Here is a 57,671-nt window from a genome sequence, read left to right on the forward strand (position 1 = left end):
TTTTCAATCGCCTCTTCCATGAAATGGTCAACGTTGTGCTGCAATATGTAATCTCTGTAGCCGTAGATTGCTCTTCTTTGTGTATCTAAGACGCTATCAAGTTCGAGCAGGAATTTACGCACTCCAAAGTTTATACCCTCGACCTTCTTTTGAACTTGCTCTATCAATTTGGTCAACAAAGGATGGTATATCGGCTGACCCGGTTCGATTTTCACCATGTCCATGACCTTTTGTATCCTGTCACCACCGAAGATTCTCATTAAGTCATCTTCAAGCGAGAGAAAGAATATCGACTCCCCAGGGTCTCCCTGCCTACCTGACCTTCCGCGTAGTTGGTTGTCTATCCTTCTGCTCTCGTGCCTTTCTGTTCCTATAACCAACAATCCACCAAGCTCTTTAACACCAGGTCCGAGCTTGATGTCCGTTCCCCTACCAGCCATATTGGTGGCAATTGTGACCATGCCTTTTTGACCGGCTTGAGCTATAATCTGCGCTTCTTTTTCGTGGTACTTTGCATTCAAAACTTGGTGAGGAATTTTCTCTTTTTTGAGCATTTCACTGAGTCTTTCGCTTTTTTCTATGGACGTCGTTCCTACAAGAACAGGTTGCCCTTTCTCGTATCTTTTCTTTATCTCCTCAACAATTGCTTTGTATTTTTCTTCGACGGTCCTGTAAATTAAATCGTCCCTGTCTACCCTTATCATCGGCTTATGAGTCGGGATAACGACAACATCAAGCCCATATATTGCTTTGAATTCTTCTTCTTCCGTTTTAGCAGTTCCGGTCATACCTGCGAGCTTTTCGTACATCCTGAAATAATTCTGATAAGTTATCGTAGCGTATGTTATGCTCTCCTCCTTTATTGGAACGCCTTCCTTTGCCTCTATTGCCTGATGCAATCCTCCACTGTAGCGCCTTCCAGGAAGAACACGACCTGTGAATTCGTCGACAATCAAGACCTGCCCGTTGTGAACTATGTAATCAACGTCCTTTTTGAACAAATGAATCGCTTTGAGTGAGTTTATTATGTGATAGATGCTGTTAACGTTTGCTGGATCGTATAAGTTATCAACGCCAAGTAACCTTTCAAGGTAATCTATGCCTTCGTCCGTTAAAATCACCGAACGATGTTCTTCATCTACTTTAAAGTGCTTGTCTTTCTCTAAACGTTTCGCAATTTGGTAGAATTGTTTGTAAACCGCTGCATTGTTCTTCGATGGACCACTGATGATGAGCGGTGTTCTTGCCTCATCTATTAGTATGCTGTCGACCTCGTCGACTATGGCATAAAAGTGCCCAGTTTGAACTTTGTCTTCTATCGATATAACCAGGTTGTCTCTGAGGTAATCGAATCCAAATTCCGAATTCGTTCCGTATGTTACATCGCACCGGTAAGCTCCCTTTTTGCTCACCTCTATTACATCTACTTCGAACGCTTCGACGGCCTTTTTGACTTTTGCTTCGTCTGGTAAGAACTCCCCGTCGAAATCGTCAGGCCAGACGCAATAATTTTCTTCAAGACCTTTCTGAGCTAACTCTGGGTTTTTCCAAACTACTTCATATGCCTTACCAGATGTTGTTATAACTCCCACCCTTAGACCGAGGGCCAGATATATCGGTCCCATCCACATGGCATCCCTTTTGGCAAGGTAGTCGTTCACCGTAACCATGTGGATGTTTCTGTTCATTAGGGAGTTCAATACAACAGGTAAGGTTGCAACCAAAGTCTTGCCTTCTCCAGTTTTCATCTCCGCAATTTTTCCTTTGTGGAGCACTATGCCACCAATTAATTGAACATCGAAATGTCTCATTCCTACGGTTCTTCTCGCTACTTCTCTTGTAAAAGCAAAAATATCAACCAGATATTCGTCCAGTTCATCTAAGCTTTCCAACGTCCCCTTCTTTGATAAAACGTATTCTTGCATCTGCAGAAACGACATGTTCCGTACTTGTGGTTCGAGCTCGTTTATTTGCTCAACCAACTTCCTTGCCTTTCTTATTTCCATTTCGTTCTTATCAAACAACTTTTTCAAGCTTTTGAGCATTTTCCAAGTCCTCCTACTATCCTTTTTGTTTATTAATTTTCGTCGGTTCAAGAATATTTTACCACAAGAAAAGAAAAAGGTCATCCTGCCGATTAGCAAGGATGACCAGAAAGAAAACGTATATTAGAAATCTATGCCTTCGAGGAGCATGTTATTAAGTTCGTTCAGTATTTCATGAGGTGCTATGAGCTCACCGCCAACCCTGCTGAGTAATCTCAATTTCGTGCCTGGCTTTATCAGTTTTACAACTTCACTGGCGTACTGTCCTAAGTTCATCTCAGCAACCAAAACGTTTTGAACATTCGCGAGTTTCTTTCTCATCTTTTCTATAGGAATTGGCCATATTGTTATTGGCCTAAGCAAGCCTACTTTTATTCCTTCCTTCCTTGCTATAAGCACAGCTTCCTTTGCCGACCTTGCAACTGAACCATAGGCAATTATTACCGTCTCAGCATCGTCCGTCATGAATTCTTCGCACTCGGCTATTTTATCGATATGTAACTTAATCTTGTTAACAAGCCTTCTGATGAGTTTTTCAGCGGTTTCCGCCGTGGCCATTGGGAATCCTGATTCATCGTGAACCAAACCGGAGACGTGGAAGTGGGCCTTACCCATTTCTACGAGTGAAGGTGGAAGGTTCTCGGCATACTCACTTTCAGAAAATGGTACAAAAAGTTCTTCTTCCTCAAGTTCGCGGGATGAAAGCCTTTCAATTATTTCAATTTCACTATCTGGTGGTAGCATAAAGTTTTCGTACATATGGCCAAGTACTTCATCCATCAAAAGTACCACAGGTGTTCTGTACTCTTCAGCTAAGTTGAAAGCTTTAATAGTGTACCTGTAAACTTCCTCCACTGTCGAAGGATAAAGCGCTATAATCGCATGATCACCATGCGTTCCCCACCTTGCTTGCATTATATCACCTTGGGATGGTTTGGTGGGCATACCAGTTGATGGCCCTCCGCGCATAACGTTAACAAAAACCGTCGGTGTTTCCGTCATTATCGCATAACCTATAGCTTCTTGCATGAGGCTAAAACCTGGTCCACTTGTTGCTGTCATAGACTTTACTCCCGCAAGCGATGCACCTATAATCGCAGCGGCACTCGCTATTTCATCTTCCATTTGTATGAAAACCCCTCCGACTTTGGGAAGTTCTTTTGCCATCGTTTCGGCTATCTCAGAGGATGGAGTAATTGGATAACCAGCGTAAAAACGGCAGCCTGCCTTTATCGCACCATATGCGCAAGCTTCATTTCCTTGCCAAAACACCATCCTTGGATTCTTAGGCATTTTCAACACCCGCCTTTTGTTCTTCTTTGATCTCGACGATATTTATAACAAAATCAGGACACAGATTCTCACACATCAAACATCCAATGCACGTACTGTGGTCGTAAACTGCTGGTTTATTAAGCTCACCCTGAACAATTGTCTTTGTGGGACACACATGATAACAAATCCCACAAGCCTTACACCATTCGTACTTTATCTCAACTCTGTACTGCTTTTTAGCCATTTTCTTACCTCCCTAAAATCAGTTCTTCTTCGGACAATTACTTGAAAATAGCCAGGAACACACCTGCAGCAACTGCTGATCCAATGACCCCGGCAACATTCGGTGACATAGCGTGCATGAGTATGAAGTTAGTTGGATCCTCTTCTTGAGCAAGTTTTTGAGCAACCCTTGCAGAATCAGGAACTGCAGAAACTCCCGCAGCACCAATAAGTGGGTTGACCTTGTTTTTTAAGAACAAATTCATGAACTTGGCAAATAGAATACCGCTTGAAAGAGCGGAGACAAATGCGAACGCTCCCATGCCAAATACAAGTAAAGATTGTGGTGTCAAAAAGATATCGGCCCTTGCCGAAGCTCCAACAGACAAGCATAGCAAGATAGTCACAGTGTCGAGTACGTACCTGCTCGCTGCTTCAACAAGGCGCTTCACATTGCCAACTTCCCTGAGAAGATTACCAAACATCAGTGGTCCAACCAACGTTAAAGATTGTGGAACCAAAAGTGCGGTAACAAGTGTCGTGATCAGCGAAAAGATGATCTTTTCGGTTCTGGTAACCTTTCTCGGCGGGTTCATTCGGATTAACCTTTCCTTTCTGGTTGTCAGAAGCTTAGATACAGGTGGTTGGAGTATTGGAATAAGCGCGATGTAAGAATATGCAGCGATTGCTATTATCGACAAAAGCTCTGGAGAGAATTTTGTGGAAACATAAATCGACGTTGGTCCGTCTGCACCTCCGATGATACCAATGGCCGCAGCTTGCTTTAAAGTAAATCCAAAAGCCCTTGCAAGCAAGAACGTTATGAATATTCCAATCTGAGCTGCTCCACCGAGGAATATGGTAATTGGATAAGATAACATGAACGAAAAATCCGTCAACGCACCGATACCAAGAAAGATTAATGGTGGGTAAATCCCTAAGTCAAGTCCTTTCTTTATGTAATACATAAATCCACCAGGAATGAACCGACCATCTGGAAACGTCTGCGGTGGGTTCAAGATACCTGTTGCAAGTGGTGGAATGTTGGAAAGAACGATACCAAAAGCGATAGGTATCAACAACAGTGGCTCGGCATCTTTTTTAACGGCAACGTATATCAGAACACCAGCAATGGCTATCATGAAGATGTTGCCAAATGTCATTTGAGAAAACGCCATTGTTCTGATAAAAGCAAGAAACTCCTCCAGCATTTGCTCTGGCCTCCTGGTTTTTATTTTGATATCTTTCTCAATATCCAGTATACTATCTTCGCAGAGACTTTTCAACAAGAAACACGAAGAACAAAACTAAGTATATGGGAATATTTCATTGAATTGTCTCAAAATTCAAAGTTTAAGTTCTTCATTACCCCATCTTTCATCAGAAATTCACCTTTACTGATTACGCTCACGATTTCAAAACTCTGTTCGTCTACCAAAATAAAATCTGCATCCTGCCCCTTTGCTATTTTCCCCTTATTCAATTTGAAGACCCTTGCAGGATTCGTAGTTGAGATTTTGAGAACTTCCGCCAGTGGTAGACCTTTTTCCAGTACTTTGCGAATAGTGTACCAAACTGCACTGACACTCCCAACATCAAGTCCTACAAAGTTCCCATTATCATCGAACTTTGGAAGACTGCCTTGCCCATCTGAGGAGATAGTTACATTATCAAGTAACCCGTTTTCATATGCTTCGCATATTGCATCTATCGTGGTAAATTCAGCACGAACAAATTCAGCGTCTTTCGGCTGAAGCGCGGTTAGGTCGATTGTTCCACCCCGTTTAGCGAATTCAAGACCTTGTTCAAAAAGCTTCCTGCTTCTGCTCATGTGTGTAGGATACAGATGTTGGATTGGGATTTCCGTTTTTTCTATGATATCGAACAGATATTCAATTCCTCTTTTGCCAGATCCGACATGGAAATTCACGATACCAGCTTTACCGGAAATCATCCCTCCAACCCTTATATCGGCAACGATTCTTAAAATTTCCTCAAGTGTCGGTTGGGAAGACCTGTGGTCAGATATGGCGATTTCGCCAACACCGATGACCTTGTCGATCAATACAATGTCCCTCATGATGCTTCCAGTGAACGTTACTGGAGGAACACGATAAGAGCCTGTGTATATGAAAGTGTTTAACCCTTCGCTTTCAAGAGATTTTGCTTTAGCGTACAGGTTCTCAAGACTTCTGGTAATACCATCGGTCCCAAGACATCCAACAACCGTTGTCACCCCGCTTCTTATGCAGTCTGAAATTTTCAACTCTGGAGTTCTGGTTTCAAATCCCCCTTCTCCACCCCCGCCAGTTATGTGAACATGCGGATCGATAAGCCCGGGCAATAGCAAAAGTCCGTTGGCATCGTAAATTTCGTGCTCAAAAGGGAGAACTGAAGTATTCACACCTTCGCCCACGTGGATGACTTTATGGTAAAAAATGACGTCCTTTTTTCCAATATACTCAGGTGAAAATACTTTGGCGTTCTTTATAATTTTTATCATTTCCTTCCTCCTTGAGTTTGCAACCAGAGTGAATGAGCTACTTAAACACCGATCGAACCATCAATGCCTATCTTGTATCCCATTCTTTTTACTTCTTCGATTACTCGTTCAACATTTACGTCGACCAAATAAGCTATATCTCGCACACTCACTTTTGCTTTACCAAAAATTGGTTTAAAATAATTTATCGCCATAATCGTTCTTTGGATCTGATTACCCTGACTCTTTATTTCCAACAGCTGTTTCACTTGCATTATACGTCTAAGCTGTGACTCACATATCTTCAAAATAAAACCGGGATTTGTTAAAGCCGCCTTTTCTATACTCTCAGTGCTAAGTGGTATTATATCTGTTGGGGATATCGAATAAAGTGTTGCCATCCTTGTTTTCGAATTCATTATTGCGCCCTCTCCAACAAATTCACCAGGTCCTACTATACTCATCAAGACTTCCCTATCTTCAAAAAGCTTCACCGCCTTTAAATATCCCTTTAGAACAAGAAACGCCTCGGTAGCAACCTCACCCTCCAATGTTACAATCGTTTCGCTTGGAAGGTGCAATCCCGCTTTCATGTATATCTCCAGAATCTCTTGCTTCTCTCCACCTTTGTAAAAACTCGTTAAGTACAAATAAGACAGATGTTCGGAATAATCTTTTGGACTTAGGCGTCTAAAATGTACATCTGCCTTTTCAGGTTCTAAAATCATGCTCAACAATGTGTGCCATATCATTATTTCTTTTCTGAGCTCTTCGTTAATCGTTTGAGGCATGAGTTTTACAATTACATCGTATGCTTCTTTGTAGTAACCTGCTGCGTAAAGTGATTTGACTTGGAGCATATCTTGAAAAATACTGTCTGTAATTTTATAGGCCCCCGGATGCACTTTGTTAAAAAATCTCATCCTATCCGGTCCAACGTACGTTGGGATTTCTTGAGATTCTGTAAGCTCAGAATCGATTAGGAGTAACCTCGCAGCTACCGACGGAATTATGTTTTTTAAAGCTTTCCCTGTGTGCTCGAAGTTGTAAATCTCATCTGGCTTTATAGCAAAAAGCGTTACTTCGCTTACCGAAACGACTTGCTCTTGTGATGGCAGGTTGAAAAGAGCCCATTCTCCAAGTGCCCCTGTTTCAATGCGCATTGTTCTATTAAAGAGCTTAGTTTCGACTATACCATCAATTAAGTAGTACAAATACCGGGGAACTTCCATATAATCGTAGATTTTCGTTCCCGCTGGGAGTACGAAAGTCTCCATGGTTCCATCTCCTCAGATAAAAAGGTTCAAAGAAAAACCGGGCACATTGTGCCCGGCTTAATTTTATCATATAACGGCCAATTTCTTTCCGACTTTCTCAAATTTCTCAAGCGCAAAGTCAAGGTCTTCCTTCGAATGCACGGCGCTTATCATCACCCGTATCCTTGCCTTTCCTTTCGGAACGGTTGGATAACCTATCGCCTGTGCAAAGATACCTTCTTCGAAGAGTTCTTTACTGAACTGAGTTGCAACCTTCGCATCGTAAAGCATAACAGGTGTTATCGGCGTTTGGCTCACTCCAAGGTCGAAACCTAGCTTTTTCATCTCCGTTTTGAAATAATCTGCATTGTTCCAGAGCCTCTTAACCCTTTCATCGCTCTCTTGCAGTATCCTGACAGCCTCAAGACAAGCTGCCACATCAGCAGGTGTGAGTCCTGTGCTGAAAAGGAATGGTCTTGCTTTTTGCTTCAGATATCTAACAAGCGTTTCACTACCTGCGATGTAACCTCCAAGCACACCAAATGCTTTAGAAAGCGTTCCTATTTCCATATCAACTTTCCCATGGAGTCCAAAGTGATCCACGATGCCTCTTCCAGCTCTACCAAGGACACCTTCCCCGTGCGCATCGTCAACCATGACAGCGGCACCGTATTGTTCTGCAAGGTTGACTATCTCTGGAAGCGGAGCGATATCTCCATCCATACTGAAGACACCATCTGTTACTATTAGTATCCTTCTTGCTTTTTGGACATCCCTTGCTTCTTTGAGCCTTGCTTCCAATTCGTTCATATCGTTGTGTTTATAAACGTACCTTTTCGCCTTTGAAAGTCGAACACCATCGATTATGCTTGCATGATTAAGCTCATCGGAAATAATGGCATCGTTCTCATCACCAAAAATTGTTGGGATCGCTGCCTGATTTGCCACAAATCCTGACTGCAAGAAAATAGTAGCTTCAGCTCCCTTAAATTCGGCAAGTGCTTTCTCGAGTTCTTCGTGAATCTTCATCGTTCCTGCGATAGTTCGAACGGCTCCAGGTCCAACTCCCCATTCCTGAATCGCCTTTATCGCTGCTTGTTTGAGCCTTTCATCGTTAGCAAAACCAAGATAGTTGTTCGAGCAGAGGTTCAGCACTCGTTTACCATTGACAACGATCCATGCACCCTGTGGAGACTCAAGCGTGCGTATATTAATGTAAAGTCCTTCGTTCTTCAATGTTTCCATTTCGTCTTCTAAGATTTTGTAGTTAAACATAATCTCCCCCCTTTGAAAATCAGTTTTTAATTGATGCTGTTAACTAAAAGTATTGAAAATTTCCAAAAACCGTATTATCTTCTTATTAGTGGAACACCCCCCACCATCAATTCTCACAAAAAGGAGGTACTCCACTATGCAAAATTCTGTAGTCTCTTGCCCCAAATGCGGCTCTACCAACATCTACAAAAACGGTCATGATAAGTACGGTAACAACAATACTTTTGCAAAGACTGTAAGCGCACTTTCAGACTTGTTCATTCAAAAAAACACAAGCTCTTCTCTTTCCCTTATCCTAAATGCCCTGTCTGTGGAAAAACTATGCAAATCCACAAAATCAAAAAAGCCTTCGTTAAGTTCCGTTGCCGTTCTTGCCATACCAGAGACGAAATCCCAACTAACTTACCTCAATTTGTCCCTCTTCCTTTCGACTCTTTCAAGTTCTTCCGTTTCCCTATCTTTATTGTCCTTAAAGCCTTCGTCCTTTATTTCAAAGCTGTGTCCTTGCGTTCCATCAGAGACTCACTTAATATCAAAGTCTCTCATGTCGCTATCTACAAGTGGATCCTTAAGTTGTCTTGTTTCTTTTCCATCCTCGTTCCTGTAGATGCTTTCAAAGTCCATGGTGATGAAACTGTCGTTTTGTTTAAATCCAAAAAGTACTACGTTTGGTTCTTAGTTGAGCACGATTCGAATCTTATTGTTGCTTGGCATGTATCCAAATATCGCGATATGGGTCAAGTGAAGATATTGTTAGAGAAGTTCTTTGGTAACAACGAAAGAGAAATCGAACTAATCACTGATGGACTTGGTGCGTATGGTGCAGTGAAGATACTATACAAGAATATCAACCATATAGTTGTGAGACTTGGGCAGAACAATCAATGTGAATCGAAGTTTTCGTTATTCCAAGACTTTGTACGAGCCAAGCGTGGATTTAAGAATATTGACAATCTTCCAATGTACGTGAACAGCTTTTGTGTAGTGAGAAATCTCTTGAAACTGAACAACAATGATATTGCGCGTGTTATCTGTGTTCTATTGTCTTCCATCACTACAAGTTAACAGCATCTCCCCCCTTTGAAAATCAGTTTTTAATTAATCCAGATTCAAAACAACTTTACCACATTGTTTGTTGAGCATGAGTTCGAAACCTTTTTCCCACTCGTTAAACGGAAGCACGTGAGTAACAACTTTTGAAAGGTCAACTTTCTTTGTTCGTAAAAGCTCATCAGCTATTCTCCATGTCTCGAACATCCTTCTACCTGTTATACCATAGACCGTAAGTCCTCTCATGGTGATTAACGCGTCAAAATTAATATCGATCTTTCCACCGAATATACCAAGAACAGATACCTCTCCGCCCATCGTGACGCATTTTAAACCGTCCTCAAACGCTTTCCTGTTACCACTCATTTCGAGCAAAACGTCGACTCCATCGCCGAGTAGTTTATAAACTTCCTTGACCAAATCTTTTTCCGCAGGATTTATCACAACATCGGCACCGTTTTCTTGCGCCATTTCTATTCTCAGTGGGTCAACTTCCGAAACGATCACAGTACTTGCACCTGCAACTTTTGCCACTTGGATCGCCATCAAACCTATCGGGCCTGCACCGGTTATAAGTACCGTCTTTCCAAGTAAGTTTGTGACGGATGCCGTATGAATTGCGTTTCCGAACGGTTCCATAACAGAGGCGTAATCCAATGGGATTTCGGGCGAGAATCTCCAAAGGACGGTTTCTGGGATGATAGCATATTCTGCGAAAATACCATTCGTATCAACACCCAAGATTTTTAGATTCTTACACACGTGCATCCTTCCAGTTTTACATTGATAGCAGTGTTCACAAGGAATATGAGTTTCCGCTGCGACCAAATCACCAACCTTCACTTGAGTTACAGCACTGCCAACTGCTACAACTTCACCTGCCATCTCGTGACCAGTGATGAGCGGTGGAATTATACGAGATTGTGACCATTCATCCCATTTGTATATGTGAACATCAGTTCCACAAATTGAAGCACGTCTAACCTTAACAAGCACATCTCGAGGTCCCAAGTCTTCTTGAGTGGGCCTTTTGACCTGCTCCATCACCAAACCAGGACCAGCTACCTTTTTCATTATCGCTCTCATTGTCCCATATGCTGTTTCTGTTCCCAAGGCAATCGCCTCCTTTTGTCAGCTTCGTTAGATTTTTTGGACAAGTTGTTCTAATGCGCTGCACAATTCAATTATACAACCAACCAAGAAACAAAGAAACTTCACCAAGCGATAATTTAACGAGCATACGAAAGAAAAAACATTGGAAAAGTTCCTTATGTGGTAAAATTCACTTATTTTCTCAATAATGTTCGCTATGTGAAATTTAAAAGAAACTCTCAAAACTCCATGTTTCAATCGAATTCTGCATAATCCCTAACATATCTTTCATTCCTTATCGCTACTCTCTTGCCTTCCATCTCAATAATTCCAAGCCTTTCCAGTTCTATAAACACCCTCGAAAGTGCAGGTCTTGTTGCACCGAATTCTCTTGCCAATTCTTCCTTCGACATATACATGGTTACTGTGGAGGAATTCTGTTCATCCATTAGTCTAACAAGATATGAGCAGACTTTTTGAACGAGATTTTTCATCGTTATTTCGTAGAACCTATCGGTGATAAACACAAAAGCATCGCTAACATATTGCAGATAATTCCTTAGGAGCTTCTCGTTTTTCATAAGCAAGGAGACGAAAAAATCCTTTTCGACAGATAAAAACACAGAAGGCTTGACTGTTTCAACATCGACGGGATACTTGGCATCTGTAGAAAAGATAACAGCCGCTGCCAAGAGCTTTGGAGCGAACATGTGGTCAATCTGTAAAACGCGTCCTTCTGGGTTAGTGAACAGCCCAAATGCCTCGCCTTCCACTAAAAAGAGCAGTTCCTCACATGAATCTCCCCTGATTCTTACTAATTCTTTTGAATCATACCTCTCAACCCGAGCATTACGAACGACCTCTTCTATACAGCTTTTCTCAACACCTTTGAATATCTCGCACGTTTGAAGAGCCTCAATGAAACGTTGATTCGAGCTACTCATCTCAATTCCCCCTTAGTGGATGAGTTTAAAGTAATTTTTTTGATTCTACATAAATTGTAACATAGGTTACGGAAAAATTCTTTGGTTTCAGTTATCATATACGCGGAAACAATAAGAAAAATTTCACAATGATTTTGAGAAACCACATACTAAAATTCTTTTTCAGGAGGTGTTACTATGGCGTTGAACATGTTTTGTTATCAGTGTTCGCAAGCGATGAAGGGAGAAGCTTGTACGATAACGGGTGTGTGTGGCAAAGAACCGACGGTCGCAAGATTGCAGGATAACCTGCAGTATATACTAAAAGGCATCTCTGCGTACTACTACCACGCACGAGAGCTGGGCTACAAAGACGAAGAAATCGCAGCATTCTTGGGTGAGGGACTGTATTCAACTCTTACAAACGTCAATTTCGATGCACAAGAGTTTGTCAACCTAGCACTCAAGGCAGGTATGATGAACTTTAAAGTCATGCAGCTTTTGAAAAAAGCCCATATTGAAACGTACGGAGAACCAACACCTGTTGAAGTAGAAACAGGAACGAAAGAAGGACACGCGATCATTGTGACAGGTCATAACCTAAAAGCCCTCGAAGAACTGCTCAAGCAAGTTGAAGGAACCGATGTCTATGTATACACTCACTCGGAAATGTTGCCAGCGCATGGTTACCCGGGACTAAGAAAGTACAAAAATCTCGCAGGAAACCTTGGCGCAGCTTGGTATGACCAAAGGGAACTGTTCGATAAGATTCCTGCAGCAATATTGGGAACAAGCAACTGTGTCTTGTTACCAAAAGAATCTTACAAAGACAGAATGTTCACAACTTCAATTGCAAGACTGCCCGGAGTAAAACACATTGAAGGCTATGATTATTCCGAAGTAATAGCCAAGGCAAAATCTCTGCCAAAACTTCCAGAACAACCTGGAAAATACAAATTAACGACCGGATACTCGGCAAGTGTGGTAAAATCACTTGCTGGCAAGATAAAAGAACTTGTCGAAGCTGGCAAGATTAAGCACTTCTTCGTTGTAGGTGGTTGCGATACACCAACCAAACGAGGTGTATACTACAGAGAATTCGTCCAAAAACTTCCAAGAGAAACCGTCGTCATTACTCTTGCATGTGGCAAGTTCAGAATTAACGACTTGCAGCTTGGAGATATCGAAGGTATACCAAGGCTCATAGATGTTGGTCAGTGCAACGACACGATAGTGGCACTTGAAATCGCCATGGCACTTTCCGAAACTTTCGGTGTACCGGTTGCAGAATTACCACTGACGCTTGTGCTCACATGGATGGAACAGAAAGCGGTTGCAATACTTTGGACGCTGCTTGCACTTGGATTGAAAGGCATATACATTGGTCCAGTGCTACCAGCTTGGGTGAATGATGATATTTTAAAGGTTCTTGTAAACAACTATGGTATAAAGCTGATAGGAGAGCCGGAGGAGGATATAAAAGCTATCTTGAAAAACTAAAAGATAACCACACTATCAGAAAACAAACGCTGGGCATCATGCGCCCAGCGTTTCTTGTTTCAAGACTCAAAACTTATCAAGTTTGAAAATTTCCTCTACTGACAATGGAATTATAAAGTTCTTGGATAAATCTATAAGTGTAAATAACGAACTACTCCATTTGCGAATGTGCACAAAACGTTATTCTCAAAAGGCAAAAGGCTCGTTAGATACCCTGTTCCAGCAAAAATCATATCGTAATTTCCCGAGTCCAAATCAACAAAAGCTACCTCCCCACGGTCCGTTCCTAAAACAAGTTGTTTTTGGTCGAGAATTATCGGATCTGCTACCATTGTTGAGGAATTCAACTTGACGTTCCAAATGATTTTTCCGGTTTTTGCCCCTATTTTGTATACTTCACCGTTCATTGTTGTGACATAAACAAAATCACCCTGACGTTTCACAGAAGAGTATCCAACACCTGGTATTTTCAAGCTCCAAATTTTTCCTTTGGTTTGAACATCCATCGCATTGACTGTCCCTTCTATGTTTGCATATATCAGCAAATTCCCAACAATTGCAGGTATTGAACTGCCAGATGTGTAGTAACTTTTTCCAACTTCAAATTGGTCAATTAATTTTCCATCCTCGCTAACTATGTAAATCTTACCGTCCCAAGATGGTTGATAGTATTTACCGTTTTCAAAAAGCGGCTGAATTTCAAGCAAGCCCTTCAAATCATGTTTTGCTATCACCGTTAAATCGGTAGCTTTCAGTATGTAAAAATACTTACCTGCGCAAACAGCAAGTGTTGAATTTCCTTTTTTAATTGCATGTATTGGTTCGGATAATTTTACCTGCTTAAGCAAATTTCCATTTACATCAAACAGATATAAATTTCCATCCAAAGCGCCTAAGACAAAATTACCAGAAATAGTCTCTATATTTGCCACAACAGAACCTATTTTTTTCTTCCAAAAGGCTTTTCCATCTTTTAAAAAAACTACGTTGCCAGAGTAGTCGGCAATAACAAAGCCACCTTCCAAAACTGCAGGCTTTGAGTAGATTGTATCTTCCAGTTGGAACGACCAACCTTTTTGTTGTTGTTCAAGTACAAAGAACTTTTGAAAAACTCCTTCTTTACCTATTAAGGAAACTCTCAGCAGTACTGAAATATCAACCTTTGGAAGGTTGTTAAGAGTAACTTCGTACGTTGAAGGTTTCTCAGAAGTATTTTGAAGTGCACGTTCGTGTATCACTTTACCGTTTGCTATTATCCTTATCCTTTCTGCGCCAACACCCTCTACTTTTATCTTAACTGTGCCATCCGCATTTTTTACGAGTGTTATAGTTCCGTTTACCAACTGTCTTTTCTGTTTTTTGAGAGGAACACTTTTGAGTATTTCAAAACCATCCGTACTTACATCATACTTCCATAAGTAAGCTTGCTCGTTATCCCAGCTTAAAACAGTCATATAACCATCTTTCGCAGCACCCACGGTCTGAAACCAAGCCCAGTTATAGAATCCCGAGTGGTCGTATTTGTGAACATGTCCAGACAACACAAGCGGAACATCATAATCTGGAAGCATCTCTAAAACCTTCCAACCATCATCGGTGTAATTATTAGGTCCACCAAATGGATGGTGAGACAGCAAAATTACCTGCTTACCTTTGGATTTAGACCTCTCCAGCTCTTGTTTCAACCATTTCAACTGAATTTCCCCGATATGACCCACGTGTTGGAAGAGCATCGTTGTACCGATACCTATGACGACAAAATCACCAACTTCGTAAGTGAATGTTTCATAGAGCCCTGCTGAATTGTTGATATCCAACCTCTTCGTCTTTCTTATCTGATAACTCCACCGCACATCGTGGTTACCCAAAATGTACCTGTACGGAATCTTTGCACGTTCCAGAATGAGCAGCGTTTCGTGCAACTTATTGAACTCTTCATCACTTCCTATTTCGGTGAGGTCACCCAAAAGAAAGACTGCCTGTGGTTTTATTTCAGCAATTTCGCCTAATAATTTCTCAACTGTTTTTGATTTGTACGGATAGTGTAAGTCTGTTAGTAAAGCAATATATCCGTTGTGGAAGGTGAATGGATATGCTTGGTTGGTTTGAGCAATGGAAAGCGATTGGAGTACTAATAAGACAGATATGAACACGAAAACCAATGAAAACCGAACGAAACGTCTTTTCACACTTTGACCTCCTACATACTTTTGATTTCTATCTCATGTCCATTTTCAAAAAACTCCCGCCAAAAAGCGGGAGTTCAATTCGTGTTATTTTTTTGCCTGGTAGTAGCACCTTTTAGGCGATTCTATCTTTCCTTCTTCTTTGAGTGCTTTTATGGCTTTGTCCACTTCTTCTTTGGAAAGCCCAGCCTTTTCGGCGATATCTCCCGGTCTCAGTGGTTTGTCTGACTCTAAAAGAACTTTGAAAACAAGTTCCTTTTTATCCATACAACTTCCCCCTTTCTTGTTCCAAAAGTAAACGAAGTTCGACAGTGTTTATAGTTATCCGTGGTATAATAATTATACCATAAATAATCGAGAGAGGTGAAAGTATGCCAAACAACATATCATATGCAAGACCGACAATAATTGTAAGCAGGTGTTTTTTTGAACACACAAGATACGACGGTGGAATTATTTCGAGCGATGTTGTAAAAAAACTCGAAAGTTATTGCGATTTTGTCCGGGTGTGTCCTGAGGTGGAAATAGGTCTGCCAATTCCAAGGGAACCCATAGATGTTTTTCTAATAAACAACGAGCTTAAACTCCTAAACAAATCTAGAACGGAAGACCTCACAGAGAAAATGCTCTCTTTTGCTAATAATTATGCCGACCGTATTCCAGACAACATCGATGGAATGATCTTAAAGTCTAAATCTCCGTCTTGTGCTTTGAACGATGCAAAGTTGTATGGCGAAAATGGTAGGGTCATTTCAAAAACGCCTGGGCTCTTTGCTAAGGTGATGTTGGAGAGGTTCCCATATCTTGCCATCGAAAGTGAAATGAGACTTACAAACGATAAATTGAGGTTTGAATTCTTTACATTTATATTTACGTACGCAATGTTCAGAGGTGTCAAAACGAAAAGGGAGCTTGTTGAGTTCCATTCGAAGAATAAATTTCTGCTCTTGGCAAAGAACGAAAAGGTTATGAGAGATATGGGAAAACTGGTAGCGCAAAAGGGATTCGACGATTCAACAAAAAAAGCGTACGGACAACTTCTCGTCAAAGCCCTAAAAACACCTGTAAAGAAGTCAAAGATGATAAATACTCTGTTGCACCTGTACGGGTATTTCAAAGACAAATTGTCAGCGCAAGAAAAGGCTTACTTTATGGATTTGGTTGAGGACTACAGAAACGGCGTTGTGAATTTGCAAACAGTTCTTGCCATTCTAAAATCCTGGGCAATCAGGTATTCGATAGAGTACGTCTTAGACCAAACTCTTTTCGAACCCTACCCCAAGGAATTGGACCATTTGAAAAACGAAAGAGATGTAACAGAAAGAACAGAGTAATGACAAGGCATATAAGCATCGAGTCGAAAATCGCTTACCAACTGCTTAAGTTTATTAATTTTTCAAAAATTGTAGAAGTCAAAATGCTCAAGGATACTTTCAACAAATCTCCCGCTCTTCCGGGATATTCTTTGTGCAACAAAGTGGAAGTTCATTCTTTCCAGACCTTAGGAAGAAGTGTTTGGGAAATTACACCAAAAACTGCAAATTCAAGCACAACTATTTTGTTCCTCCACGGAGGAGCGTATATATCAAACTTAACAAAAATGCACTGGAAGTTTGTCGAAAAGCTTATCGAGTGCACATCTGCAACGGTGTACGTACCAGATTATCCCCTTGCCCCAGAATACATATGGAAAGACACGTATATGTTCTTGGACGAGTTATATACTTTGCTCCTTGAAAAACACGGTGAGAGAAATATCGTTTTTATGGGTGATTCGGCAGGTGGAGGGTTAGCGTTAGGTTTTACGCTAAAACTACGTGACGAAAGTAAAAGATTGCCAGATCACGTTGTTCTTTTCTCTGCTTGGCTGGATTTGAGTTTGAGCAATCCGGAACTGGAGCAATATGAGAAGAGGGATGTGATGCTAACCGTTAAAGGTTTAAAGGCTGCTGCGCAAAGGTATGCAGGTAACGAGGATGCTAATTTGAAAGACCCTCGTCTTAGTCCTATCTACGGTGATTTTTCAAACCTTTGTCAAATAACTGTTTTCACCGGAACTAACGATTTGTTGCATCCGGATTCGAAAAAATTAAGGGAGGTCTGTGAAGTACACAACCTCCCGCTTAATTATTTCGAGTATCCAACCATGTTCCACGATTGGGTAATTTTTACGTTCTTGCCAGAGTCAAAAGATGCACTCAAGAAAATTCGAAAAATTCTAAGATGAGTAGATTAGTAATTGTTCCAGACGTATCTTATTATCTCATCTTGGTATTGCATAGCCATGTACGTTGGAATTATAAAGTTATTAACCATGATTGTAAACGCCACTTTCCGACCTGTCTTTGTGACCATCACTCCCGCTATGTTCGAAACTTTCTGCAGAGTGCCCGTTTTGGCATAAAGTGTTATATCACCAAGTCTTTTTTCCATAGTGCCCTCTTTTCCCGAACTTGCTAACGTTGATATAAATCCATTAAAACCTCCGTGGGTTTTGTAAGCATAGACCAACACCTGGGTAATCATGTAAGGGGTTGCAAGGTTATAGGTTGATAATCCAGAGCCGTCGTTAAGCTTGAATGGATAATACTCTCCAAAGAGCTTTTTGTAAAAATCGTTCATAACTTTAAGTGAGTTATATATACTACCAAAACCGTAAACTCTCAGTCCTACAGTTCTCAGTATCTGTTCTGCATACGAGTTACTACTGTATTTGTTCGCCACCGAGATGAGATTCTTTAAAGGGGCAGACTTGATCACTATGAACTCTCTGTAGTCACTTGTTAGTTTACCTATCTTGACCGTACCTTTAACGTTGATACCATAGCTGCTGAGTATCTGTTTAATATGAAAGCCAAAGTTCAAAGCTACAGCAGTTGTATCGTATGGATTAAAATTGTTAGGATTTTCTTTAAGTATCAAGGCATCAACGCTTGGATTTTTATAATCCCATTCCCAACCGATACCCCATCTTTCATTGGAGAAGAAAGAATTGTCGATTACTATGTTACCTTCTATCTCCCTTACGCCTTCAATGACAAATTTTTTGAGGTTCGCTTTGAGCGTATCGACGCTCATCGAAGGGTCACCGTTACCTTTGATGACAATGTTGCCTCGAACTGTCGGAGATATGTTACCGCGAGGAACGTACACCGTTGTAGTGTAGCGAAAATCAGGCCCAAGCACTTCCCACGCAACGAGCGTGGAGAAGATTTTTGTCAATGAAGCGGGAACAAAGAGACTGTGTTCGTTGTACCGAACAAGTGTATTTCCATTGTCTACATCAACAAAATACACACCAACAAATCCACCCTGTGGTGCCTTCGAGGTTATGATGGAGTAAACGTCTTGAGCCAATATTACGGAAGGATAAATGATAAAAATAATGGATGTGAAAAATACCAGCGAAAGATAGAAAAAATTATTTTGAGAGTATTTCAATCTTCTTGATTCTTTACTCAACGATCTGATGTATGCTCTGAACACCTATTACTTTGCCTCCCACATCAATGTACAACGTATCATCACCGATTTTCAAAACTGTTCCTTCAACAATTTGATCGTCCACTTTTACTTTAAGCTTATCTCCTTCTTTGGGAACTAAGTATTTCTTCCAAAGTTTTGTGATATTTTCCGTTTCATTTCTGTATGTTATCAGTAGATTCCATGCGTGTTTGTTTACAGTATCAAGTAGGTAAGTGATTTTCACCTTTTTCTTGAGGATATCTTTCAAAGAAATCGCTATATCTTTTAAATCCTCAGGAATATCGTTGTTTACATTTATACCTATGCCTACGATAATAGCAATTACCCTGTCGTTGACAGAAACAGCCTCGGAAAGTATACCCGCAACCTTTTTTCCGTTGTAGTATATATCGTTCGGCCATTTTATGTACGCCTTCACTTTCAGCTTTCTCAGAACTTCCACAATTGCTATAGAGAATATCTTCGTGTAGACGTGGAGATTCAGGTGCACCTTTGGTTTAAAGAGCACTGAGTACCACAGTCCACCTTCTGGGGAATACCAAGTCCTTCCCATTCTGCCTTTGCCAGCTGTCTGTTTTATCGCAACAACTATAGCTCCGTCGTGGAAAGATTTGTAGTTCCTTTTCAAGAACTCGTTTGTACTGTCGACTTCATATAGTACTTCTATCTCCTCACCTATCATCTCACTATCCAGCTCCCCTTGAGTATTTTTTCAATCTGCTGCCAGTAACTCACGTTCTTCTCTTCAAAAAATCCTTCAACCTGTGTCTCAAAAAGATTGCTGAAAAGAGCAAGTAAACCAATGCGCCGAAGATTGTTGATGGGATCACCCATATGCGTCTTTGTGAAATACTCGAAAAGTAGTACGTTGATATACCCATCAGAAGAGAAGACAAAATAATGTATAAATCATCCTTTTCAAAAAGTTTCTTGTTCTCTTCCTTTGCAAGAAGATACAAAAACCCGATAATTCCCGCAACGCTAGTAGCTAATGCGACACCTACGGGTCCGTACTTTAAACCAACAAGAAGGTCCATCACCACGTTGGTAAGAGCCACTATTGTTGTCGCTTTCAGCGGTGTTTTCATGTCCTTCATCGCATGACGTGCGCGAGCCATTGTTGAGTACATACCGTAAAACGGCAGACCAACAACGTACGCATTTAGCACCTGCGCGGTGATTCTTGTATCTTTGGCCGTAAATCGCCCATACTCGTAGAATAATCTAAGGATCGGTTCATCAAGAACCAAAAGACCAACAGCTGCGGGAACTGTAAAAAAGAGCGTTGAAGTTATTCCACTCCTTAAGTGTTTGCTGTAGTTTTGCCTATCGTTACTGATTGTGGAGAGTATAACTGTCGCCACAGCCACTCCGAATAAACCGTATGGTAGCATGTAAAACCTTGATGCGTACTGAAGGTACGAAACGCCACCGCCAAGTCCTTTGCTGTAATAAGATACTACGTTCGTGTCAACTATACTATTAATCTGAGAAATGGACATTGCAAGGAAACTGGGCCAGAATAACCTTAGAAAATCACGTGTGTACCTAAATGTGAAACGAAGCTTGTGCCTTTTCAGTGGATATGCCAGTGCCAAAAACGCTGCCGCTTCCCCTATTAAAAAACCCCAGGTGGGTCCGTAGATACCCAAACCCGGGATGAGCATGAAGACTATTATTACAATGTTCGGAATAATCGGTGTCAGTGCTGGGTAAAAGAATTTGCCACGCGTGTTCTCGATTGAGTACGTTATAGCCCACCAGAATATGAAGAGGATCGAAGGTGCCGTTATTCTTGTTAAAGTACGGATTAGTTCCTTAGTCTGTGGTGCAGCGCCTGAGCTGAACAGATATATAACGATATCGGGAAATATCACGACCACTAAGACTATAATCGCTAAAACTACAGTAAAACTTGTTAGAACCGATGACAAGAACTCATCCTTATCCTCTGATTCACTGTAGAGCGGTACGAACGCGGAAGTCATTGCACCTTCACCAAAAACCCTTCTTAAGAAAAACGGGAACAAGATGGCTACGAAGTAAGCATCAGCTTGCCAAGATGTTCCAAACTTGGAAGCCATGAGCATGTCTCGAACAAGGCCTAAAACCCTTGATAGGAACGTTGCTATAGCGAATGCAAGACTACTTAGCATCACACTCAATTTTCAACCAACCTCCAGAAGCAAAGCTAAATTCTGGTTTACTTAGCGTAAGAGATAGAGCGCTTTTCTCTTATCACAACCACCTTCAGTACACCTGGATACTGCAGTTCGTTTTCAATCCTCATTGCAATGTCGTGCGCCAATTTTTCAATCGTTGCATCGTCTGTTTTTTCCGGCTGGACGATAACTCTGATCTCCCTACCAGCTTGGATCGCGTATGCATTTTCAACGTACTTGTAGCTCTTTGCTATCTCTTCGAGTTTCATCAACCTTTTAATGTAGCTTTCCACATCTTCTCTTCTTGCACCAGGTCTTGCAGCAGAGATAGCATCCGCTGCGGTAACTATCGCCGCCTCTGGTGTAATTGGCTCTTCTTCTCCGTGGTGTGCCATTATCATGTTGATAATTTCATCGGATTCACCGTATCTCTTTAAAATTTCCGCACCAATTACTGTATGTGAGCCTTCAACTTCATGATCAAGAGCCTTACCTATGTCATGCAACAGTCCTCCACGTTTGGCCTTATCCACATTCAAACCAAGCTCAGCGGCAAGCAAACCTGCAATTTGAGCAACCTCAATTGAGTGATTTAAGACATTCTGTCCGTAACTTGTCCTGAATTTTAACCTACCGAGTAACTTGATGACTTCTGGATGCAGTCCTCCGACACCAACCGTAATCACCGCTTCTTGACCCGCTTCTTTAATTTCTTTTTCAACTTCTGCTTTCGCCTTCTCGTACATTTCTTCTATTCTAGCAGGGTGAATTCTTCCATCTTGCACCAATCTTTCTATAGTCCTTCTTGCGATTTCTCTTCTCAATGGGTTAAACGAACTTAAAGTCACCATTTCAGGAGTATCGTCAATGATGAGATCTACACCTGTTATCTTTTCAAATGTTCTGATATTCCTACCTTCTCTTCCTATTAACCGACCTTTCATATCGTCGTTAGGTAAAGCAACGGTGCTGATAGTGACCTCACCGGTGTATTCAGGAGCGTACCTTTGTATAGCATCCGCTATAACCTTTTTTGCGTACTTTTCAGCATCTTCTTCGTACCTTGCCTTAATTTGGACAAAAACCTTTGCAATTTCATGTTCGTATTTTTCCCTGGCTTCTTGGAGCACGATCTCTCTGGCTTGCTCGTGTGTAAGCCCTGCGAGTTTGGTAAACTTATCTTGAATTTCCTTTTCTTTTGCTTCAATTTCTTTCGCTTTTGCTTCCAGCTCTATCTTTAAGTTTTCAACGAAACTTTCACGCTTATCGAGCATCTCTTCACGCTTATTTAATAATTCCTCACGCTTTAAAATCCTTTCCTCGAGTTGCTTTATTTCTTCTTCTCTTCTTTTTCTTTCTTTTTCTATCTCTTCGCGAATCTGATGCGCTTCTTCACGCGCTTCGATAATCATTCTTTTCTTTATCTCAGCTGCTTCTTTTTCAGCGTTCTTTATTATACTTTCGGCATCTTCTTTGGCAGCTTTGAGCTTCTTTTCAATCTCTTCCTGTGCCTTTTTTCTACCAACCGTGCTACCAAGGTAGAATCCCAATGCTATACCTGCTATCGCTAAGACTATGTATATCAAAATCTCCATTACCAATCACCTCCGAAACCATTTCTGTATAGTTTTTCTCGCTTTTTGTGTTCGTCTAAACCTTTAGTTAGTTTTTCAATTATCTCCTGGATGTCTACCTCTTCAAGGACTTTCTTTATAGCATCTTCTATGATATATTCATCCACATGTAGTTGCCTGAGTTCGTAACGTATTCTAAAAGGGCCCTTGTAGTGGATCACCAAGCTGTCATAAGCGTAAAGGTACGCAAATTTTTCATCATCTATGAAACCCTTTTCTTTAAGTTTTTCTATTGTTTGACTTATAACGTCTTCTGAAAATCCTTCCCTTCTAAGCCTGTTTTCTACTTCCCACTGAGACCTAGCCCTGAATTTAATAAATCTCAGCGCAACGGTAAGTGGATCATAGTTTGCTCTCTTTTTCGAGCCTCCTTTATGGGTATATTGATTTTGATTTTCTAATCCCTCGCCGTAGACATCGGATCTATCAAACTCGTCAAATTTTTCAAATTTATATTTACTTTGTCGCTTTCTCCGCATTCTTCGTTCCTTCTGTAAGTTCTGTTTCTTCAGCTACTGGTTTAGAAAAGTATTTTTCACGGATCCGTTTTTCGATCTCATCTGCTATTTCCGGATGTTCAACAAGATAGCTCACAGCATTTGTCTTTCCTTGTCCGAGCGAATGCTCTTTTCCATCAAGAGCTTCGTATGTAAACCAACTACCGCGCCTGTCTATGAGCCCTTCATTAACTGCGATGTTGAATAGTTCGTTTTCACGAACGATACCTTTTCCATAGATTATATCCACAGTCGTTGTTTTAAATGGAGGCGCGACTTTGTTCTTAACAAATTTAATCGTTATTTCGTTCCCTATGTGCTCGTTACCTTCTACTATCTTTCCGGAAGATCTGACTTCCATTCTCATCGTCGCGTAGAACTTTAATGCGACTCCTCCAGTTGTTGTTTCCGGGTTTCCGTACATAACGCCTATTTTCATACGCGTTTGGTTGATGAAAATAACTACGGTTTTGGATTTGTTGACATTACCTGCGAGCTTTCTCAGTGCCTGTGACATCAACCTTGCTTGGAGACCTATTTGTGCATCTCCCATCGCTCCTTCTATTTCAGCACGCGGTACAAGTGCAGCAACGGAGTCTATAACTATGAGGTCCACCGCGTTACTCCTAACAAGTTCGTCGACTATATCGAGTGCTTGTTCACCGTAGTCCGGTTGAGAAATCAGAAGTTCGGAAAGGTTTATTCCGAGGTTTCTTGCGTAATTCAAATCGAGCGCGTGTTCTGCATCGACAAATGCTGCAATGCCTCCTTGTTTTTGGACGGAAGCAATCGCATGTAGTGCTATCGTGGTTTTACCACTTGATTCCGGACCATATATTTCTATAATCCTTCCACGTGGGTATCCACCAACACCAGAAGCGATATCGATAGCGAGTGACCCACTGGGAACAACTTCTATGCTCTGGACGAGGTTTTCATCGCCCAGAATCATTATGGAGCCCTTACCGTACTGCTTTTCAATTTTGCTAATGGCCTTCTTAAGTACATCTTTTTTCATTTCATCTGACATTCTTCATCAAACCTCCCTCAAATTTCAGTTTATATACCCATTTGTAAATGGGACCCTGTGGTGTTAATGTAGAGCTGTAAATGGTTACCCCGTCAACTACGAGTGTTATCTTCGGCGTTTGGATATCTTCAACGAGCTTCTCCCAATCGTTCGGATATTCCTTTACCCTGCCCAACGTAACGTGTGGAACAAAGTTCCCTTGTTCATCGTATTTGATCTTGTTCTTGTTGAGTTCAGACTTCATTTCAAGGAACAACCTCTGCAAAGACTTCGTGGGTTCAAGCTTCAAAAACAGCACCCTCGGTGAATGTTTGAATTTAAAATAACCAAAACCTGACAAACTCGTGCTAAACGAAGGAAAACCTTGTAACCTTTTTTGAAGTGCGTGGGCCATTGAATCAACAGCCTTTTCATCCATCTCTCCAAGGAAAAATAATGTTAGATGAAGATTTTCTGGTTTTGTCCACGTGGCTTTGAATCCTATAGAAGCGAGTTTGTCAATGATTTCCTGTCCTACTTCTCGTATCTCCGGATTTATGTCTATAGCTATGAACGTCCTCACAGTAGACCCCTCCAAGTTTCTAAATAAGTATGTGGACCTTTTTCAAAACACACTCATCGGTTCAGATATTCTCGGTTCTGGTAGGTATAGAGCACACCAGATATTACGGTAACAAAAGCTACGAAGTATATCAAAATCGTATTTGCCTTATCAAGCAGACGTTCCAGTTGAAAAAAACTCAGCTTTTCTAAGAAAAGACTTATTGCCAAAATCATCTGAGAGACCGTTTTCATCTTTCCAAATATGTTTGCAGCTATGATGTTCCCAGCCTCCGATGCAATCATACGCACCATACTAACCAAGGTGTCACGGAAAACCAAAATAACAACTAACCAGCCTGGAAGCATTCCAACCTCTACAAAAACAACAAAAATCGATGTTATCAAAATCTTATCGCTCATTTGATCGAGCACCTTGCCAAGCTTTGTGACTTGCCCCAACTTTCTAGCGAAGTAACCGTCTATATAATCACTGAGAGCAGCGAGTAGAAAGAGCAAAAAAGCCCAAATGTAGTTATCCAGGTACATTAAAAGTACGATTGGAATTGTTGAAAGAATTCTCAACCAGCTTATCGTGTTTGGCAAATTAAAAATAACGTTGCCGTGTGCATTTTTTGAATCCTTTTGAGAAGTACTCAAACCAGTTCTCCCTCCAGGTCGTATGTATCAGCTTCTGTAATTTTCACTTTCACAAACCCTTTCTTGTTGCTGCCTTTGAAAAAGACGTTACCATCGATTTCGGGAGCATCCATGTACCCACGTCCTATAAGCACGCCACTTGCTTCTTCATCAATTAACACATTGATAACTTTTCCCACGTACCTTTGATTTCTAAGCAGCGAAATCTCCGCTTGTGCTTCCATTAGTTGGTCCAACCTTTTTTGAGCCGTTGAAAGTCGAACTTTGTGCGACAATTTGTACGATGGTGCATCTTCTTCGTCTGAGTAGATAAAGGCCCCGAGCTTGTCAAATTCAATACGCCTTATGAACTCCAGAAGTTCCTCAAAATCCTTGGCCGTTTCTCCGGGAAAACCTATAATTATCGACGTTCTAAGCACAGCTTCAGGGTACATTTCCCTAATTTTCTCAAACAATCTCTCGAGTTCTTCAGGTGTTTTCGTTCTGTTCATCAGTTTTAAAATCTTCGCACTACCGTGTTGGACTGGGATGTCGAAATACTTGAGTACTTTTTCATGAGAAAACCCAGCAAGGATTTCGTCCGTTACGTGATCTGGGTGCATGTACATAACCCTGATCCAAAATTCTCCAGGTACTTCGTTTAACCTCTTGAGTAACTCTGGAAGCATGGGCTTCCCGTACAGATCAACCCCGTATCCCGTTGTATCCTGTGCTACCAAGATAATCTCTTTCTTACCTTCTGAAACCAAGTATTCAACCTCTCTGACTATGTCTTCAATTTTTCTGCTTACAAAACCCCCCTTGAATTTTGGTATGGTACAAAACGTACATGCACGATCACAACCATCGGCTATCTTTACGTACGCGTACGGAAGGTCGTCATCAACCCTTCCCTCAAAATCGTATACCGCTATAGGATCCGTTATGTACTTTTTTGTTTTTTCTAGGTTATCTGCCAGAACCTTGGGTGGCAAAACTCCAAACCATCCGTCAACTTCCGGAATTTCCACTGGCAAATCTTTAGGGTACCTTTGAACCAGACATCCAGTAACAAAGATTTTGAAATCCTTCCCTTCTTTCTCAAGCTTCTTTTTGTGCTCAACAAACTCCAAAACCGTATCAATCGACTCTTGTTTGGCATCTAATATAAACCCACACGTATCAACAACTACTCCGTCTGCTTCATCTAAATCATCCACAATTTCGTGTCCAAGTTGTCGAATGTGGTGCTTGAACAACGAAAAATCTGCCTCATTCTTGGGACATCCCAAAACAACGATGTATAACTTCAAGAATTCCGCCCTCCTCGTTCCTTACATTCTTTACCTCGAACAGTTCGCATGATGCTTTTTAGGTATTCCTTCCTTTTCTCTAAATACAGGTCTCTAATTTTTGAAAGTTCCGCTTTGTAGACCTCTTCTTTGTAATTCGGGTAAGTAAAATCATAGTCTTTCCACTTACCGTTTATGTACATTAATGTTGGTTCTGCGTATATCCCTTGACCTATATATATCCTGTGAGGCCACATTTTGGTGGTTGCCAAAACGAACTGCATATGGTGGATATAGCCAGGGTCGAGGTTGAACCTCCTGTTCCCTTCCACTGCATGCTTAGCTTCCAATTCGTTTGTTTTAACCTTTATCGAAGCCAGCAGTGATGGATGAATCAACCTCTCAAAGCTGATTAACCTCCCTGTTATTCCGGAGCCCATTTCTTCGTTGTAATAGAGCGTATATTTCTCAAAGTCCAGCTCCGGGCTGATGTAGTCTATCGGTCCGAAAAGTGCTATCAAATCCGGTTTCACAACTTCAAACCAATAATCAAGCTGAGCAGAAAAAATAAATATAACTAAATTAACCGGTTCGACAATTTTCACTTTTCCCATATAACTTCCACCTCGAAGCGCGGTATTTTAACAACCCTTACCCGATTTCCGTAAAGTCGTAGGACACTTTCCCCAAAAACAACGTATCTACCAACGTCTAAAGGTCGCTGATTGTTGTAAACAGATCCGTTAAGCACATAATTCCCCCTTAAACCTTCTATCGTTACAAGGGGGGCATCCTTTATTGCCTTCACATATTTATAGGTGAATAACAACATTAAAACACTCAGCAGTGTCATACCATAGAACAAGATTCTTATAAACTTTTTAGACATATTTTCACCTTTCGATTATCAGTTACCTGACAAAAATCTTAACTATCAAACCAGATTAATTATACAATAAAATTTCGAAAAATGAACACCAAAAGTTTTGTAACCTAGCCCCATCATGTCGGATTAATTTTCTACTTAGAAAATCAAATCGACAGCTCTAATTTGTAGCTCCACAAGATATGTAAACTGTACCGAAATATCCGTCTCTACATACCAAATATTGGCTTACCGGATGTACAGATAAGATTGAACTTCCAACCATCAAGTGAACCGCCTTTGTTTACCTCATTTTTCATCACAACTTTTTTAGCCAAAACTAACAGCCCGCGCAAGAAAAAACATAGCAAATTTTCATACTACATATTGTTCGTGGTAAAAACTCGACCACAACTTATTGATTGGTGGTAAGTTTTTGGTAAGTTTCTGGTAAGTTTTTACCACCTCTGGTAAGTTTTTTGCCACTGTATCTTGTGGAAAACAAATTTAACCATCTACTTATAGATTATTGAGAACCATTCTCAATAAGAAACTTACCAAATTTACCAATAGTGAAAAATTTCACAGCTTTTAGGCTTACCTAATTGTACTTATCCCTTTTATCCATCGGTATTAGAAAAACTTACCACCTTTTTAGCTGCATGAATTCTAATTTTTTTGAAAAAACTTACCAGGGTGGTAAGTTGTAACAAAAAGGTGGTAAGTTGTAATATACGTCTAGAAGATTCATAAACACAACGTTTTTGTGTTAAATCCATGTAAACTTACCAAATTTACCACCCCTATAATATAATACTACTACTAAATACCTTAACGTTATATATATACCTATCGTTAAGGTATGGGGTGGTAAATATCCAAGTTAGTGTAATCACAAAAATGGACTCTTCGAAATATAAAACGTAAACAAAAACGGCCAGGATAGAATTATCTTTGGAAATTCAAAAAACTATCCCGGCCGTGTTAATAGAAGACTAACTTCAAACAGCCCTACGATCCTGCATACGTTTTCTCAGAGAACTGATATCTTCTAAGAGAATAAACATGGAGTACCCTTGCCAAGGCAATTATCAATACAAGACCGATGAAGATCAGTACAAAGGGTGATATCTTAAAAAACCCGTAGAGAATGAACATTATTAAGCTTACGAAAGCTGTGAAAACTGCATATGGCAACTGTGTGTTAACATGATCCATATGATCGCAGCTGGCAAATATGGAAGATAAAACCGTTGTATCAGATATAGGTGAGCAGTGGTCCCCAAATATCGAACCAGCGAAGACTGCACCTGACATAACTGTAACTGATAACCATGAATCTCCCGTTAATTTATAGGCAATGGGAATAGCTATCGGCGTTAGAATAGCCATAGTTCCCCACGAAGTACCCGTAGCAAATGAAATGAGAGCCCCGACTATGAAAATTATTCCAGGAACTAATGAAAAAGATGTTCCTTCTTTTATTGAAGATACCACAAATCCTGAAAGATCAACATCCTTAGTCACGCTGCCGATAGACCACGCAAGGACAAGAATAGTACAAGCAAGAAGCATTAGTTTAAATCCATCAACAATTGTTTTAAAAGTCTCTGAGATGTCCTTGAGTTTGAAACTAATAGGATGATTTGCAATACAAAAAGCGAAAAGTAAACCGATAGAAGGTATATGATGGAAAGAGTTCTTAATTACTTTCCTTTTGAAAGGTTTTCCAGGAATTTCTCTATAAAAGTGTTCATGTTTTCATAATGCGTTCCACCCCAGTACACTTTCCCGCATTTGGAACATTTTGCGAATTCATCATAATTTTCCTTAACTTTCTCAGGTAATTGATCGAGTATAACACTCTTTGAAACACTTATAAGTTCACCGTTACACTCCATGCACCTTGTGAAGGGTCTAAACCACCTTTGAAGGCCGTATCTAAGTGTTACTTCTCTCAGTTGTTCCTCAGGTTTATCAGATCTTACAACATAACCGTAGACAACTTCACTTTTTTTCAGCATACCTCTGTCGCGTGTCAGTATAATGAGATTCTCACTCACCGCTTTTTGAACGATCATCTCATCTTCCACGATGCCGTACTCTGCACTTATCCCTAACATCCTTAGAAGCCTTGCAAGTTTTCCAAGGTGGATATCCAAGATGAACTTCGGAACGCCTGCGTACTTGGGAGTTAAAACGTACTCTTTAGGTATGTCTAAATTGCACTCAGGATAAACAAAGTACGTATCGCCATTTTCAACGATCCTGTCAAAGCGAACAAAGTCTTTGCGCAGGGTTATAAAATACACCTCGGTGTGCGGAACACCGAGGCGTTCTATACAATCTTTGATTGTTTGGTTAATCCCAGCATCAATTTTTACATATCTGTCTCCAACTAAGTCAACTAAACTACCAAAGAATCTAATAGTTATTCTGACTTCGGCTTTATTCATCTGATCATTCTCACCAAAAATTCCTCTGTTATTTATCTTTGCTATCCAAGTTCCACAATATCGCTGACAAGCGCACCAGTGGATACGTAGGTTATCTTTCTTCCAGTTTCCGATTCGATGAAGTTGACGAATTTTTCAAAATTCTTATCATCTAAACTCTTCCAGCCAGGAAATTCTAAGTATTCTACATGCACTTTATTAAGCATGTTTAACTCGTAAGGCATTTCCAAAGTTTTGCCCGTATCTCCTCCGATTTTGTATCTGATGCCTATTTTTATTTTTTCCATCCCAGATAGAACATCCGCTTTGGTCATTATCATTTCATAGCAATCGGAAATTTCGATAGCGTACTTGAGAAGCGGTAAATCCAACCATCCACATCTTCTTGGCCTTCCAGTTGTTGCACCGTATTCTTTTCCAGCTTTTCTCAGTTCTTCTGCTTCTTGACCGAATAGTTCGGTTGGGAAGGGACCTTCTCCGACTCTTGTGAGATATGCCTTGAAAACACCTATGCGTTTGTCAATTTTCACCGGATACCCTAATCCAGCTTCAACTCCGGTCACGTTACAGTAAGTACCCGTAACGTACGGATAACTTCCCATGTCGACATCAAGCAAAACACCTTGAGTGCCTTCAAACAGAATATTTGAATTGTTTAACTCGAGCTTAATTTCAAGAGGAGAAACAACGTAGTTTTTGAGTTTTTCGTACTCTTCAAAAACGCAATTATAATCGCTCCATTCTATCGAGTAGAGATTTTTGTAGAGCTCGCTGATGAATTGCAATTTTTCAAGGGCAACATCTTTATCTTTCAAATCAACAAGCCTTAGCCCGATTCTGTGAACCTTGTCAGCGTAGGCAGGTCCTATTCCTCTTTTCGTTGTTCCAACGGCCTTACTACCCTTCGAAAGTTCAAACTTTTCGTCAAGTAGCTTGTGAACCGGTAAAACGACGTGCGCTAAACTGGAAATCTTTATTCTTTCTGAGATATCAAAACCTATCTTCTTCAACTCATCGATTTCGTCGTTTAAGACTTTTAAATCCACAACCACTCCGTTTGCGATGTATCCTTTAGTCTTAGTTCTTACATCAAAAGATGGAACTAAGTGGTGAACTAATTTAAAGTCACCGTATTCGACGGTGTGACCCGCATTGCTACCTCCACTGTATCGAACGACGTAATCGTAATCTTTGGAAAGGTAAGTCGTAACTTTTCCCTTTCCTTCGTCCCCCCACTGAAGACCGAAGCAAACTGCTTTCATGATTTTTCATCTCCTCTTTTGGAAAATTTTAAAACTGCGAAATTCTGAGCTCAGAACTCAACATGGAAATCTTTGTATTCCTGCGGTGGTAAGTCTTGTTCGTCGTAATCAGACACATAACTCCAACCGTTTCCTTCCATTATTCTTCTGAAAAGTTCGGACAGTTGTTCTTGATTACCTCCAGCAACGATAGTCACACTACCATCCATCTCGTTTTTCACATATCCTTTAACCCCTATTGCTCGTGCAACATTTTTAACAAAGTGCCTGAATCCTACTCCCTGTACAACGCCTCGTACGTTCCACTTCTTCCACTTAACTTCCATACTTTCGACTCACCACCCTAAGTATCTTCGGTGACTTTAGACCTAAAGATAATTTTTCAAAACACGCTTTTTTTATAGCACAATTTTTCAAAAATTCAATCTTGAAATCTGGAGGTTTTCGTGTATAATTTTTGCCAAAGAAAATCATTAGTCGAGAGGAGAAATTTAATAAGAATGGGAAAAACGAGAAGAAATAACTCAATTTTTAATATTAAGCTTATAAATTCAATAAATATGATGGCTATGATGATGTGGCGTACCGACCGTCCGGTATGCCCGTAGTTTGCTGGAAAGAAAACGGGACGGTCGGGTGAGAGAATCACCCGACCGTTTTTTTATAACCAGAATTTATTCTCAAAGGAGGCGGTTCCATGAGAGAGAATGAAGGATTCGTTGTGGTTAAGTTTGGTGGTTCAAATTTCAAAAGTCCAGAAGGATATGAAGACGTGATAGCGAAGATTAATGAGATACTCAGGTCGGAAAAAGGAAAGACTTTAGTGGTAGTTGTCAGTGCTGCTTACGGTATTACAGATAAACTGATAGGTGCTGTTAATAATTTCAAAAGCATAGATATCCACAATTTCTTGAGAGAAATATACAACTTGCACGCTTCTATTTTAGAGTCTAACGACAGTACAAATCTAACAGAATTGAGTGAGTTAGAAAGCAAGGTCTTTGAACTGGAGAAAGTATTTGATGCTTTGAAATTGCTCGGAAAAGTGCCTGATTTTGCAAGGGATTTGATAGTTAGCTATGGTGAGCGGCTTAATGCGTTTGTATTGCACACCTTGTTGAGAAGAAGAGGACTGAGCTTTGAGCTGAGGCGTCCGGAAGAATGGATAATTACAGACGGAAAGTTTGGAAATGCATCGGTGCTTCTTGAGTCAACTAAGGAATTGTTTGAGAAGAGGCCTAACGAATGGAAGAGTAATCATTCCATAATTCCCGGATTTTACGGTGCGTCCAAGGAAAGAGATATAACCCTTCTGGGGCGTGGAGGTAGCGATTATACAGCCACGGTTCTGGCATATGCGTTAAATGCCGAGTACGTTGTTCTTTTCAAAGATGTCAACGGATTTCTCAGTGGTGACCCGAAGATTGTCGAAAATCCTGTGTTACTTGAGAAACTCAGCTATGATGAGATAGAAGAGCTTTCATACTTTGGAGCGAAAATAGTTCATCCAAACGCAGTTGATCCACTCAAGAACCGTTCAATACCACTTTACGTTTGCAGCTTTTCAGGAAATTTTAGTCTGGAAAATTGTACGGAGATTTCTGCAGAAAAACATCGCACAGAGAAATGTGTGAAGAGTGTTTCGTTCACCGAAGATATAGCGATTGTTCAATTCTTCGGCGCAAATTTGGGGCGTGTACCTGGTGTTTTAGGCGAGATTGCAAAGAGTATCGCTCAAGCCGGTCTGAACATTAAGTTCGTTGTCACTTCACAAACGGCGATAAACTTAATAGTTTCTAAAAAAGACCTTCCCGAAGTTCTTCGAGTCTCGGAGATGCTCAGACTTAAGGAAATAGAAGATATCTCTTATCGAACGGACAAGGCACTTGTTGCCGTAGTGGGTTACGGTTTACTAGATACGCACGGCATTGCAGCAAAGGTGTTTGGGGCATTGGCTAAGAGTGAGATAAACGTTGATATGATTTCTGCAGGTGCATCGGAGGTTTCAATGTATTTCTTGGTTGATTCGCAGAACGTGAAGATGGCTGTTAAGCAAGTTCACAAAGCACTTTTTGAGGAAGCTTAAAAAGTAGAAATGGGGGTGGTTGATTTGGAAAATTTGAGGACGATTGAGGAAATTAACAAGAAGATTGAAAGAGGAGAGGCTGTGGTTCTAACTGCAGAAGAAGTTGTAAGAATGGCAAAAGAAGAAGGGGTTAAAGAAGTTGCAAGGAAAGTGGATGTGGTAACAACAGGAACATTTGCCCCCATGTGTTCCAGCGGAGCGTTTATAAACTTTGGACATACGATGCCTGCTATGCGTATGGAAAAAATAAAGCTGGCTGGTGTAGAAGTGTATGGTGGACTTGCCGCTGTTGACGGGTTCATAGGTGCGACTCAGGAGTCGGATTTTGATAAGACATTTGGTGGTGGGCACGTAATTGAAATGTTGATAAGAGGGGAAGACCTATTGCTTGAAGCGTATGGAAAAGGTACGGATTGTTATCCGGGCAAGAATTTTAGAGGGTACATCAATAAGGATATGATCAACGATTTCTTCCTTTTTAATCCGAGAAACGCTTACCAAAACTACGCAGCAGCTACTAACAGCTCTGGTAAAGTGCTTTATACATACATGGGCAAGTTGTTACCAAACTACGGGAATGTGAACTACTCAACTTCCGGAGAACTCAGTCCATTGCTCAAGGACCCGAAGATGAAGACGATAGGTATAGGAACAAGGATATTTCTCGGCGGAGGAGTTGGATACGTTTCCTGGTACGGAACACAGTTTAGATCCAACGTTCGAGAAAATGACAATGGTGTCCCTCTTGCTCCAGCTCGCACACTTGCATTGATAGGAGACGCTAAGAAGATGGAACCGAGATTTGTGAAAGGTGCGTATTTTAAAAACTACGGGGTGACACTATTTGTTGGTGTAGGAGTACCTATACCTGTTCTTAACGAGGAGATAGCGTTCTACGTCAGTCTTTCCAATGAGGAAATTCACACGGAGATTAAAGATTATGCGAAGTTAGAGAAACCTACCGTTGGAGTAGCGAGCTATGCACAACTGAGGTCAGGAAAGGTTAAAATCAACGGGAAAGAGGTTAGAACAACTTCCCTTTCCAGTTTACAAAAGGCAAGAGAAATAGCAAACATTCTGAAAGAGTGGATATTGGCTGGCAGGTTCTTCTTGACAAATCCGGCGGCTATGCTCGATGAGGAACGGACTTTGAAAAGCCTTTCTAAAGTTACTCAAATCGCTCTTCAATCGGAGGATGAAAAGGTTGAGTACGTTAGAGGAACGTCGCACCCAAAGGAGAAACTCAGCGAACACAAAGAATGTGTCAACTGTGGTGCGTGTATTTCAGTATGCAACTATGGAGCTCTTTACTGGGACGAAGACAAAGTTAAATTTGATGAGTCAAAGTGTGTGTACTGTATGCTCTGCACCGATACCTGTCCTGTTGGTTTGAGACTCCCAGATGAAAAATCAGACTTGAAGTTTGAAATGCCATATTGATGTTGAGGACTTTTAATTTTGCGAGCGGGGGACATACGATGAAGCAGAATGACTACAACCGATGTGGAAGACAATACAACGGGTATGGCGAACGTTTCGATATTTTACTTAGCCAAAGAAAGCTCAACGTCGTGAAAAGATTTTACAGAGATTATTATTCTGAAAACTTTGATAGATTTTACGTGCGTTACAAATACACCGATTTAGCAATTGCAACTGATAAGTTTACACTGGAAATGCTTGATGGTGTCTACGATTTAGTTAAAAAGCACTACGAAGAACTTGAAGAATTAAGAGCGATAAGCAAGGAATTCTTCGAATCTTTTAAGCCTGTAGATATCGTTGCTTTAAATATTCCAGATATTGCCCGTTCCATGTGCGAAGCTACGAAATTGGCAGAAGTTGGTCCTATGGCCGCAGTTGCCGGTGCGTTTGCAGAATCTGTAGGAAATTATCTTCTAAACCTGCACCACTGCGAGGAAGTCATTGTCGAAAACGGGGGAGATATTTACATAAACGTGCGCAGGCCGGTAAACGTTGGCATCTTCGCAAATTTTGAGAGCGAATTCAACAAGCTTTCCATAGCTTTGGAACCGGGCGAATACGGTGTGTGCACGTCATCTGGGAAGATAGGACATTCGATTAGTTTCGGAAATGCCGATGCTGCGTGTGTGATTGCCAAAAGTAGCACGTATGCCGATGCGTTTGCAACAAAATACGGGAATTTGATAAAAAGCGAGGATGACCTTGAAAAAGTCTTAGAATTTGTGAGGAAAGACGTTGATAGAGAACGTTACATACTTGGTGTGTTGTTTGTTGTTGACAAGAAATTGTTTGCTTATGGAAACGTAAAGCTTTCAATTTAAAACTGTAAGTGTGAGAAATGGAGGTGGGGAAGTTGAAGGTTTCTGAAATAGTCAAAGAAAAGAGAATCATATCGATAGAAATAATACCACCAAAGCGTGGGGAAAATGTTGAGAACATCTACAAGAGCTTGGATAAGCTCATGAAATACGATATCTCTTTCATAAACATAACAAGACATCCTGTGGCGGTGGACTACATTGAGCACGAAGATAGGATAATCAAAGTGCAGAAGGTCAAAAGGCCTGGAACGATCGGTTTGACTGCAGCACTTATGAATAGGTACAAAATCGATGTCGTTCCACATCTTGTATGTGTTGGAATGAATAAATTTGAAATGGAAGATACCTTGATCGACCTTGATATAATGGGCGTAGATAATGTGTTTGTTATTCGCGGGGAAACCGACCAAAACAACGGAAGTTATACGAAAGGAGATTACAGATACGCAGTTGACTTGGTGCAGCAGATAAGGGATTTGAACAGCGGAAAGTACTTGTACACGAAAGCGAAACCTACGAATTTTTGTATCGGTGTGGCAGGTTATCCGGAAAAGCACTACGAATCACCGAATGCAGAGACCGATTTGAAATTCCTCAAACAAAAAGTGGATGCTGGTGCAGACTATATTATCACTCAGATGGTCTTCGATGCAGAAGTCTATAGAAGCTTCGTTGAACGTTGCAGAATGGTGGGGATAGATGTTCCAATAATTCCAGGAATTAAACCTGTTGTTAGCAAAAGCTCTGTCTTCAACATCCCGAAGAAGTTTTTCGTAAACATACCTCAAAAATTGGTTGAGGCAATTGATAATGCAAAAACAAAAGAAGAAGAGTTTAGAATAGGGATAAGTTTCACAGTAGAACTTGTTGAAAAGCTTATCGAGTACGGAGCACCCGGAATACATGTTTTTACGATGGGGCGCGGTGAGGAAAGTTGTGAGGTGATTAAGTTCGCACAAAGTATAATTAAGTGAGAATTAGGAAAAATAAGAAACACCGATGGTTTGTCCGATGCTTATCTTTTTCAGCAAGAAAATAGGGTAAAATGTGATAGATTTATAAAAAACTTTGCTGTAGAATTTTCGTAGAATGAGATTTCTACAGATTTTCAAAAGGTGGTGTTCAATGTGGCAGTATTTGAAGAACCAATCGCAGTAGGGAAGATTAGAAAAATAATCAGGGATATATTTTTCGATAATGTGAAACTTTCGTACGGTTGCACAGAGCCGGTAGCTGTCGGGCTTTCTGTGGCCATTGCGAAGGATTATCTAAAAGGGGAACTGAATAGGATAGAGATTTTGATGGATAGAAATACCTACAAGAACGGTTTAGAGGTTGGTATCCCGGGAACGCATCTGCACGGTTTTGAAATTGCAGCCGCGCTGGCGTATTTGATTGGCAAATCCGAGTTCGGATTAGAGGTTTTCAAAAATGTCACTGGTGAGATAGTTTCTAAAGCTTACGAGATGAAGGATAAAGTCAGCGTGAAATACGAAAACGAGATACGTTTGCATATTAAAACAAAAGTTGTAGGAGATAACGAGGTACTTGTGGAGATAACAGATAGTCATGATAACGTGAGCAGAATAGTTGTTGACGGGAATGAAATACTGAACACACAATCGAGCGTGAATTTTAAAAAAGAAGGAGCAAAAGCTGTCACACTCAATGAGATATTTGATTATGTTCAAAAACCTGATGAAGATGTTTTGGAACTTGTCAGGAAGGCGACTGAATATAACATAGAGATTTCAGAAATTGGATTGAATACGGATGGGAATTTCGGGAGAGTCTTAGATGGTATACCGCGGTATGTTGCCGCAGGTGTCGATCAGCGAATGAGTGGAGCACTACTCCCTGTCATGACGGTGGCTGGTAGTGGTAATCAGGGTATTTCTTGTATCGTACCAGTATCGAAAGTTGCAGATGATCTTGGCGTATCGCAGGAAAAGAAAGAAAAAGCGGTTTTACTGAGTATACTTGTAACGATTTATGTGAAGGCTTATACGGGTACGTTAACTCCAATATGCGGGGCTGGTAGTATAGCTTCAGCAGGTGCATCAGCTGGAATTGTATTCTTGAACGATGGTAGCTATGAGCAGATTAAGAATGCCATCAACAACGTACTTGCTACGTTGTTTGGTATGACGTGTGATGGAGCGAAAAGAAGCTGTTCATTAAAAGCAAGTATTGGCACCCAGATGGCACTGAATTCAGCTAAGCTGGCTTTAAATGGTACAAATATCCCTTGCGGAAATGGATTTGCCGCAAGGGATGTGGAGGAAACGATAAGAAGACTCGAAGTACTTACAAATTCGTTGGGAAACTTCGATGAGGATGTCATAAATTTCATCGGACATTGCTGAACTTTGAATTTTTCAGCTTTTGAACTTTTCTTCGAATAATCTTTCAACAAAGGCGATTTCTTGAGAAAGCTTTTCGACTTGTTCAAGGTAATTGAATTCAGCATTTTTATCACGTGCAGCGTATTCGATAGCCTTTGCGAGTTCTCCTATTTCTGCAAAGCCAAGTGAACGTGCGGCACCTTTGATGCTGTGAGCTTCTCGTTGGATGGTTTCAAAATCTCCCATGGATAATGCTGAGATAATTTTGCTTAGTGAATCTTTCGAAGAGGTTACAAACATCGCAAGCAGTTCTTTTTCGAATTCTGGAGTTAAACCGTATTCTTTTTCAGCTGTTGCTAGCTCTTCCTTTAGTTTTGCTATATGTGATCCGATTGTATCTTGTGTTATATCTTGCCTTTTTTCAGCTTTTTTACCTTCAGTTTCGACCGAAACAGCTTGGTCACCGCTTTTTAAAGTTTCTGAGTCCTCTGGTTTTTCAACTAAATGGCCACAGTACGTTTCAAGAACACTCTCTATTTCTTCAAGCTTTATCGGTTTGACGACATAATCGTTCATTCCAGCTGCGAGGACTTCATCTTTTATATTCTTCATTGCATGTGCAGTTAGAGCCACTATTGGAACTTTCAGGTTAAACTGCCTTATCCGTTTAGTAGCTTCTATACCATCCATTTCCGGCATAAGTATGTCCATAAAGATCAAGTCGTAATTGTTTTTCAAAGCCTTCTCCATAGCTTCCTTTCCATTAAAAGCAAATTCAGGTTCTATACCGAACTTTTTGAGTACCTCTGTCATGAGTAGTCTGTTTACCTCGAAACCTTCTGCGATCAAGACTTTTGCTTTGTATTTTTTAATTTCAGAAGGTTTCTTTCTCTCTTTAGCTGGAACTTTTGAACACTTTTTTAATTTGAGTGTGAAATAGAAATTGCTCCCTTTTCCTTCTTCACTCTCGACGTTGATCTTTGAATCCATCAGTTCTACAAGTTGTTTGCTAATAGAAAGTCCCAGCCCAGTTCCTCCGTACTTTCTTGTAATTGAAACATCTGACTGCTCAAAGGGTTCGAATATCTTTTCGAGCTTTTCTTTTGGAATACCTATTCCCGTATCTTTTACCGAGAACTTTATGTACTGGTAGTCGTCATCTTCTCCCACTTTTTCTATACGAACGGATACTAACCCTCCTGCAGGTGTGAATTTGATGGCGTTGTTGATCAAGTTGAACAACACTTGTTGGAGTCTAACACTGTCGAAAATTAAACAATCAGAGATACTTTGGTCTATGTAAATTTCGTAATCAACGTTTTTCTCTTTTGCTTTTGCTTCGTATAACATGAGCGAACTTTGGAGTTCGGCTTTAAGGTTCGACTCGATGAATTCAAGTTGTAATCTTCCACTTTCGATCTTCGCTAGGTCCAGTATGTCATTGATCACTCCAAGCAAAACTTCTGTTGATTTTAGTATCGTTGAGAGGTATTTTCTTTGTTTTTCATCAAGTTCGGTTTCTGCAAGAAGGTTGGCGAATCCAACTATACCGTTTAAAGGGGTTCTAATTTCATGGCTCATGTTTGCAAGGAAATTGCTCTTTGCTACACTTGCCTCCTCTGCTAATTTTTTTGCGAGTATCAGTTCTTGTTCGTACCGTTTCTTTGATTCGATGTTGGCGATGAGAGAAGCCAAGAGTGTGAAAATATTCTTTTCAACCGGGTGCCAAGCTCTCCTTTCTTTAAGAGCGGCACTTACAAAACCAATAACTTCGTTTTCCAGTTTTATTGGAGTAATAAGTGCCGAATAATTTTCCCCAAGAAGGCTTAGAATTAGCTGGTTCTGCGTGCTTTGTTTTGTTATTACAAATTGTTTACCTCTCATGAGATTATCGAGCTCGGGACCTCTTACTTTTTGAAGATCAATCTCAACTTTGGAAGATTCATTTGGATTAGATGAGTAGAACCAGGGATTGATAGAAGTGAATGAATCTTTGTCTTTAACAAACTTGTAGACTCTCATTCTTGATACATTGAGTTCTTTTGCAACAAGTTCTATGGCCCTTGAAATTTCCTCATCAAGCTTTTCAACTGGTAAATTTATAAAGTTTATAGCCAGGTTTACAATTATCTGTTGGTATTTTGCAAGTTTTCTTATTACCTCTTGCGCAACTTTTTGTTTGGTGATGTCTTTTTGTATCGACAGTATTCCCTTTCTCCCGTTTGGCAGAATGATACTTGTTTCGTAAAGTTCTATGTATTTTATCTCACCGCGTTTTCCTAAGCTTCTCACCATGTGAATTAAGGTTTTTCCAGAAAGGATTTCTTGGATATTTTTCCTGATTCTTTCAACGTCTTCTGCGGGGGCAAGTATGGTGACATTTTGGCCTATCAGTTCCTCCCTCGATCTACTATTTATCCTGCAGAATTCAGGGTTGACATCGATGATGTTACCTTCCTCGTCTTCTATGAGTATACCTACTGGAGCAAACTCGAACAATGTTTTATAGCGCTCGTTTTCGATCATCCTTGCTTGCTCTGAAAGCTTTATATCCGTTATATCATGGAAAAATACCACAGTACCATTCTTTTTTCCGTTCTTGCTAACCAGTGGGCTTGTCCATATTTCAAAATAGTGGCCAAACCTTTCAATAACACCTTGCCCTTTTTCAATAGTTCCAATGCATTCTTCGCTTAGAATATTCTGAGCAGGTTTGTACAGTACATCAATATTCCCAAGAAAGTCCCTTGCATATCTTTTGAAATTTTCATTTGCGCTGACTATGTATCCTTCTTTATCAAGAACAACTATCAAGTCTTTTGAAGATTCGTATACTATGCTTTTTACTTCGTTTTCTAAGTCAAACCCGTGCAATCTTTGGGCTTCAAAAAGTATTATGATTATACTTACCATCAATCCGAAAGGTAACAAGTCAATTGGCAAATTAAAAATAATGTACACAGCACTTGCCGTAACAGGTATGACAACCGCAGCTAACAGATGTAAGATTGTAATCTTGCGAAAGATAGTTCTGTATTTATGCGCTATTCTTAGAATGATGTAATAAGCAGCAAATGAGACTACGTAACTATATAAAATTTGTAAGTAATACAGAGGTCCTCTTATTATGTACTTGTCTTCGACAAGATATGCCTTTAAGAACAAGTGATGTAAATTGTTTGTCCAAACAGATAATGTTGTTGTTATTGGAATTATAAGTAAAAATATAACTTTCCTCTTTGAAATCTTTATACCTGCAAAGCTTGAAACAAAGAAATACCATAGCACAGGCAAGTATGGAATTGCGAAGTATTGTATTTTGTACCAAAAGAACGCTTGATCGAAGTTGTTAGACAGTATGTTCAGTAGTTCCATTGCGTATCCAAAAGAGTAAAACCCCACGGTGAAAGATGCGATGGCCCCGGTAATTGAGATTGACTTATTACGGTACTTTAAAAAAACTGCTATAGTCTGCAGTGATATTATCGAGTTGTACAAAAGAAGAAAAATATAGGTTGTTGAAACATTAAGCATAACAATCACGCTCCCTTTTTGAATATGTTCCCATTGACAATTTTTTTAAATCGATGAATTTATGAAAAAAACGATGTTACAAGAAAGCAAAATTACCATTTTTAGCTTTCACAATGCTAAAATATTAAAGTAGCAATGACATTACACAGAAGCCCTTTGGAGGTGTTTACGTTGCAAGAGCTCTTAAATGGAGTACTCGCTTTGAACTTTGGAAATGTTACAATGGTAGCAATAGGGCTCTTTCTAATTTATCTCGCCATCTCTAAGGAATACGAACCTGCGCTCTTAGTCCCCATTGGTTTTTCTACGATATTAGTAAATATTCCGTTTTCCTCCGCTATAGATCAGTGGATAGATGGTGTTCTGCACCGTGGTGTTTTAAACGTATTTTTCGACATAGGTATTATAACAGAAATTTTTCCATTATTGATATTCATTGCAGTTGGTGCGATGATTGATTTTGGGCCACTGCTCGAGCATCCAATTATGTTCCTTTTTGGTGCAGCTGCTCAATTTGGTATATTTGCTACGATGGTTGTTGCAACGCTTTTGGGGTTCGATATCAAGCAAGCCGCTTCGATAGGGATAATAGGTGCTGCGGATGGTCCTACCTCAATATACGTTGCTGGAAGATTTGCAAAAGAATTGCTTGGCCCTATCTCGGTTGCTGCTTATTCTTACATGTCGCTTGTGCCCATAATTCAACCACCAGTCATAAAAGCTTTAACCACCAAGGAAGAAAGAAAGATAAAAATGTCTCCGAAAAGTCTTAGGATAAGCAAAAGAGTCAAGATAGTCTTTCCTATATTGGTTACCATTGTTGCAAGTTTGATAGCTCCAAGTGCTGCGGCATTAATTGGTTTTTTGATGTTTGGTAATTTGTTAAGAGAATGTGGCGTGTTGAATTCCATTGCAAAAACAGCTCAAACCGAACTAGCGAACATTGTTACTATCTTTCTTGGATTATCTATAGGTTCTACGATGACGGCAGACAAATTTCTCAAACCTCAAACACTCTACATAATGCTTCTTGGTATCGTGGCTTTTGTCTTTGATACAGCTGGTGGAGTTCTTTTTGCAAAGTTTCTCAATCTCTTTCTTAAAAACAAGATTAATCCAATGCTTGGAGCAGCTGGAATTTCTGCTTTTCCAATGTCTGCGAGAGTCATTCATCAACTCGGTAGAAAAGAGGACCCGACAAATTACCTTTTGATGTATGCAGTTGGTGCAAACGTTGCTGGTCAGATAGGGTCCGTCTTGGCCGGTGGAATACTGATTGCACTGGTAAGCAATTTGTGAAAACTTTTAGTCGATAAGTAACGGGAGATGAGAGCATGGTGAATGAGGATTTCTTGACAGCGATAAGGGTCGGTATTACGGGCTACCTGTCACTCATAGCTGTACTCATTTTATTCTATTTTCTAATAATCTCGTTTGTTAATTTTTTCGCGGAGAGTGATAAGAATGGCTCGAAAAAAGGAAACAAGAGAGCTGAAGAATGAAATCAATAATACGTACTTGCTTTTTAGTCAGTATCTGATGGATACGATTAGGGATAGATCGACTCCGCTAAAGAAAAGGGACTTTGAGCGGCTTCTTAAAATAGCCGTTGATAATCTCAGCTTTGTCCACAGTGGAAGCGTCCTATGGCAGGACAGCGATGGAAGATTTTTCTATTTGGCTGCTTATAACCATGATTACGATATTCTAAAAAACGTCACATTCGCTCCACAAGAGATGGTCATGAGAAGATTTAAGCACGTCTACGTGATCAAACGTAGAAGTGTTGATATCATTAAGGAACTTGCAAGGAAATTAAACGAAAATGAGAAGCACATTCAAGAAAAGGCTCAAAGCATAGATAATATAAAGGCTTTCATTTCCATTCCCATTAGATCTCAAAGGAAAATTGTTGGTTTCTTTAATTTGGACACCTGGGATCACGAAAATATATTTGCGGAAACTGGATTTGAAAGTGTTGCCGAGTTGATGGGCAACTTACTCTCCATCGTTGTTGAGCGATTTGAATTAATTGATATGGTAAAAGAGAAGAACTCTGAACTTGAAAAGATCAACCTTTTCGATAAACTGACTTATCTTCCCAACTTGAAATTTCTATCGCAGTACTTCGAAAAATACTCAGAAATAACAAAACGTCTCCCTACCAAGTTGTACCTGGTGTATATAGACATAAAGGAATTCGAGAAGATTAACAGAATGTATGGACACGAATTTGGAGACGATTTGATTCTTAAATTGTCGAAAATAATCACAAAATCTTGTAGGAAAAGTGACATAGTTGGGAGAACAAATGGCGATGAATTTATAATACTAACACTTTCCAAAGAGAACCCCAAATCACTGATCAAAAGAATTCAGGAGAAAGTATCAGGTTTCGCTACGAAATCTGGTCTGAATATCGAAATCCAAATAAGCACAGTTGAATATGGAACAGATGGTAAAGACTTCAATACATTAATTTCAAAAGCTCAAGAAAAAATTTACGAGAAAAGGGTTTTTGCTACGTATTGATTTGCTAAGCGTATAAAACGGAGGTGAAAAAATGAACGAAAAAGATAAAATAAACAAAAAAGGTCACAGTTTGCAAAATTCTGAACATTTCGAACATTATTACGTTGAAGAACCTCAAACTCCTTTAAAAGTTAGAGAGGTACAACTTAAACTGAAGAGCGGGCACATATACACGTTTAAAAGTCCCTCAGGGGTTTATTCTTTTGGAGATGTCGATAAAGCGACCCAGATACTCATTAATCACCACGCTCCAGTAAGTGGGAAGGTTTTAGACATAGGTTGCGGATATGGGGTGATAGGCATTGTTCTTAAAAAGGAAAATCCTCAAATAGAAATATTCATGTCGGATATTAACAAAAGGGCGGTTGAATTTGCGAAGATAAACGCCAAAGACAACAATATAGATGCAGATATACGACATGGAAGTCTGTACGAACCATGGTCTGGGATGGTTTTTGATCACATAATCGCTAACCCACCGATTGTCGCTGGTAAGAAGGTGTGGATGGATCTTGTTTCTGGAGCATATGAACATCTAAAACCCGGAGGGACACTCCAGTTGGTTGCCTATCACAACAAAGGAGGAGAAAGGATTAGAAACTACATGAAAGATATTTTTGGAAATGCTGAGGATATTTGGAAGGAAGGCGGGATTCGGATTTATTTATCAAGGAAAGAATAAAATCTGGAAGTCGGTAATAAAGCTTGCGAATTGGTGAGTGGACAAAGATGTTGATAGAGTTAAAGGAAGTCTCTGTGATTTTCGAAGAGAGTACGGATGTTGAAAGAGTAGCTCTCAGAGAAATAAATCTTTCTTTTTCATCAAACGAGAGCATTTTACTTGTTGGAAACACTGGTTCCGGTAAAACAACGTTGATTTATCTGATAGACCTACTAATAAAACCCTCTAGAGGTTCTTTATCCTATGATGGTAAAGATCCTTTTTTGTATCCTTACGAATATCGTAAGAAGTTCGGAGTAGCATTTCAGATACCAGAACGTCAATTCTTCAGTGAAATGGTGGAGCAAGAGCTCACATACGCTGCAAAGAATTTTCAAGTCCCGTTTACTCAAAACGATATTGAAGAAGTTCTTGAGCTCGTTGGTTTGAGAAAAAGTGTCCTCCAAGAATCACCCTTTCGGTTATCTGGCGGAGAGCAACGAAAGGTGGCTATTGCTTCTATTTTGTTGCATAAACCTGAGTTTCTCATCTTCGATGAACCAACTGCAGGATTGGACCTCCAAGGCGTGCTTTCGGTTAGAGAAATACTTAAGAAATTTAAGCAAAATGGAAAGGGATTCCTTATAGCTACGCATGAGCCCGAGCTCTTCGAAGATCTATGTGACAGAAAGGTCTTCTTGCACAAGGGCACGATTTTCGAAGATTTGCGTTTATCCACAATCCGTGCGAAAGGTTGGTGAGTTGATTTGGTTTATCAATATAAAGGCATAGACCGAAGCGGTAGAAAATTGAAAGGAATTGTCCAAGCTGATAATATAAAGGAAGCACTTGATAGGCTCAAGGAGCAGGGGATACTGGTTACAGATATTGTTGAAAAGGCTGAAAAGGGTCAGAAAAGCTCAAGCGTACGCACAGTTCAACCTGGGCGTAATGTTCCGAAAAAGAAAACGGTTTTTCAGGTAAGGTTGAAAGATATAGTTCTTTTTGCAAGACAGTTGGAAACTATGATTTCCGCTGGTTTGAGACTCGTTGATGCGATAATGACTTTATCAGAACAAGAAGTGTTTTCAAGGAAGTTTCGAAACATACTTAAAGAAATTGCTTCCGACATGAAAGGTGGTATGTCGTTTTCTGACGCCCTTGAAAGGCAGGGAGTATTTGATTCGATATTTGTAAACATGGTCCGCGCTGGTGAAGAGGGCGGTGTACTGGACGTAACGATGAAAAAAATTGCGAATTACTACGAGGGTATCAATAGATTAAGAGAGCAGGTAAAATCATCGATGGCTTATCCTATGTTTATTCTCGGGTTTGCAGTCGCAGTTGTTATTGTGATTTCTGTATTTATTTTACCAAAGCTTATCTCTGTCTTTGGTGCAACACCTCAAGGTGGAGTATTGGGAATGCTTATGAAACTGAACTATATTTTCACTAAGAAATGGTACATACTTCTGCCTATTGTTATTGGAATCGGTGTCGGATTGAAATTTTTCTTAGATACTGTGTACGGTGCGTACGTTAAGGAATTCATTGGAGGATTAATTCCGCCTATTAGGAAGTTAAGGCTCAAAATGGCCAACGAACGATTTACAAGGACACTTGGGGTTCTCATTGGTAGCGGTGTTCCAATGGTTAATGCTTTGGATATGGCTGCAAAAGCTTCAAATAATCCCAGGTTTTTAGCGATTATTTCGAAAGTTATTGATGAAGTCAAAGCTGGTAGTAGTCTAAAAGAGAGTCTTAAAAGGGCAGGTATTTTTCCACAGATAGTGTACGAAATGGTTGGAACGGGCGAGCAAACTGGTAAGTTAGATGTTGTCATGGAAAAAGTTGCTGATTTTTACGAAGAAGAGATATTGGCAGATACAAAAAAGCTTGTTAGCCTTATCGAGCCTATGATGATCGCATTTGTTGGTTTGTTTATCGCATTTATTGCTTTTACAATGTACTCAACGATATTCCAGATGCAGGGGCAGTTTGGTAGGTAGAATTTGCTGGTAAGGTGATTAAGTTTGAACCTTATCGAGTTAATGGTTGTTCTGCTAATCTTAAGTTTGGTTTTTGTTGCTCTTTCAGTCAGTATCTCAAAAATGGCAGACGTTGATTTAAATAAAGAGTATGTAGAAACGGCGATCTATGCTGGTCTGTGGAAATCCCAGCTGTATAAAGATTACAAGGGAAGCTATTGCCGAGTCGCCACGATTAATATGATGGAGTTTTACAGAGTTTCAGAGAACAGCCTTTCTGGGATCGTGGTTGACTCTTTCAGGTGGGTAAAAGGTGGTAAATACTCAGGAGTAGCTGTTGAGCCTATAATTATTAAAATTTCAGGAGGTGCAAAGTAATTTTGGGCATTCTTTCGAACAGAGTAGTGGCTTATAGTCTGAACGACGGGCAAATTAACACTGCAGTTGCAAAATACCGCGGAGGTAAGCTTAGAATAAAAAGCTATTATCCACAGTTCATTCTACCTGATCCAGAAGATATAACAGTCGTAAATGTGCCGTGGGATATTATACAAATGATATTCTTAGAATTACCACCGACGAAGAAAGAAAAGGACCGTATCAGAGCTGCTGAATTAGAAATCAGGAGAATTTACAACCTTAGTGAAGATTTGATCGTGTCGTGCATTCCTTCACTCTTTGGAAAGTGTTTGACCTTCTTTTTGAAAAGGACAGATTTCTTCAGGTACCTCAGTTCGTACAATATTGATTTCATACCTGATGTCGCTTATCCAAATATCCTTGCCGAGCTGTTGATTGCCAAGAAGCTTCCGGGTAGATGGATTTACATTGTGCTCAGTGAGTACAGCTCTGGTATAGTGATTATGAACGGTGAGAATATTCTGAACGTTAGGATGATTGATTTTTCGTTGAACGAAGTGAACCACTTGATTAAAGAAGAAACAGGGTTTGAACTTTTTGAAATTGAAAACAGTGGTAACGAAGAACTGATAGGATACGCTAAAAGGATAGTAGGAAGCATAATTTACGACATATTGGCGATAATAAACAGAGAAGTGATAATCACAATCAATACAACGGAACTGGAAAAGCTAAGCGTAGAAATGGTCGACGGGATTTCAATGGTATGTCGATCAACGGTTCTCAAAGAGGCGCTTTTATCTACTGACTCGGATTTCAAGTCAAAACTCTCTGAGGCTGTATTTTCGTTCCGGCCACATGCAGAGCTAACCATAGCAGACCTTGGCCTTCTCTACAGGGGGGGATTAGAACTTGGAAAGGTTAAATCTATCACCTGGTAGGAAGAGAGTTTTGAAATTAAGTTCTTTTCTTTTACTTTTGGCAATATCGCTTGTGCCTTCTATTTCGTTCTTTTCGGCCTCATATTTTCTTAAGGAGCAAAAAGTTTCAAAGTTGTTAGTTAATTACCCTGAGGTTTTTAACAATCTCTCAACTGCGGATTTGAAAAGCTTAGATACCCAGGTAGAGAATCTTCTATCCTCTTTAAAAAGCAAGGAATCTCAACTAAGAACCGTGAATGAGGGAATCAGAAGTTATATAATTGAAAAGTACAAAGATACGTACTTCCTGCGCAGCTTTTTGAAGTATGTATCATCAAGCACAAATAGCTACTTTTTAACAGGGGTGCTTTACGACGGGCAAAAATTTTACTTGGAGTTCTATGAATACGGTACGGAAACCCAAATCAGTACCTCAACGGTTTACAATGACTTGGGAAGATTCTACAAAGATGTAAATGTTTCTTTATTGGAGCAGAGAAACTTTCTGGGAGATTTAAAGTACTACCACTATATCTGGGAGGGTATGAAATGATACTGATACCACGAAAAGTGGCGGTAACTATTTCCATTCTTACGCTAATCCTGTCACTTGCTGGTAGCTTTCTTTATTTTTCCAACAAAACATATTTGTATATTTCTAAGCTTGAACAGAAGTTTTCTGAAATAAGAAATGTGTACCGCACAGTATCGCAATTGGAAGAACAGGGTAAACAGCTAGAAAAAGTCAGATCGCTAATTTACAATATTCAGGGGACCTTTGCCGATGACGAAATGACTTCCGCTGAACTTAAAGCTAAGCTGGAGGAACTTCTTTCTGAGAAGGTGCTGGCAATAGATTACTTGGTTATAAAGTCATCTTTCAATGAACCATTAGCATTTAAAAAGACTGCTGTGAAATATACATTGGTCATTCGTAGTTCGGAGTAAGAGCAGGAAATGAGGGTGGCGAGAATAGATGGCGTTGAATAAGAGGACTATAATACTTCTTGTATTAGCTGTGGTTATATGGGGCATTGCTATCGTTGTTTTGTATATAAATTACGGGCCAAAAAAGTCCAGTCCACAACCATCGTCTGGATCTTTAAATCAAGCGACACAACAGGCGATTTCTCAGACAAACTTATCTAATTCAACGAGCAATAATGCAGCCAGTAGTCAGAACTCCGGCGATATTTCTTCGGCGCGTGAAACTACTTCAGCAACTATGAGTTTTCCCATCCAAACGAATTTAAGTATTACAGAGCTAGCTTCACTAGTTGAATACAAGGTAAACGTTCCAAACGTTTTTGAACCATACTTTGTGGATCTTGTAAGTTTGCTCAGTGGAGTTGCTGGAAATCTAGAATCCAAAAATTCTTCAGTGTTCATTGAAGACATAACTTCAGATAACATTCAGTATCACGGTTACTTGGAAATCAGAGATGGAAAATCGAAAATAACTAAATTGTATCTTACGTTGAATGGTGAAACTAAATCTTGGCTTAGCGATGAGTTGATCGATGCAAAATACAAGGTTATATACATCGGTAGCAAGCATTTGGTTGTTTTGGATACAACAGATGGTAAAATAAAAAAGATAGGAGTTAGCAAAGAATAATTTTTGAGCAGTAGGGGGGATAATGCTGTTAACTTGTAGTGATGGAAGACAATAGAACACAGATAACACGCGCAATATCATTGTTGTTCAGTTTCAAGAGATTTCTCACTACACAAAAGCTGTTCACGTACATTGGAAGATTGTCAATATTCTTAAATCCACGCTTGGCTCGTACAAAGTCTTGGAATAACGAAAACTTCGATTCACATTGATTGTTTTGCCCAAGTCTCACAACTATATGGTTGATATTCTTGTATAGTATCTTCACTGCACCATACGCACCAAGTCCATCAGTGATTAGTTCGATTTCTCTTTCGTTGTTACCAAAGAACTTCTCTAACAATATCTTCACTTGACCCATATCGCGATATTTGGATACATGCCAAGCAACAATAAGATTCGAATCGTGCTCAACTAAGAACCAAACGTAGTACTTTTTGGATTTAAACAAAACGACAGTTTCATCACCATGGACTTTGAAAGCATCTACAGGAACGAGGATGGAAAAGAAACAAGACAACTTAAGGATCCACTTGTAGATAGCGACATGAGAGACTTTGATATTAAGTGAGTCTCTGATGGAACGCAAGGACACAGCTTTGAAATAAAGGACGAAGGCTTTAAGGACAATAAAGATAGGGAAACGGAAGAACTTGAAAGAGTCGAAAGGAAGAGGGACAAATTGAGGTAAGTTAGTTGGGATTTCGTCTCTGGTATGGCAAGAACGGCAACGGAACTTAACGAAGGCTTTTTTGATTTTGTGGATTTGCATAGTTTTTCCACAGACAGGGCATTTAGGATAAGGGAAAGAGAAGAGCTTGTGTTTTTTTGAATGAACAAGTCTGAAAGTGCGCTTACAGTCTTTGCAAAAGTATTGTTGGTTACCGTACTTATCATGACCGTTTTTGTAGATGTTGGTAGAGCCGCATTTGGGGCAAGAGACTACAGAATTTTGCATAGTGGAGTACCTCCTTTTTGTGAGAATTGATGGTGGGGGGTGTTCCACTAATAAGAAGATAATACGGTTTTTGGAAATTTTCAATACTTTTAGTTAACAGAATCATCTTTGAGCAGTAGGGGGGATAAAGCTTTGAAGAGATTGCAGACTTTCTCAATTCTAATTACTGTTTTTCTTTTTTTGCTTTTCTCAAGTTCTTTTGCAGAACTTATAGACCTTACATATGTTAAGACTTCAAGTGAGATAGTGGTCATAGCGTCCTTCACAAAATCCCCGACGGTTCAGTACTATTCAAAAAACGGAAGTAAGACCGTCCATTTCTTAGTGGTAAATGATACATGCATAAGTCCTATTTATCTACCCGTGAATGCAGAAACAGTCGAAGGTGTCCAAGTGATACCGTTTCGTGGTGCTTTAAATATTTTTGTGTACACAATTACCCCCGTTAGTGCAACGTACAATGTTACGGGATCAAAATTGTATATTAGATTACCTTTAAGTACCTCCACAAAAAGAATGACAGCGAATTTTACAAACCTTAAGAGCGAAGTTGCTTTCAAAGATTTGGCGGAATTCTTTGGGATAAATCTTGTCTTGTACGATAGCGCTAAGGGAAAATTTGTAAATACAAAGGCCAACAATTCGAGCATAGAACAAATTTTGAGAAATCTCCTGACTCTTACAGGTTTGTCTTATGCTTACGCTGAAGATCAAACTTTGTATATTGGGGCTCAGGAAGATATTGAACGAACCTTTGCACTTAACTTCCAGATTCCTGGTGGCAAGGTGTCTGTTGAAGAGTTAAGTAAGATGTTTGTGGAAAGTATATATGTCCAACCTATGTCGGATAAATCTAAGTTATTTACATATGGTGGGGTTAATCAATACAAAATACTCGCATCAGCTATAGGCTTAGCTGCAAGTGAACTAACTAAGAAAACAGAGCCCAAACTTCCGTGGTATTACATAGATTATTCATCTGACGACAAAGAACTCGAAGAATTCTTGTCAAAACTGAGAAAAATCTACGACTTTGATTTTGTTATCCTCCCGGAGATAAAGAAAGTTGCCCTTTCAGGGGTCGATTGGGACAAAGCCGAGGAAATGATAAGAACACTGAAACCTGCACGAAAGCCAACACTAGAAACACAATACAAAACGTTTACTTCTGAGTATCCTCAGCGCGTTGCTGAATTCCTCAGATTACTTTACAAAGATGTGGTTATCCAAGTTATTGGAGATAAACTTTATGTTCCTGCTGATTATGAAAGCGTAGTAAAAAGCTTTCTTCAAGACCCAGTTATTTCACGACCTTGGAAGGTTACACTAACAGATGTGCCGGAAGAGCTTGTAAAAACCACTTTGAGTTATTTAGACATACCGGAATTTGATTACATTCTCAAGTCGTACGATAACACCGTATATGTAACTTTATTTGTCAGCGAGAAAAAATATAAGGAATTTCTTGAACTTGTAAATTTAATGGGAACTACAACCGCAACGGTTAAAGTCGATGATGTGTTTTTGAAAGCCTTTAGTGTAAATGTATTACAAAGTTTCTCGGATGGTTCAAAGCTCGTTAAAGGGAAGATAAAGGAGATAGAACGGTTAAAAAAAGCAGTAGAAGAAAATTTAACGACAGTAATTTTGAAGGCAGACCCATCTGATCCTTCAAAAGATGTAATGGAAAAACTTACAGGGTACACGGTGGGTCTCTCTACCGATGGATATTGGATCTTTACAGTGCCAAAGCAGGAAACTTCAAAAGTTCAAGAAAAGGTTAAAAACATCAGGGAAGGTTTTGGTAAGAACATAATTATCCTAAGCGGTAAATACGATGAAAATGCGTTTGAAGTTGTAAAGAAGCTTTATGGAGTTGAGGTTTACGAACTCTCAAACGCATTACTTATCTATGGTTCCCAAGCACTTAGCGCAAAGCAATTCCTGGAAAAGTTGACAGTTGAAAACTTCATAGTTCCTGTTCAGATTTCACTTTCTACTTCCCACATCGATTATGTCAAAAAGGTTTACAACGTTGATGTGACATACTTCCAAGATCTTGGAAAAGCAGTGGTATCGGGGCTTACGGAAAATGCGCTAAGGGCCGCTGCATACTTGAAATCACTTAGCCTCCAGTCTGACTTGGTATCTCTAAATCTTTCCGGCACTTTGAAAAAGGAAGATTTGGAAAAGCTGAGTACAATTATGGAGTTGAACGTTAAAGTGGAGATAGTTGGTGATACCGCTTATCTGAAAGGGAGTAAAGAAGAAATAGAAAAACTAATCAAAGAAATCAACAGGCTGACCAAATCACCGGAGATGAAATACGAAGTTCTTAGTTACGATGACAGTTTAGATGAAGTTTTAAAAAAGCTCTACTATGTACAAACTTACAAAACAAAATTCGGATATATGGTCTACGGAACTCAAGAGCAGATACAAAATGTAAAAACTTTCCTTGGTCAGATAAGGGTAGACGAAGAGGTTAGAGTGGTTGCAACCAGTGTAGAGGAAAACTACATAAGGATGATAAAAGAGATTTTCGATAGCACGGTGAAACACTACAAGATAGGTGATAAGCTGTACTTAATCGGTAAAAAGGAGAGCCTTGATAAAATTCAAAAAGAGATAGCCATTTTTGATGAAGAGAAAGGCTCGATGGTTATAGATACGATAAGAGTTAGCGGTAACGTGAAGACTGAAGATATGACCAAGCTTCGTGACTTGCTTGGCTTGAAAGCAGAAGCAATCCAAGTCGGTGACATTGTTTATTTAAAAGGCAAGAAAGAAGAAGTAGCCAAATTGAAATCGGAGTTAGAAAGACTCTCTCAATATCCTGAACTCAAGTATGAGTTGTTGAATTACGACGATGCTTTGGACAACATTATAAAAGAGTTGTACGGCGTTAAAACCTATAAAGTCAAAGCTGGTTATATAGTCTACGGAGCTAAAGAACAGATTGCAAGTGTGAAGAGCTTTGTGAGTGGTTTCTCGACGCAGCTTGAATTAAGGTCTTTAACAACGAAACTTGAACCAAAGGATATTGAGACGATCATTTCAGTTTACGATGCAGATGTTAAATACTATAAAGTTGGTGATAAAGTATATTTGGTAGGTAAAAAGGAGAGCCTTGATAATATAGAAAAGGAGATATTGCAGTTCAATATTGATAGTGAGTACAATGTCATAAATGGTAAATTGCTGATAGAAGTTTCAAACAAGAATTTAGCGGAAATAATAATGAAGGTAAGTAACATATTGAAAGAACAAGTTATTTTGGCTGACGAACTAAAAACCAACGTTACTTTGAGATTGTTAGTACCAGATTTTAAAAGCTTTTTGGAATACCTACAAACGTTTGGTGTTAGCTATAAACAAACAGATGAGGTTTACTTGATTTATTCAAATCTTCCTCAACAAACATCTGTTCGAGAGCAACAAGCAGTATCTCAACTTGCACAGCCGGGAGAAGTTGTAGTTAAAGAAGGATTAATAACTATCAACGCTTCGAACAAAGATGTAACTGATATAGTTTCTCAAGTACTCTCCAAGCTTGGAAAATCTTACAAAATCGATGATGTTCAAGCAAGGATATTCTCTGTGAGTTTGAATAACATAGACTACGAAACTTTTAAGGATGTCTTTTCAGAATGGGTTAGTTTCAGAGAAATTGGTAATGTGGTGTACGTCTCAAAACCTGTTGCAAAGAGTGATTCAAAAGTTGCGGTAAGGGATGGAAAAATTAGCGTGAAAATAGATAACGAACCGTTGGCTAGTGTTATTAGGTCTGTTTTTGAAAGCTTTGGATACTCTGTAATCTTCGCAAAACCGATAACTACTACTGCAACAATGTCAATTTCAAACATTGATTTTGACACATTCACTTCCATACTCTTAAATTACGGCGTTGCTTTAAAGAAATCCGGAAATGTTTACGTCGTAGATACTACGCCCGAAGCCACTAAGACGAAGACCACATATACATTCAACGTCACACGCGGAGCTGATAGGGTTAAACAACTCATAGAGTTCTACGGTGGAAAAGCTTTGGTGAATACAGACGCTGGAATAATAATTGCCTACGATCTGGATCCGAAAAACGTTGACGATATCAGGAACGTTATAGAAAAAGTTTCCAAAGTGAGGGTAGTTTCTATCGAAGCGAAAGTCGTCGACGAAGCTTTGTTGAACAGTCTTGGATTTGATATCACAACGATTTTGAGCTCAGCTGATTACGTATCGATAGGAACAGGAGGACTTAGCTTGAAATTCAAGATCGTCGACTTTTTGGATTTGCAGGCTCTTTGGAACAAAATAGTTGACGAAGCTCAGATTCAAATCAAAACATCAGGCAGTAACGTGCAGATCCCATATGGGACATATGGAACGGGCAAACTCTTAGCAAGTCCTAACATAATAGCCAAGAGTGGTGAGCAAGCAAGAATATTTATAGGTGATTCCATACCCGTAATAGTAAGTCAGCAAGGTCAACAAAGCGTGACTTACCTGGAAGCTGGTATAGAACTCAAAATAACTCCTAGCGTCAACCTTGATGATACAATAGATCTCGACTTGTTTACCTCTGTAGGAAACTTCGATTACTCTGTAGTCATCAGCGGGCTACCAAAACAGAACAAGAGAGAAGCGTCAACTAAAATCACACTAAAAGATGGTCAAACGCTTATCCTTGGTGGCCTTGCACGAGAGGAAATAAGCAAATCGGAGTGGAAAATCCCGATACTCGGTGACCTGCCTATTATCGGGTGGCTTTTCAAAGGTACGCAGGAAAAAATAGAGCAAAGGAACATTGTGATCTTCCTAACCGCTAAGATAATAGAACAATAACTAAAAAAGACTTTCAAAGCGCCGGTAAAAAAACAGCCGGCGCTTTCTTAATGAAAAAAGCCTATTTGAAAGAAAATTGTGGTATACTATAAGCGAGTGGCTTTTCAATTAAGTTTACTCGAAAGTAAGGTGACTGAAATGAACAGAAGACCAGTGGTTGCTGGAAAGTTTTATCCGGGAACTCCGAACCAACTAGCTAGTGTATGCGAAGCTTTTGTAGGTAATGAAAAACCAAAGAATTACCTGAGCCACCCCATAGGCCTAATTTTGCCACATGCAGGTTATGTATACAGTGGGAAAACCGCAGGATTAGGCATTAGGAGAGCAATTGAATTTGGAAGGCCGCGAAATATCATCATCCTTGGTCCGAACCATACAGGTTATGGCGCTGCTGTTTCCGTTTGGCGAGAGGGTGAATGGTATGTTCCAAATGGAAGTGTCAAAATAAGCACCGAAATTGCGGATGAGATAATAGATGGTAAGTTAATTTCTGATGATGAAGCTGCACATCTCTATGAGCACTCTATCGAGGTTCAGCTACCTTTGTTGATCCATGCATTTGGAGAATTTCAATTCGTTCCAATCTGCATGATGGACCAACGACTTTCTACAGCTCGTTATGTTGCGGAAAGAATAAGAAAAATTTTAGAAAAATACCCGGACACGATAGTTGTTGCTTCGTCTGACTTCAATCATTACGACCCGCACGAAATAACGATAAAAAAAGACGAAATTGCCATCCAGCGAATTCTTGCGAATGACTTGGAAGGTCTCTACGAAGACCTGAGAAAATACGACATAACCATGTGCGGTCCCGGACCTGTTGCGGTTGTAAGAAGCTTGTTTAACCATGCAGAGCTTGTCTATCACACTACAAGTGCAGAATTCTCACAAGATTACTCCTATACAGTGGGGTATGCTTCTTTCATTCTGTGGTAGGCATTGTGGTTAAATTAACAACTAACAGAAAAACAAAAGCCCCGAGTTATTCGGGGCTTTTCGTGTATTTTAGAGCAAATGCTTAGTCTTTTTTCACCTTTTCTTCTATCTTTTTTGCTGCCAATTCGGCAGCTACTTTTGCTTTTTCAGCAGCTTTGTTCATTGCTTTTACCAGTGTGAAAACAATCCAAGCAACTATAAGAAAATCTATCGCAGCGGAGAGAACCTTTCCCCAGTAAATGCCATGCCACTGAATTTCCTGAATACTTCCGAGTTTCATTCTGCTGAGTACCGGCTGAAGAATAGCCGGAGTAATAAGGTCGTTAACAAGGGATGAAACAAGTTGGTTGAGTTTCCCACCGATAATAATTGCGACAGCAAGACCAATTACGTTGTACTGTTTTAAGAAATCAGTGAACTCCTTGAAAAACTTCTTCATCCATCTCCACCTCCAGTGTTTTTTAGAATGAGTATTAACTGAACACTTTGTTTATTCATTCTTTAAAGCAATCTCCAGGGTTTTCCATGGAAGTAGAAAGCATTTAACCCTCATTGGATAATTCTTCACATCGTAAAAATTTATGATAGGTCCAAGAACATTCTCATCAAATTCTTTTCCAAGCATCATATTCTCTGCGTTTTTCATCATTTCAAGTGCTTCTTGTTTTGTTTTTCCAATGATTTGTTCTATCATCACGTTTGTTGATGCCTGACTTATCGCACAACCGTGCCCTTCAAATTTCACATCGACGATCTTGTCGCCATCAAAAAGAAAATAAAGCGTTACTTCATCACCGCAGGAAAGATTTTTACCTTCCTCGACCTTGTGAGCGTTTTCTATCTTTCCATGAAATTTCTTTAGTTTTGAATAGTCCATTATGAATTCAGAGTATATCATTCGAACCACCTCCGGATGTATTTTAACCCTTCTATTAAGACATCTATATCTTCTTTCGTGTTGTATAGATAAACGCTCGCTCTAACTGTTGAGTTAGGAAAATCTATCTTTGATCCTTTCGCTAAGACGCCCATTAGCGGTTGTGCACAATGGTGCCCGCTTCTTGTGGCTACACCAAAATTCTCATCGAGTATGTGTGAAACATCATGCGGATGCACACCTTTCACATTAAATGATACCAAAGATTTGTGAGAAGAATCAATTGGTCCGTAGACTTCCACAAAATCAAGTTCCATCATCTTTTCTAACAGGTAATTTGATAACTCTTCAACGTGCTTTTCTACCTTCTCAAATCCGATACTTTCCAGATAATCTATCGTATAACCAAGCCCAACGGCACCTGTGATGTGTTGAGTACCGGCTTCGAATCTGTACGGTAGAACATTGAATGTAACATCTTCGAATGTAACTTTATCTATCATCTCCCCGCCGTACAAAAACGGCTCAAGCTG

Annotated in this window: 53 protein-coding genes (2 of these 53 only partly in view); 22 read left to right on the plus strand and 31 right to left on the minus strand. The window is 39.9% G+C overall.

The window, feature by feature from the left end; genetic code table 11:
• The 7 genes from secA to NA23_RS08205 form a co-directional block, all read right to left on the minus strand.
• Positions 1-2,045, minus strand: the 5' portion of a protein-coding gene (secA, locus tag NA23_RS08175) for a preprotein translocase subunit SecA (protein WP_033192173.1). 568 nt of this gene lie to the left of the window's left edge; the window shows 2,045 of its 2,613 coding nt (coding positions 1-2,045); the start codon lies at positions 2,043-2,045; its stop codon lies beyond the left edge, outside the window.
• 123 nt (positions 2,046-2,168) lie between these two features.
• Complete coding sequence (locus NA23_RS08180) at positions 2,169-3,338, minus strand: 2-oxoacid:acceptor oxidoreductase subunit alpha (RefSeq protein ID WP_033192174.1); 1,170 nt, start codon at positions 3,336-3,338, stop codon at positions 2,169-2,171.
• Entirely contained in the window at positions 3,331-3,564 is a 234-nt protein-coding gene (locus NA23_RS08185; protein ID WP_033192175.1) for a 4Fe-4S dicluster domain-containing protein, read from the minus strand. Before NA23_RS08185 ends, NA23_RS08180 begins: the two co-directional genes overlap by 8 nt.
• Positions 3,565-3,601: 37 nt before the next feature.
• Positions 3,602-4,753 carry a sodium ion-translocating decarboxylase subunit beta gene (locus tag NA23_RS08190; RefSeq protein ID WP_033192176.1) on the minus strand — a complete coding sequence of 384 codons (1,152 nt, stop codon included), beginning with the start codon at positions 4,751-4,753 and terminating at the stop codon, positions 3,602-3,604.
• A gap of 128 nt (positions 4,754-4,881) precedes the next feature.
• Positions 4,882-6,045 (minus strand): beta-aspartyl-peptidase, encoded by a 1,164-nt coding sequence (gene iadA / locus NA23_RS08195; protein ID WP_033192177.1) that lies wholly within the window; start codon positions 6,043-6,045, stop codon positions 4,882-4,884.
• Between the two features lie 41 nt (positions 6,046-6,086).
• Entirely contained in the window at positions 6,087-7,301 is a 1,215-nt protein-coding gene (locus NA23_RS08200) for a cyclic nucleotide-binding domain-containing protein (RefSeq protein ID WP_033192178.1), read from the minus strand.
• A gap of 66 nt (positions 7,302-7,367) precedes the next feature.
• Positions 7,368-8,555 carry a glycine C-acetyltransferase gene (locus NA23_RS08205; protein ID WP_033192179.1) on the minus strand — a complete coding sequence of 396 codons (1,188 nt, stop codon included), beginning with the start codon at positions 8,553-8,555 and terminating at the stop codon, positions 7,368-7,370.
• Between the two features lie 321 nt (positions 8,556-8,876).
• Between NA23_RS08205 and NA23_RS08210 the strand changes: the two genes are divergently transcribed.
• Positions 8,877-9,620 carry a DDE-type integrase/transposase/recombinase gene (locus tag NA23_RS08210; protein ID WP_236938350.1) on the plus strand — a complete coding sequence of 248 codons (744 nt, stop codon included), beginning with the start codon at positions 8,877-8,879 and terminating at the stop codon, positions 9,618-9,620.
• Positions 9,621-9,653: 33 nt separating this feature from the next.
• On the opposite strand, the gene tdh is transcribed toward NA23_RS08210, so the two are convergent.
• Together tdh and NA23_RS08220 are read right to left on the minus strand one after the other, a co-directional pair.
• Positions 9,654-10,691 carry an L-threonine 3-dehydrogenase gene (tdh, locus tag NA23_RS08215; RefSeq protein WP_033192713.1) on the minus strand — a complete coding sequence of 346 codons (1,038 nt, stop codon included), beginning with the start codon at positions 10,689-10,691 and terminating at the stop codon, positions 9,654-9,656.
• Between the two features lie 260 nt (positions 10,692-10,951).
• The gene (locus NA23_RS08220) at positions 10,952-11,641 is read right to left on the minus strand and encodes a Crp/Fnr family transcriptional regulator (protein WP_033192180.1); all 690 of its coding nucleotides are present in this window, start codon (positions 11,639-11,641) and stop codon (positions 10,952-10,954) included.
• A 183-nt stretch (positions 11,642-11,824) separates the two neighbouring features.
• Here NA23_RS08220 and hcp point away from each other — a divergent pair, with 183 nt between their 5' ends.
• On the plus strand, positions 11,825-13,120 hold the full coding sequence (gene hcp, locus NA23_RS08225) for a hydroxylamine reductase (protein WP_033192714.1): 1,296 nt from the start codon (positions 11,825-11,827) through the stop codon (positions 13,118-13,120).
• Between the two features lie 131 nt (positions 13,121-13,251).
• Here hcp and NA23_RS08230 read toward each other — a convergent pair whose 3' ends face one another.
• On the minus strand, positions 13,252-15,309 hold the full coding sequence (locus NA23_RS08230) for a metallophosphoesterase (protein ID WP_033192181.1): 2,058 nt from the start codon (positions 15,307-15,309) through the stop codon (positions 13,252-13,254).
• Between the two features lie 84 nt (positions 15,310-15,393).
• Positions 15,394-15,573 (minus strand): HTH domain-containing protein, encoded by a 180-nt coding sequence (locus NA23_RS08235; RefSeq protein ID WP_033192182.1) that lies wholly within the window; start codon positions 15,571-15,573, stop codon positions 15,394-15,396.
• A 104-nt stretch (positions 15,574-15,677) separates the two neighbouring features.
• Between NA23_RS08235 and NA23_RS08240 the strand changes: the two genes are divergently transcribed.
• Both NA23_RS08240 and NA23_RS08245 read left to right on the plus strand, forming a co-directional pair.
• Positions 15,678-16,640 carry a YbgA family protein gene (locus NA23_RS08240; RefSeq protein WP_033192183.1) on the plus strand — a complete coding sequence of 321 codons (963 nt, stop codon included), beginning with the start codon at positions 15,678-15,680 and terminating at the stop codon, positions 16,638-16,640.
• Positions 16,640-17,533: an alpha/beta hydrolase gene (locus NA23_RS08245; protein WP_052107214.1), complete on the plus strand. Its 894-nt coding sequence runs from the start codon at positions 16,640-16,642 to the stop codon at positions 17,531-17,533. Before NA23_RS08240 ends, NA23_RS08245 begins: the two co-directional genes overlap by 1 nt.
• A 5-nt stretch (positions 17,534-17,538) precedes the next feature.
• Here NA23_RS08245 and NA23_RS08250 read toward each other — a convergent pair whose 3' ends face one another.
• The 15 genes from NA23_RS08250 to NA23_RS08320 all read right to left on the minus strand — a co-directional run bounded on the left by NA23_RS08250 (position 17,539) and on the right by NA23_RS08320 (position 31,495).
• Entirely contained in the window at positions 17,539-18,792 is a 1,254-nt protein-coding gene (locus NA23_RS08250; RefSeq protein WP_033192184.1) for a D-alanyl-D-alanine carboxypeptidase/D-alanyl-D-alanine-endopeptidase, read from the minus strand.
• Entirely contained in the window at positions 18,761-19,474 is a 714-nt protein-coding gene (locus tag NA23_RS08255; RefSeq protein ID WP_033192185.1) for a biotin--[acetyl-CoA-carboxylase] ligase, read from the minus strand. Before NA23_RS08255 ends, NA23_RS08250 begins: the two co-directional genes overlap by 32 nt.
• Before the next feature lie 49 nt (positions 19,475-19,523).
• Positions 19,524-20,948: a murein biosynthesis integral membrane protein MurJ gene (gene murJ, locus NA23_RS08260; protein WP_236938693.1), complete on the minus strand. Its 1,425-nt coding sequence runs from the start codon at positions 20,946-20,948 to the stop codon at positions 19,524-19,526.
• 47 nt (positions 20,949-20,995) lie between these two features.
• On the minus strand, positions 20,996-22,549 hold the full coding sequence (gene rny, locus NA23_RS08265) for a ribonuclease Y (RefSeq protein WP_033192187.1): 1,554 nt from the start codon (positions 22,547-22,549) through the stop codon (positions 20,996-20,998).
• Positions 22,549-23,067, minus strand: a complete 519-nt coding sequence (locus NA23_RS08270; protein WP_052107215.1) for a regulatory protein RecX — start codon at positions 23,065-23,067, stop codon at positions 22,549-22,551. Before NA23_RS08270 ends, rny begins: the two co-directional genes overlap by 1 nt.
• Positions 23,045-24,115, minus strand: coding sequence for a recombinase RecA (gene recA / locus NA23_RS08275; RefSeq protein ID WP_033192188.1), 1,071 nt, complete (start codon positions 24,113-24,115; stop codon positions 23,045-23,047). The genes NA23_RS08270 and recA overlap by 23 nt, the downstream gene beginning before the upstream one ends.
• The gene (gene thpR, locus NA23_RS08280) at positions 24,105-24,677 is read right to left on the minus strand and encodes an RNA 2',3'-cyclic phosphodiesterase (protein ID WP_033192189.1); all 573 of its coding nucleotides are present in this window, start codon (positions 24,675-24,677) and stop codon (positions 24,105-24,107) included. Before thpR ends, recA begins: the two co-directional genes overlap by 11 nt.
• A 53-nt stretch (positions 24,678-24,730) precedes the next feature.
• A complete protein-coding gene (gene pgsA, locus NA23_RS08285) occupies positions 24,731-25,315 on the minus strand; it encodes a CDP-diacylglycerol--glycerol-3-phosphate 3-phosphatidyltransferase (RefSeq protein WP_176759476.1) in 585 nt (194 codons plus the stop codon).
• On the minus strand, positions 25,312-26,607 hold the full coding sequence (gene rimO / locus NA23_RS08290; protein ID WP_033192190.1) for a 30S ribosomal protein S12 methylthiotransferase RimO: 1,296 nt from the start codon (positions 26,605-26,607) through the stop codon (positions 25,312-25,314). The genes pgsA and rimO overlap by 4 nt, the downstream gene beginning before the upstream one ends.
• A complete protein-coding gene (locus NA23_RS08295; protein ID WP_033192191.1) occupies positions 26,604-27,200 on the minus strand; it encodes a DUF4416 family protein in 597 nt (198 codons plus the stop codon). Before NA23_RS08295 ends, rimO begins: the two co-directional genes overlap by 4 nt.
• The gene (locus tag NA23_RS08300) at positions 27,188-27,439 is read right to left on the minus strand and encodes a hypothetical protein (protein WP_249477029.1); all 252 of its coding nucleotides are present in this window, start codon (positions 27,437-27,439) and stop codon (positions 27,188-27,190) included. Before NA23_RS08300 ends, NA23_RS08295 begins: the two co-directional genes overlap by 13 nt.
• Positions 27,440-28,462: 1,023 nt before the next feature.
• Positions 28,463-29,188: a Na+/H+ antiporter NhaC family protein gene (locus tag NA23_RS08305; protein ID WP_084384079.1), complete on the minus strand. Its 726-nt coding sequence runs from the start codon at positions 29,186-29,188 to the stop codon at positions 28,463-28,465.
• Positions 29,158-29,907 carry a Mut7-C RNAse domain-containing protein gene (locus tag NA23_RS08310; RefSeq protein ID WP_033192193.1) on the minus strand — a complete coding sequence of 250 codons (750 nt, stop codon included), beginning with the start codon at positions 29,905-29,907 and terminating at the stop codon, positions 29,158-29,160. Before NA23_RS08310 ends, NA23_RS08305 begins: the two co-directional genes overlap by 31 nt.
• 41 nt (positions 29,908-29,948) lie before the next feature.
• A complete protein-coding gene (locus NA23_RS08315) occupies positions 29,949-31,169 on the minus strand; it encodes an adenylosuccinate synthase (protein ID WP_033192194.1) in 1,221 nt (406 codons plus the stop codon).
• 50 nt (positions 31,170-31,219) lie between these two features.
• Positions 31,220-31,495, minus strand: coding sequence for an acylphosphatase (locus NA23_RS08320; RefSeq protein WP_033192195.1), 276 nt, complete (start codon positions 31,493-31,495; stop codon positions 31,220-31,222).
• Between the two features lie 371 nt (positions 31,496-31,866).
• On the opposite strand from NA23_RS08320, the gene NA23_RS08325 reads away from it, so the two are divergent.
• The 5 genes from NA23_RS08325 to NA23_RS08345 all read left to right on the plus strand — a co-directional run bounded on the left by NA23_RS08325 (position 31,867) and on the right by NA23_RS08345 (position 37,927).
• On the plus strand, positions 31,867-33,255 hold the full coding sequence (locus NA23_RS08325; RefSeq protein ID WP_033192196.1) for an aspartate kinase: 1,389 nt from the start codon (positions 31,867-31,869) through the stop codon (positions 33,253-33,255).
• 24 nt (positions 33,256-33,279) lie between these two features.
• Complete coding sequence (locus NA23_RS08330; protein ID WP_236938352.1) at positions 33,280-34,695, plus strand: homocysteine biosynthesis protein; 1,416 nt, start codon at positions 33,280-33,282, stop codon at positions 34,693-34,695.
• Positions 34,696-34,733: 38 nt separating this feature from the next.
• Entirely contained in the window at positions 34,734-35,561 is an 828-nt protein-coding gene (locus NA23_RS08335; RefSeq protein ID WP_052107216.1) for a UPF0280 family protein, read from the plus strand.
• Between the two features lie 23 nt (positions 35,562-35,584).
• On the plus strand, positions 35,585-36,535 hold the full coding sequence (locus NA23_RS08340) for a methylenetetrahydrofolate reductase (protein WP_338323348.1): 951 nt from the start codon (positions 35,585-35,587) through the stop codon (positions 36,533-36,535).
• A gap of 198 nt (positions 36,536-36,733) precedes the next feature.
• Positions 36,734-37,927 (plus strand): L-cysteine desulfidase family protein, encoded by a 1,194-nt coding sequence (locus tag NA23_RS08345; protein ID WP_033192721.1) that lies wholly within the window; start codon positions 36,734-36,736, stop codon positions 37,925-37,927.
• A 12-nt stretch (positions 37,928-37,939) separates the two neighbouring features.
• On the opposite strand, the gene NA23_RS08350 is transcribed toward NA23_RS08345, so the two are convergent.
• Positions 37,940-41,440: a histidine kinase N-terminal 7TM domain-containing protein gene (locus tag NA23_RS08350; protein ID WP_236938354.1), complete on the minus strand. Its 3,501-nt coding sequence runs from the start codon at positions 41,438-41,440 to the stop codon at positions 37,940-37,942.
• A gap of 162 nt (positions 41,441-41,602) precedes the next feature.
• Here NA23_RS08350 and NA23_RS08355 point away from each other — a divergent pair, with 162 nt between their 5' ends.
• Genes NA23_RS08355 through NA23_RS08405 form a run of 11 tightly spaced genes read left to right on the plus strand, consistent with a single transcriptional unit; the run spans position 41,603 to position 49,519 of the window.
• Complete coding sequence (locus NA23_RS08355; RefSeq protein ID WP_427854522.1) at positions 41,603-42,739, plus strand: sodium ion-translocating decarboxylase subunit beta; 1,137 nt, start codon at positions 41,603-41,605, stop codon at positions 42,737-42,739.
• Positions 42,740-42,774: 35 nt separating this feature from the next.
• A complete protein-coding gene (locus tag NA23_RS08360; RefSeq protein WP_158510137.1) occupies positions 42,775-42,942 on the plus strand; it encodes a hypothetical protein in 168 nt (55 codons plus the stop codon).
• The gene (locus tag NA23_RS08365; protein ID WP_033192200.1) at positions 42,905-43,972 is read left to right on the plus strand and encodes a sensor domain-containing diguanylate cyclase; all 1,068 of its coding nucleotides are present in this window, start codon (positions 42,905-42,907) and stop codon (positions 43,970-43,972) included. Before NA23_RS08360 ends, NA23_RS08365 begins: the two co-directional genes overlap by 38 nt.
• 31 nt (positions 43,973-44,003) lie before the next feature.
• Positions 44,004-44,654 (plus strand): class I SAM-dependent methyltransferase, encoded by a 651-nt coding sequence (locus NA23_RS08370; protein ID WP_052107217.1) that lies wholly within the window; start codon positions 44,004-44,006, stop codon positions 44,652-44,654.
• A 47-nt stretch (positions 44,655-44,701) separates the two neighbouring features.
• Positions 44,702-45,394 (plus strand): energy-coupling factor ABC transporter ATP-binding protein, encoded by a 693-nt coding sequence (locus NA23_RS08375; protein WP_033192201.1) that lies wholly within the window; start codon positions 44,702-44,704, stop codon positions 45,392-45,394.
• 48 nt (positions 45,395-45,442) lie between these two features.
• Positions 45,443-46,642, plus strand: coding sequence for a type II secretion system F family protein (locus tag NA23_RS08380; RefSeq protein WP_249477031.1), 1,200 nt, complete (start codon positions 45,443-45,445; stop codon positions 46,640-46,642).
• Between the two features lie 24 nt (positions 46,643-46,666).
• The gene (locus NA23_RS08385; RefSeq protein WP_033192203.1) at positions 46,667-46,999 is read left to right on the plus strand and encodes a type II secretion system protein; all 333 of its coding nucleotides are present in this window, start codon (positions 46,667-46,669) and stop codon (positions 46,997-46,999) included.
• Positions 47,000-47,001: 2 nt separating this feature from the next.
• Positions 47,002-47,922, plus strand: coding sequence for a hypothetical protein (locus NA23_RS08390; RefSeq protein ID WP_033192204.1), 921 nt, complete (start codon positions 47,002-47,004; stop codon positions 47,920-47,922).
• The gene (locus NA23_RS08395; protein WP_033192205.1) at positions 47,894-48,454 is read left to right on the plus strand and encodes a hypothetical protein; all 561 of its coding nucleotides are present in this window, start codon (positions 47,894-47,896) and stop codon (positions 48,452-48,454) included. Before NA23_RS08390 ends, NA23_RS08395 begins: the two co-directional genes overlap by 29 nt.
• The gene (locus tag NA23_RS08400; protein WP_033192206.1) at positions 48,451-48,849 is read left to right on the plus strand and encodes a hypothetical protein; all 399 of its coding nucleotides are present in this window, start codon (positions 48,451-48,453) and stop codon (positions 48,847-48,849) included. Before NA23_RS08395 ends, NA23_RS08400 begins: the two co-directional genes overlap by 4 nt.
• A 28-nt stretch (positions 48,850-48,877) precedes the next feature.
• Positions 48,878-49,519 carry a hypothetical protein gene (locus NA23_RS08405; RefSeq protein WP_033192207.1) on the plus strand — a complete coding sequence of 214 codons (642 nt, stop codon included), beginning with the start codon at positions 48,878-48,880 and terminating at the stop codon, positions 49,517-49,519.
• 28 nt (positions 49,520-49,547) lie between these two features.
• Here NA23_RS08405 and NA23_RS08410 read toward each other — a convergent pair whose 3' ends face one another.
• On the minus strand, positions 49,548-50,477 hold the full coding sequence (locus NA23_RS08410) for a DDE-type integrase/transposase/recombinase (RefSeq protein ID WP_033190929.1): 930 nt from the start codon (positions 50,475-50,477) through the stop codon (positions 49,548-49,550).
• A gap of 132 nt (positions 50,478-50,609) precedes the next feature.
• On the opposite strand from NA23_RS08410, the gene NA23_RS08415 reads away from it, so the two are divergent.
• Positions 50,610-55,322: a hypothetical protein gene (locus tag NA23_RS08415; RefSeq protein ID WP_033192208.1), complete on the plus strand. Its 4,713-nt coding sequence runs from the start codon at positions 50,610-50,612 to the stop codon at positions 55,320-55,322.
• 138 nt (positions 55,323-55,460) lie between these two features.
• Entirely contained in the window at positions 55,461-56,261 is an 801-nt protein-coding gene (amrB, locus tag NA23_RS08420; RefSeq protein WP_033192209.1) for an AmmeMemoRadiSam system protein B, read from the plus strand.
• Between the two features lie 82 nt (positions 56,262-56,343).
• On the opposite strand, the gene mscL is transcribed toward amrB, so the two are convergent.
• The 3 genes in view from mscL to NA23_RS08435 are tightly spaced (at most 51 nt apart) and all read right to left on the minus strand, a layout consistent with a single transcriptional unit that may run on beyond the window.
• Positions 56,344-56,700, minus strand: coding sequence for a large conductance mechanosensitive channel protein MscL (gene mscL / locus NA23_RS08425; protein ID WP_033192210.1), 357 nt, complete (start codon positions 56,698-56,700; stop codon positions 56,344-56,346).
• Between the two features lie 51 nt (positions 56,701-56,751).
• Entirely contained in the window at positions 56,752-57,159 is a 408-nt protein-coding gene (gene sufU / locus NA23_RS08430; RefSeq protein ID WP_033192211.1) for a Fe-S cluster assembly sulfur transfer protein SufU, read from the minus strand.
• Positions 57,156-57,671: the end of a SufS family cysteine desulfurase gene (locus NA23_RS08435; protein WP_033192212.1), read on the minus strand. 750 nt of this gene lie beyond the right edge of the window; only the last 516 of its 1,266 coding nucleotides appear in the window; its start codon lies off the right edge, out of view; the stop codon is at positions 57,156-57,158. Before NA23_RS08435 ends, sufU begins: the two co-directional genes overlap by 4 nt.

Origin of the sequence: Fervidobacterium islandicum (assembly GCF_000767275.3) — a bacterium.
GTDB classification, from domain to species: Bacteria; Thermotogota; Thermotogae; order Thermotogales; family Fervidobacteriaceae; genus Fervidobacterium; species Fervidobacterium islandicum.

Coding starts and splice junctions, on each gene's coding strand:
- NA23_RS08180 (WP_033192174.1), bottom strand. CDS start 3,338: ATGCCTAAGAATCCAAGGATGGTGTTTTGGCAAGGAAATGAAGCTTGC.
- NA23_RS08185 (WP_033192175.1), bottom strand. CDS start 3,564: ATGGCTAAAAAGCAGTACAGAGTTGAGATAAAGTACGAATGGTGTAAG.
- NA23_RS08190 (WP_033192176.1), bottom strand. CDS start 4,753: ATGCTGGAGGAGTTTCTTGCTTTTATCAGAACAATGGCGTTTTCTCAA.
- iadA (WP_033192177.1), bottom strand. CDS start 6,045: ATGATAAAAATTATAAAGAACGCCAAAGTATTTTCACCTGAGTATATT.
- NA23_RS08200 (WP_033192178.1), bottom strand. CDS start 7,301: ATGGAGACTTTCGTACTCCCAGCGGGAACGAAAATCTACGATTATATG.
- NA23_RS08205 (WP_033192179.1), bottom strand. CDS start 8,555: ATGTTTAACTACAAAATCTTAGAAGACGAAATGGAAACATTGAAGAAC.
- NA23_RS08210 (WP_236938350.1), top strand. CDS start 8,877: ATGCAAATCCACAAAATCAAAAAAGCCTTCGTTAAGTTCCGTTGCCGT.
- tdh (WP_033192713.1), bottom strand. CDS start 10,691: ATGAGAGCGATAATGAAAAAGGTAGCTGGTCCTGGTTTGGTGATGGAG.
- NA23_RS08220 (WP_033192180.1), bottom strand. CDS start 11,641: ATGAGTAGCTCGAATCAACGTTTCATTGAGGCTCTTCAAACGTGCGAG.
- NA23_RS08235 (WP_033192182.1), bottom strand. CDS start 15,573: ATGGATAAAAAGGAACTTGTTTTCAAAGTTCTTTTAGAGTCAGACAAA.
- NA23_RS08240 (WP_033192183.1), top strand. CDS start 15,678: ATGCCAAACAACATATCATATGCAAGACCGACAATAATTGTAAGCAGG.
- NA23_RS08245 (WP_052107214.1), top strand. CDS start 16,640: ATGACAAGGCATATAAGCATCGAGTCGAAAATCGCTTACCAACTGCTT.
- NA23_RS08255 (WP_033192185.1), bottom strand. CDS start 19,474: ATGATAGGTGAGGAGATAGAAGTACTATATGAAGTCGACAGTACAAAC.
- murJ (WP_236938693.1), bottom strand. CDS start 20,948: ATGCTAAGTAGTCTTGCATTCGCTATAGCAACGTTCCTATCAAGGGTT.
- rny (WP_033192187.1), bottom strand. CDS start 22,549: ATGGAGATTTTGATATACATAGTCTTAGCGATAGCAGGTATAGCATTG.
- NA23_RS08270 (WP_052107215.1), bottom strand. CDS start 23,067: ATGCGGAGAAAGCGACAAAGTAAATATAAATTTGAAAAATTTGACGAG.
- recA (WP_033192188.1), bottom strand. CDS start 24,115: ATGTCAGATGAAATGAAAAAAGATGTACTTAAGAAGGCCATTAGCAAA.
- NA23_RS08295 (WP_033192191.1), bottom strand. CDS start 27,200: ATGGGAAAAGTGAAAATTGTCGAACCGGTTAATTTAGTTATATTTATT.
- NA23_RS08300 (WP_249477029.1), bottom strand. CDS start 27,439: ATGACACTGCTGAGTGTTTTAATGTTGTTATTCACCTATAAATATGTG.
- NA23_RS08310 (WP_033192193.1), bottom strand. CDS start 29,907: ATGAATAAAGCCGAAGTCAGAATAACTATTAGATTCTTTGGTAGTTTA.
- NA23_RS08315 (WP_033192194.1), bottom strand. CDS start 31,169: ATGAAAGCAGTTTGCTTCGGTCTTCAGTGGGGGGACGAAGGAAAGGGA.
- NA23_RS08320 (WP_033192195.1), bottom strand. CDS start 31,495: ATGGAAGTTAAGTGGAAGAAGTGGAACGTACGAGGCGTTGTACAGGGA.
- NA23_RS08325 (WP_033192196.1), top strand. CDS start 31,867: ATGAGAGAGAATGAAGGATTCGTTGTGGTTAAGTTTGGTGGTTCAAAT.
- NA23_RS08335 (WP_052107216.1), top strand. CDS start 34,734: ATGAAGCAGAATGACTACAACCGATGTGGAAGACAATACAACGGGTAT.
- NA23_RS08350 (WP_236938354.1), bottom strand. CDS start 41,440: ATGCTTAATGTTTCAACAACCTATATTTTTCTTCTTTTGTACAACTCG.
- NA23_RS08360 (WP_158510137.1), top strand. CDS start 42,775: ATGGTGAATGAGGATTTCTTGACAGCGATAAGGGTCGGTATTACGGGC.
- NA23_RS08365 (WP_033192200.1), top strand. CDS start 42,905: ATGGCTCGAAAAAAGGAAACAAGAGAGCTGAAGAATGAAATCAATAAT.
- NA23_RS08370 (WP_052107217.1), top strand. CDS start 44,004: ATGAACGAAAAAGATAAAATAAACAAAAAAGGTCACAGTTTGCAAAAT.
- NA23_RS08375 (WP_033192201.1), top strand. CDS start 44,702: ATGTTGATAGAGTTAAAGGAAGTCTCTGTGATTTTCGAAGAGAGTACG.
- NA23_RS08400 (WP_033192206.1), top strand. CDS start 48,451: ATGATACTGATACCACGAAAAGTGGCGGTAACTATTTCCATTCTTACG.
- NA23_RS08405 (WP_033192207.1), top strand. CDS start 48,878: ATGGCGTTGAATAAGAGGACTATAATACTTCTTGTATTAGCTGTGGTT.
- NA23_RS08410 (WP_033190929.1), bottom strand. CDS start 50,477: ATGCAAAATTCTGTAGTCTCTTGCCCCAAATGCGGCTCTACCAACATC.
- amrB (WP_033192209.1), top strand. CDS start 55,461: ATGAACAGAAGACCAGTGGTTGCTGGAAAGTTTTATCCGGGAACTCCG.
- mscL (WP_033192210.1), bottom strand. CDS start 56,700: ATGAAGAAGTTTTTCAAGGAGTTCACTGATTTCTTAAAACAGTACAAC.
- sufU (WP_033192211.1), bottom strand. CDS start 57,159: ATGATATACTCTGAATTCATAATGGACTATTCAAAACTAAAGAAATTT.